The organism is Paenarthrobacter sp. TA1.8, from assembly GCF_048595705.1.
Taxonomy (GTDB): domain Bacteria; phylum Actinomycetota; class Actinomycetes; order Actinomycetales; family Micrococcaceae; genus Arthrobacter; species Arthrobacter nitroguajacolicus.
In genome coordinates this window covers 2,116,513-2,174,183 of the sequence record NZ_CP184287.1, presented here as the reverse complement: position 1 = coordinate 2,174,183, position 57,671 = coordinate 2,116,513, and the positions used below count along the sequence as shown (strand labels likewise).

Annotated in this window: 46 protein-coding genes (2 of these 46 only partly in view); 23 read left to right on the top strand and 23 right to left on the bottom strand. The window is 60.1% G+C overall.

Going from position 1 to position 57,671, the window contains the following annotated elements; genetic code table 11:
- A protein-coding gene (locus ACNAOT_RS10055; RefSeq protein WP_420180917.1) for a glycoside hydrolase family 3 N-terminal domain-containing protein crosses the window boundary here: on the bottom strand, positions 1-49 show its beginning. 509 nt of this gene lie to the left of the window's left edge; the window shows 49 of its 558 coding nt (coding positions 1-49); the start codon lies at positions 47-49; its stop codon lies off the left edge, out of view.
- 105 nt (positions 50-154) lie between these two features.
- Between ACNAOT_RS10055 and mtr the strand changes: the two genes are divergently transcribed.
- From mtr to ACNAOT_RS10035, 4 genes are all read left to right on the top strand, one after another.
- Complete coding sequence (mtr, locus tag ACNAOT_RS10050) at positions 155-1,582, top strand: mycothione reductase (RefSeq protein ID WP_420180916.1); 1,428 nt, start codon at positions 155-157, stop codon at positions 1,580-1,582.
- Between the two features lie 103 nt (positions 1,583-1,685).
- The gene (locus tag ACNAOT_RS10045) at positions 1,686-2,414 is read left to right on the top strand and encodes a hypothetical protein (RefSeq protein ID WP_420180915.1); all 729 of its coding nucleotides are present in this window, start codon (positions 1,686-1,688) and stop codon (positions 2,412-2,414) included.
- 165 nt (positions 2,415-2,579) lie between these two features.
- The gene (locus ACNAOT_RS10040) at positions 2,580-3,143 is read left to right on the top strand and encodes a dihydrofolate reductase family protein (protein WP_178992703.1); all 564 of its coding nucleotides are present in this window, start codon (positions 2,580-2,582) and stop codon (positions 3,141-3,143) included.
- Positions 3,144-3,231: 88 nt separating this feature from the next.
- A complete protein-coding gene (locus ACNAOT_RS10035) occupies positions 3,232-3,522 on the top strand; it encodes a hypothetical protein (RefSeq protein WP_420180914.1) in 291 nt (96 codons plus the stop codon).
- 167 nt (positions 3,523-3,689) lie between these two features.
- Here ACNAOT_RS10035 and ACNAOT_RS10030 read toward each other — a convergent pair whose 3' ends face one another.
- The gene (locus tag ACNAOT_RS10030; RefSeq protein ID WP_420180913.1) at positions 3,690-4,631 is read right to left on the bottom strand and encodes a LysR family transcriptional regulator; all 942 of its coding nucleotides are present in this window, start codon (positions 4,629-4,631) and stop codon (positions 3,690-3,692) included.
- Positions 4,632-4,751: 120 nt separating this feature from the next.
- On the opposite strand from ACNAOT_RS10030, the gene ACNAOT_RS10025 reads away from it, so the two are divergent.
- From ACNAOT_RS10025 to ACNAOT_RS10015, 3 genes are read left to right on the top strand one after another with little or no spacing between them, the layout of a single operon-like run.
- On the top strand, positions 4,752-5,744 hold the full coding sequence (locus ACNAOT_RS10025; RefSeq protein WP_420180912.1) for a DUF1852 domain-containing protein: 993 nt from the start codon (positions 4,752-4,754) through the stop codon (positions 5,742-5,744).
- Positions 5,745-5,764: 20 nt separating this feature from the next.
- Complete coding sequence (locus ACNAOT_RS10020; RefSeq protein WP_420180911.1) at positions 5,765-6,811, top strand: methionine synthase; 1,047 nt, start codon at positions 5,765-5,767, stop codon at positions 6,809-6,811.
- A 2-nt stretch (positions 6,812-6,813) separates the two neighbouring features.
- Complete coding sequence (locus ACNAOT_RS10015) at positions 6,814-7,386, top strand: flavin reductase family protein (RefSeq protein WP_420180910.1); 573 nt, start codon at positions 6,814-6,816, stop codon at positions 7,384-7,386.
- A 985-nt stretch (positions 7,387-8,371) separates the two neighbouring features.
- Here the strand turns inward: ACNAOT_RS10015 and ACNAOT_RS10010 are convergent.
- The 4 genes from ACNAOT_RS10010 to ACNAOT_RS09995 all read right to left on the bottom strand — a co-directional run bounded on the left by ACNAOT_RS10010 (position 8,372) and on the right by ACNAOT_RS09995 (position 14,318).
- Positions 8,372-9,304 carry an ATP-grasp domain-containing protein gene (locus tag ACNAOT_RS10010; protein ID WP_420180909.1) on the bottom strand — a complete coding sequence of 311 codons (933 nt, stop codon included), beginning with the start codon at positions 9,302-9,304 and terminating at the stop codon, positions 8,372-8,374.
- Between the two features lie 125 nt (positions 9,305-9,429).
- Complete coding sequence (locus ACNAOT_RS10005; protein WP_420180908.1) at positions 9,430-9,630, bottom strand: hypothetical protein; 201 nt, start codon at positions 9,628-9,630, stop codon at positions 9,430-9,432.
- Between the two features lie 1,119 nt (positions 9,631-10,749).
- Entirely contained in the window at positions 10,750-13,134 is a 2,385-nt protein-coding gene (locus ACNAOT_RS10000; RefSeq protein ID WP_420180907.1) for a S8 family peptidase, read from the bottom strand.
- A 227-nt stretch (positions 13,135-13,361) separates the two neighbouring features.
- Complete coding sequence (locus tag ACNAOT_RS09995) at positions 13,362-14,318, bottom strand: AAA family ATPase (RefSeq protein ID WP_420180906.1); 957 nt, start codon at positions 14,316-14,318, stop codon at positions 13,362-13,364.
- Positions 14,319-14,740: 422 nt separating this feature from the next.
- Here ACNAOT_RS09995 and ACNAOT_RS09990 point away from each other — a divergent pair, with 422 nt between their 5' ends.
- A complete protein-coding gene (locus ACNAOT_RS09990) occupies positions 14,741-16,024 on the top strand; it encodes a hypothetical protein (protein ID WP_420180905.1) in 1,284 nt (427 codons plus the stop codon).
- Between the two features lie 1,652 nt (positions 16,025-17,676).
- Positions 17,677-18,633, top strand: coding sequence for a DUF4192 family protein (locus ACNAOT_RS09985; protein WP_420180904.1), 957 nt, complete (start codon positions 17,677-17,679; stop codon positions 18,631-18,633).
- Here ACNAOT_RS09985 and ACNAOT_RS09980 read toward each other — a convergent pair.
- Positions 18,630-19,774 (bottom strand): IS3 family transposase gene (locus ACNAOT_RS09980; protein WP_420180849.1). Its coding sequence is split into 2 segments (ribosomal slippage): positions 18,630-19,498 and positions 19,498-19,774, totalling 1,146 coding nucleotides; the frame shifts between segments, so codons are not numbered across the junction. The genes ACNAOT_RS09985 and ACNAOT_RS09980 overlap by 4 nt on opposite strands.
- Before the next feature lie 720 nt (positions 19,775-20,494).
- Between ACNAOT_RS09980 and ACNAOT_RS09975 the strand changes: the two genes are divergently transcribed.
- Both ACNAOT_RS09975 and ACNAOT_RS09970 read left to right on the top strand, forming a co-directional pair.
- Positions 20,495-20,779: a hypothetical protein gene (locus ACNAOT_RS09975; RefSeq protein WP_420180903.1), complete on the top strand. Its 285-nt coding sequence runs from the start codon at positions 20,495-20,497 to the stop codon at positions 20,777-20,779.
- A 10-nt stretch (positions 20,780-20,789) separates the two neighbouring features.
- Positions 20,790-21,047, top strand: coding sequence for a hypothetical protein (locus ACNAOT_RS09970; RefSeq protein WP_420180902.1), 258 nt, complete (start codon positions 20,790-20,792; stop codon positions 21,045-21,047).
- 569 nt (positions 21,048-21,616) lie between these two features.
- Here the strand turns inward: ACNAOT_RS09970 and ACNAOT_RS09965 are convergent.
- The 3 genes from ACNAOT_RS09965 to ACNAOT_RS09955 form a co-directional block, all read right to left on the bottom strand.
- On the bottom strand, positions 21,617-21,916 hold the full coding sequence (locus ACNAOT_RS09965) for a hypothetical protein (RefSeq protein WP_420180901.1): 300 nt from the start codon (positions 21,914-21,916) through the stop codon (positions 21,617-21,619).
- A gap of 572 nt (positions 21,917-22,488) precedes the next feature.
- Positions 22,489-23,391, bottom strand: coding sequence for an ABC transporter permease (locus tag ACNAOT_RS09960; protein ID WP_420180900.1), 903 nt, complete (start codon positions 23,389-23,391; stop codon positions 22,489-22,491).
- Positions 23,392-23,552: 161 nt separating this feature from the next.
- Positions 23,553-25,163 carry a sugar ABC transporter ATP-binding protein gene (locus ACNAOT_RS09955; protein ID WP_420180899.1) on the bottom strand — a complete coding sequence of 537 codons (1,611 nt, stop codon included), beginning with the start codon at positions 25,161-25,163 and terminating at the stop codon, positions 23,553-23,555.
- Positions 25,164-25,480: 317 nt separating this feature from the next.
- Here ACNAOT_RS09955 and ACNAOT_RS09950 point away from each other — a divergent pair, with 317 nt between their 5' ends.
- The 3 genes from ACNAOT_RS09950 (at position 25,481) to ACNAOT_RS09940 (ending at position 28,880) form a co-directional block, all read left to right on the top strand.
- Positions 25,481-26,407 carry a LysR family transcriptional regulator gene (locus ACNAOT_RS09950; protein ID WP_420180898.1) on the top strand — a complete coding sequence of 309 codons (927 nt, stop codon included), beginning with the start codon at positions 25,481-25,483 and terminating at the stop codon, positions 26,405-26,407.
- Positions 26,408-27,302: 895 nt separating this feature from the next.
- Positions 27,303-28,484 carry a sugar ABC transporter substrate-binding protein gene (locus ACNAOT_RS09945; RefSeq protein WP_420180897.1) on the top strand — a complete coding sequence of 394 codons (1,182 nt, stop codon included), beginning with the start codon at positions 27,303-27,305 and terminating at the stop codon, positions 28,482-28,484.
- 54 nt (positions 28,485-28,538) lie between these two features.
- Positions 28,539-28,880, top strand: coding sequence for a hypothetical protein (locus ACNAOT_RS09940; RefSeq protein ID WP_420180896.1), 342 nt, complete (start codon positions 28,539-28,541; stop codon positions 28,878-28,880).
- A 751-nt stretch (positions 28,881-29,631) separates the two neighbouring features.
- Here ACNAOT_RS09940 and ACNAOT_RS09935 read toward each other — a convergent pair.
- The 10 genes from ACNAOT_RS09935 to ACNAOT_RS09890 all read right to left on the bottom strand — a co-directional run bounded on the left by ACNAOT_RS09935 (position 29,632) and on the right by ACNAOT_RS09890 (position 41,382).
- The gene (locus ACNAOT_RS09935) at positions 29,632-29,877 is read right to left on the bottom strand and encodes a hypothetical protein (protein ID WP_420180895.1); all 246 of its coding nucleotides are present in this window, start codon (positions 29,875-29,877) and stop codon (positions 29,632-29,634) included.
- A 411-nt stretch (positions 29,878-30,288) separates the two neighbouring features.
- On the bottom strand, positions 30,289-31,539 hold the full coding sequence (locus ACNAOT_RS09930) for an IS110 family transposase (RefSeq protein WP_420180894.1): 1,251 nt from the start codon (positions 31,537-31,539) through the stop codon (positions 30,289-30,291).
- A 434-nt stretch (positions 31,540-31,973) separates the two neighbouring features.
- A complete protein-coding gene (locus ACNAOT_RS09925; RefSeq protein WP_420180893.1) occupies positions 31,974-32,798 on the bottom strand; it encodes an alpha/beta fold hydrolase in 825 nt (274 codons plus the stop codon).
- A 5-nt stretch (positions 32,799-32,803) separates the two neighbouring features.
- On the bottom strand, positions 32,804-33,760 hold the full coding sequence (locus ACNAOT_RS09920) for a glycosyl hydrolase family 32 (protein WP_420180892.1): 957 nt from the start codon (positions 33,758-33,760) through the stop codon (positions 32,804-32,806).
- Positions 33,761-33,788: 28 nt separating this feature from the next.
- Positions 33,789-34,757, bottom strand: a complete 969-nt coding sequence (locus tag ACNAOT_RS09915; RefSeq protein ID WP_420180891.1) for an alpha/beta hydrolase — start codon at positions 34,755-34,757, stop codon at positions 33,789-33,791.
- 45 nt (positions 34,758-34,802) lie between these two features.
- Positions 34,803-35,633, bottom strand: coding sequence for an ATP-binding cassette domain-containing protein (locus ACNAOT_RS09910; protein WP_420180890.1), 831 nt, complete (start codon positions 35,631-35,633; stop codon positions 34,803-34,805).
- Positions 35,630-37,435, bottom strand: coding sequence for a dipeptide/oligopeptide/nickel ABC transporter permease/ATP-binding protein (locus ACNAOT_RS09905; RefSeq protein ID WP_420180889.1), 1,806 nt, complete (start codon positions 37,433-37,435; stop codon positions 35,630-35,632). The genes ACNAOT_RS09910 and ACNAOT_RS09905 overlap by 4 nt, the downstream gene beginning before the upstream one ends.
- Before the next feature lie 128 nt (positions 37,436-37,563).
- The gene (locus tag ACNAOT_RS09900; protein WP_420180888.1) at positions 37,564-38,502 is read right to left on the bottom strand and encodes an ABC transporter permease; all 939 of its coding nucleotides are present in this window, start codon (positions 38,500-38,502) and stop codon (positions 37,564-37,566) included.
- Positions 38,503-38,517: 15 nt separating this feature from the next.
- Positions 38,518-40,248, bottom strand: coding sequence for an ABC transporter substrate-binding protein (locus ACNAOT_RS09895; RefSeq protein WP_420180887.1), 1,731 nt, complete (start codon positions 40,246-40,248; stop codon positions 38,518-38,520).
- 114 nt (positions 40,249-40,362) lie between these two features.
- Complete coding sequence (locus ACNAOT_RS09890; RefSeq protein WP_420180886.1) at positions 40,363-41,382, bottom strand: LacI family DNA-binding transcriptional regulator; 1,020 nt, start codon at positions 41,380-41,382, stop codon at positions 40,363-40,365.
- A 132-nt stretch (positions 41,383-41,514) separates the two neighbouring features.
- Here ACNAOT_RS09890 and ACNAOT_RS09885 point away from each other — a divergent pair, with 132 nt between their 5' ends.
- Positions 41,515-42,639: a serine hydrolase domain-containing protein gene (locus tag ACNAOT_RS09885; protein ID WP_420180885.1), complete on the top strand. Its 1,125-nt coding sequence runs from the start codon at positions 41,515-41,517 to the stop codon at positions 42,637-42,639.
- A gap of 636 nt (positions 42,640-43,275) precedes the next feature.
- On the opposite strand, the gene ACNAOT_RS09880 is transcribed toward ACNAOT_RS09885, so the two are convergent.
- Positions 43,276-43,875: a MarR family winged helix-turn-helix transcriptional regulator gene (locus tag ACNAOT_RS09880; protein ID WP_159734625.1), complete on the bottom strand. Its 600-nt coding sequence runs from the start codon at positions 43,873-43,875 to the stop codon at positions 43,276-43,278.
- A 147-nt stretch (positions 43,876-44,022) separates the two neighbouring features.
- Here ACNAOT_RS09880 and ACNAOT_RS09875 point away from each other — a divergent pair, with 147 nt between their 5' ends.
- The 5 genes from ACNAOT_RS09875 (at position 44,023) to ACNAOT_RS09855 (ending at position 52,067) form a co-directional block, all read left to right on the top strand.
- Positions 44,023-45,300 carry an MFS transporter gene (locus ACNAOT_RS09875; RefSeq protein ID WP_420180884.1) on the top strand — a complete coding sequence of 426 codons (1,278 nt, stop codon included), beginning with the start codon at positions 44,023-44,025 and terminating at the stop codon, positions 45,298-45,300.
- Positions 45,297-47,816 (top strand): glycoside hydrolase family 78 protein, encoded by a 2,520-nt coding sequence (locus ACNAOT_RS09870; protein WP_159734627.1) that lies wholly within the window; start codon positions 45,297-45,299, stop codon positions 47,814-47,816. Before ACNAOT_RS09875 ends, ACNAOT_RS09870 begins: the two co-directional genes overlap by 4 nt.
- Positions 47,817-47,882: 66 nt before the next feature.
- Positions 47,883-50,129 carry a glycoside hydrolase family 3 C-terminal domain-containing protein gene (locus ACNAOT_RS09865; protein WP_420180883.1) on the top strand — a complete coding sequence of 749 codons (2,247 nt, stop codon included), beginning with the start codon at positions 47,883-47,885 and terminating at the stop codon, positions 50,127-50,129.
- A gap of 166 nt (positions 50,130-50,295) precedes the next feature.
- Positions 50,296-50,874, top strand: coding sequence for a MarR family winged helix-turn-helix transcriptional regulator (locus ACNAOT_RS09860; RefSeq protein WP_420180882.1), 579 nt, complete (start codon positions 50,296-50,298; stop codon positions 50,872-50,874).
- 917 nt (positions 50,875-51,791) lie between these two features.
- Positions 51,792-52,067, top strand: a complete 276-nt coding sequence (locus tag ACNAOT_RS09855; RefSeq protein WP_159734629.1) for a hypothetical protein — start codon at positions 51,792-51,794, stop codon at positions 52,065-52,067.
- A 191-nt stretch (positions 52,068-52,258) separates the two neighbouring features.
- On the opposite strand, the gene ACNAOT_RS09850 is transcribed toward ACNAOT_RS09855, so the two are convergent.
- Positions 52,259-53,227 (bottom strand): alpha/beta hydrolase, encoded by a 969-nt coding sequence (locus tag ACNAOT_RS09850; RefSeq protein WP_159734630.1) that lies wholly within the window; start codon positions 53,225-53,227, stop codon positions 52,259-52,261.
- Positions 53,228-53,276: 49 nt separating this feature from the next.
- A complete protein-coding gene (locus tag ACNAOT_RS09845; protein ID WP_159734631.1) occupies positions 53,277-54,509 on the bottom strand; it encodes an MFS transporter in 1,233 nt (410 codons plus the stop codon).
- Between the two features lie 188 nt (positions 54,510-54,697).
- Here ACNAOT_RS09845 and ACNAOT_RS09840 point away from each other — a divergent pair, with 188 nt between their 5' ends.
- The 3 genes from ACNAOT_RS09840 to ACNAOT_RS09830 all read left to right on the top strand — a co-directional run.
- Positions 54,698-55,711, top strand: coding sequence for a LacI family DNA-binding transcriptional regulator (locus ACNAOT_RS09840; RefSeq protein WP_420180881.1), 1,014 nt, complete (start codon positions 54,698-54,700; stop codon positions 55,709-55,711).
- A gap of 342 nt (positions 55,712-56,053) precedes the next feature.
- Positions 56,054-56,635: an NADPH-dependent FMN reductase gene (locus ACNAOT_RS09835; RefSeq protein WP_420180880.1), complete on the top strand. Its 582-nt coding sequence runs from the start codon at positions 56,054-56,056 to the stop codon at positions 56,633-56,635.
- Positions 56,636-57,191: 556 nt separating this feature from the next.
- On the top strand, positions 57,192-57,671 hold the 5' portion of the coding sequence (locus ACNAOT_RS09830; protein ID WP_420180879.1) for a fumarylacetoacetate hydrolase family protein. The gene runs 90 nt beyond the window's last position; 480 of the gene's 570 nt are visible here — the first part of the coding sequence; the start codon lies at positions 57,192-57,194; its stop codon lies beyond the right edge, outside the window.

The following is a 57,671-nucleotide window of genomic DNA, read 5'->3' as shown; positions in this document are numbered from 1 at the left end:
ATGCCGATTCTTGCGTTAGTGCTGCCCGTCGTCCCGCAATCATCTTCATGCACTAAAGTCTGCACCCTCTGCGTGCACGTGCACCTGAGCGAGGTTATCCCGTTTGGGTCGTGTTCAGTAAGGTTGAGAAGACCCCACCGTGAGGACCATCCCTATGCACACCCCTGCGGGCAAGACCACCGTAGATCGGCACTACGACCTGGTCATCATTGGCACCGGTTCAGGGAACTCCATTCCCGGACCCGAATTCGAAGACCAGTCGATCGCAATCATCGAGGAAGGGTCGTTCGGCGGCACCTGCCTGAACGCCGGCTGCATCCCCTCGAAAATGTTCGTCCACACCGCCGATACCGCGCTGCAGACCGCGAGGTCTACACGGCTAGGCCTCCATGCCGAGGTCAACTCCGCAGACTGGCCGGGCATAGTCAGCCGGATCTTCGAGAACCGCGTCGACCCAATCGCCGCCGCCGGTGAGGAATACCGCCGCGGCCCACGGACCCCGAACATCGACGTCTACGACCAGCACGCCGTCTTCGTCGGAGAACGCACCTTGCGCACGGGCCAAGGCGCCCACCAGAGAACAATCTCAGGTGACAAAGTAGTCATCGCCGCAGGTTCCCGGCCCGTCGTCCCCGAGGCCATCTCTGCCTCGGGCGTGCGGTACCACACCAACGAGGACATCATGCGGCTCCCCCGGCTACCCAAGTCCTTGGTAATCATCGGTGGTGGCTACATCGCCATGGAGTTCGCCCACGCCTTCGACGCGCTCGGCACTGACGTCACGATCATCGCCCGCTCCACGCTCCTGCGAAACCTCGACGAGGACCTGCACGGCCCGTTCAACGACCTCGCCGTAGAACGCTTCGATATCCGGACCGGCCGGACCACCATCGGCGCGGACCAGACAGACCAGGGAATAACGGTCAGGCTCGACGACGGCTCCTCCGCCACCGGGGAGGTACTGTTGGTGGCCACCGGGCGCATCCCCAACGGGGACCTGCTGGACCTGCCCTCCGGCGGGATCGAGACGATAGGCGCCGGGCGCATCAAGGTCAATGAGTACGGCCGGTCAACCTCCGCTGCAGGTGTTTGGGCCCTCGGCGACGTCTCCTCGCCCTACATGCTCAAACACGTCGCCAACGCCGAGATGCGCGCCGTACGCCACAACCTCCTGAACCCGGAAAAACTGCAGAGAATGCCGCACGACCACGTCCCTGCCGCCGTGTTCACCCACCCCCAGATCGCCACCGTCGGAATGACCGAATCCCAAGCCCGCGAAGACGGCCACAACGTGACAACCAAGGTCCAGAGCTACGGGGACGTCGCCTACGGTTGGGCCCTGGAAGACACCACCGGCATCTGCAAACTCATCGCCGACCAAGACACCGGAAAACTCCTCGGCGCCCACTACATGGGTCCTCAAGCATCTACCCTCATCCAGCAAATGATCACAGTCCTGGCCTTTGACCTCGACGTGCGCCAGTTCGCTGCAAACCAATACTGGATCCACCCCGCCTTACCCGAAGTCACCGAAAATGCCCTGCTCGGCCTCACCTTCAACCAACCAGACCGCACCAATTAGACTCCGGTGAAACCCGGGCCGCCGCCAGCGCTGCTGAGCAACCTTCGCAGCATTGCCGTACGCTGTGCAGAGTTGCTGCTCTCCTACGCGTGAGGATGAAGCCATGTCAGGCGAGATCACAGTCCCACTGCTACCCTGCCGATCCATCGACGAGATCGCGGACTTCTACCAGATGCTCGGATTCGAACGCACTTACTGGCAGACCAAGCCCTACCCCTGCGTCGGCCTCCGTCGCGAAGACTTCCAGTTGCAGTTCTTTGGGCTGGACGGCTTCGACCCGGAGGCTTCGTACGGGTCGTGCGTGGTCCTGGTCGAGGACACCATGGCCCTCTACGAAGCCTTCGCCGCCGGTATGCGGGCGGTGCACGGCAAGGTGCTGGTCGCCGGCATCCCGCGAATGACCAAGCCACGCAAGCGCAAAAACACCGGCAACGCCGCCGGCTTCTCGGTCGTCGACCCCGGGGGCAACTGGATCCGGATCTTCCATAACACCGACGCGGCGGGCGACATCACCGACGAACCGTCCAGCCAGCTCGCGAAGGCCATGCAGAACGCGGTCGTGCTGGGCGACTCAAAAGGCGACACCGGGCAGGCCGCCCGGATCCTGGACAGCGCACTGAACAGGCATCGCGCGTCGACGCCGGTCACAGACCTTGTGGAAGCGCTGGTCTACGGCGCCGAGCTCTCGATGCGGCTCGGTGACGGGGCGCGGGCCGGCGTACTGCTGGCGGAGGTCGCAGCCGCAGAGCTCACCGACGAGCAGCGGGATAGCCTGAGCGAGGCGCTGGCGAACGCAGCCAATCTGGAACAAGCGCGGACCGCCGGAGACTGACCTTCTACGCTCGCACCCTGCGCGAACTCCTTGAGCAACCCGCTATATCCCGTGACCATCATCGACCTCGGACCGGCCATTTTCATCCTGGAGTAGAGTCGACCCATCACTCAACCGCAGGTAGTCATCGAGCAGCGCAGACAACCTTCCACACGAGGAACAGACATGGGCAAAGTAGCCTGGGGATTCACATGCTCCATCGACGGGTTCATAGCTGGGCCCGGACATGACATGAGCTGGTTAGCCGATGCCGAACCACTCGACAATGGCACCACCGAGCGGATGGCGGGCGAGGTCGCGGTGATCATCTCCGGCAGGGACGGCTACGACGCCGCGAAGGCTCAAAGGGACGAGCGGGATCAGATGACCGCCGAGGCTTATGGCGGTGCCTGGTCCGGGACCGAGATCATCCTTACCCACCGGCCGGAGGAGATCGCCGACGACCCCACCATCATTGCGCTTAACTGCGACGTCGTGGAGGCGGTCCGCCGTGCCCAGGAGATCGCAGGCGACAAGGACGTTCAGATCATCAGCGCCGACATCGCCCGCCAAGCACTGGAACTCGACCTCATCGACGAACTGCAGGTCTTCGTGGCCCCAGTGTTCCTCGGCGATGGCACCCGCATCTTCGATGTCCCCGGCGGGCGCCGCTATGACTGGGAGCTCGTCCAGATATATGAGGGTGCCGAACGCAGTTTTGGGCGAACCTACCGGCCGAAGCGGCGCTGACGTGATTAAGGGTAGGGGCAGCGACGTGGTAGATAATGTCGCTGTTTGGGAATACCGGAACCATTGACCCGCATTTTGTAGGCGCACCGTGCCGACGGCACCGGCCGACGACGCCGGAGCCGCATCAGGACTGGTAAATACGTTCCACCAAGTAGGCACCTGCCTGGGGCTCGGCATCGCAGTCGCCGCCGCCGCAACAATCCCCAAGAGCGGGACGGCCACACTGGACATGGCCTCACAGGTCAGCGCGGCGCTCACGACCGCCAGCGTGTTGCTGCTCCTCACGCCGCCGCCCCCGGCTGCTTCATGGAACATCTTGCCATGCTTCAAAACGGCGAAGACCCCTCAAAACCACCCTTTGGGGCGAGCACATCACTGACGACGAGTACAACGGCCGTTCAGCGCAAGCTGAGGACACCGCAACTAGTATCGATGGCGCCGAATAGGTATTAGGTGTTCCGGGATGTGCAGGCAGCTCACCCACTGTGTTGCTGCAACAACTATGTCCCATCACTGAAGGGTAAAGACCCGCGCGCTCAACTGCGGTCAGTCGAGTAGCGCTACGCCGAACTCGGCGACGACGGCCCGCAATTCCCTGAGGTAGTGCTGCGCTTGGTCGGTGAGCGGAATCGCGGCATGACCGATCCAACCGATCTCGATGCGTTCGTCAACGTCGAGCGGGATGGCGACGATCTCCGGGTCGAGCTCCCCGCTGATGATGCCCGTGGAGATCGTGTAGCCGTGGAGCCCGATCATCAGGTTGAAGATCGTGGCACGGTCAGAGACGCGGATCTCCTGCTTACTGGACATGGTGGAGAGAATCTCCTCGGCGAAGTAAAAGGAGTTGTTCGCACCTTGATCGAAGGTTAGCCGCGGCATCCCGGCGAGATCATCGAGGGTCGCACGCTCTTTTGAGGCGAGCGGGTTGTGCCGTGAAATGAAAATGTGCGGATCGGCGAGGAAAAGCGGAGTGAACGCGAGCCCGGATTCCCGGAGCAGCTTGTCGATGATCTTCCGGTTGAAATCGTTCCGGTAGAGGATGCCTATCTCGCTGCGGAGCGTCCGGACATCCTCGATGATGTCCCAGGTGCGGGACTCACGGAGCGAGAACTCGTATTCGGCTACATCAGTGGCCTTGACCATCCGGACGAAGGCGTCCACGGCGAACGAGTAGTGCTGCGTTGACACACCTAGCAGACGTCGCCGCGGCGGCCTGCCAAGATAGCGCTGCTCGAGAAGAGCAAACTGCTCCACGACCTGCCTCGCGTAGCCAAGGAACTCCACCCCGTCGGCAGTGAGGGTGGCCCCGCGGGCGGAGCGAACCAGGAGCGCACGGCCAACCCGGGCCTCAAGGTCCTTCATCGCTGCGGACATTGTCGGCTGCGCTACATAGAGAAGATCGGCAGCCGCGGAGATCGACCCCTCCGCTGCAACTTCTATGAAGTAGCGGAGCTGTTGCAGGGTCAATCCGCTCGAAATCTGGGCCATAGGAAAATTCTATATCAATGCATAGCAACCACTAGTTACCTGATACCCCGCCCAAGGCTGCACCATGGATACATCCCCTTCGGAAAGGCCGTCTCCGGCCCATCAACGGATTGGCAGCACATGGCAGACGACTTCACCTTCAGTATCACCACGACTCCCTTCGACGAGGACTACTCCCCGTCGGAAGGCTCGCGGATCACCACGAATTTCGCCAACCTGGCTAGGGGCGAGCACCGCCAGGAGAACCTCCGCAACGCCTTGACCATGATTCGGCGCCGCTTCAACGATCTCGCCAGCTGGGACAACCCGGACCGGGACCGTTACACGCTCGAGTTTGAGATCGTCTCCGTGCAGATAGAGTTCACTGCCGAAGGCACGGACCAGAAGTTCCCCCTGTTCGAGGTTCTCGACATCCAGATCGTCGACCAGTTGAACGGGGTCCGCCACCAAGGGATCGTGGGGAACAACTTCTCCTCCTACGTCCGTGACTTCGACTTCAGCGTGGTACTGCCGGCGGCATCAGCGGAGGCAGGCAAGCCCACCGTTCCCGAGGACTTCGGCGATCTGCACGGCAAACTGTTCCAGCAATTCCTCGATTCCCCGGCATGCCAGGAACGTTTCCCGCAGCCGCCAGTGGTGTGCATCAGCGTCTCCACGACCAAGACGTACCGGCGAACGGAGAACCGTCACCCCGTCCTGGGCGTCGAGTACCAGCAGGACGAGTTCTCACTGACGGACGCCTACTTCGCAAAGATGGGGCTGCAGGTTCGCTACTTCATGCCACGCGGCAGCGTTGCGCCGCTGGCCTTCTACTTCCGCGGCGACCTGCTCAACGACTACTCCAACCTGCAGCTCATCGGCACGATCAGCACCATGGAGACGTTCCAGAAGATCTACCGCCCGGAAATTTACAACGCGAACTCCGCCGCCGCCGTCGTCTATCAGCCGAGCCTGGGCGAGCAGGATTACTCGCGGACCCAGATCGATTACGACCGCGTCGAGCGTAGTCAGCTCGCGGTCACTCAGGCGAAGTACACGGAGGAACACTTCATCACGCCCCACAAGGATCTATTGGACCAGTGGACCGCCAAATACCCCGCTCTCGTCAACTGACCCACGGAGAATCGTCAATCATGAACACACTTTTGCCCACCACCGTTGTTGGAAGCCTGCCCAAACCATCGTGGCTCGCACAGCCGGAGACTCTTTGGTCCCCGTGGAAGCTGGACGGAGATGCGCTGCGCGAGGGCAAGCAGGATGCGCTGCGCATCGCCATCCATGAGCAGAGCCGACGCGGCATCGACATCGTCAGCGACGGCGAGCAAACCCGCCAGCACTTCGTCACCACCTTCATCGAGCATCTCAGCGGGGTCGACTTTGAACAGCGCAAGACCGTGCGCATCCGCGATCGCTACGACGCGAGCGTGCCGACCGTCGTCGGACCCGTGCGCCGCGAGCGGCCGGTATTTGTCGACGACGCAAAGTTCCTCCGTGCAACCACCGACCGGCCGATCAAATGGACTCTTCCCGGTCCCATGACCATGGTGGACACGCTCTTCGATGACCACTACAAGAGCCGCGAGAAGCTGGCCTGGGAGTTCGCTGCGATCCTGAACCAGGAGGCGAAAGAACTGGAGGCGGCCGGCGTGGACATCATCCAGTTCGACGAGCCCGCGTTCAACGTTTTCCTCGATGAGGTCAAGGACTGGGGCGTGGCTGCGCTTGAGAGAGCGGCAGAAGGGCTGCGTGCGGAGACCGCCGTGCACATCTGCTACGGCTACGGAATCAAGGCGAACAATGACTGGAAGGCGACGCTCGGCTCACAGTGGCGGCAGTACGAGGAAACGTTCCCGCTGCTTCAGAGCTCCAGCATCGACATCATCTCGCTGGAATCCCAGAACTCCCACGTGCCCATGGACCTCATCGAGCTCCTCCGCGGCAAGAAAGTCATGCTCGGGGCAATCGACGTCGCGAGCGAAACCATCGAGACCCCGGAGGAAGTCGCCGACACCCTCCGCAAGGCCCTGCAGTTCGTTGATGCGGACAAGCTCATTGCCAGCTCCAACTGCGGCATGGCCCCGTTCCCCCGGGACGTCGCACTGGCCAAGCTGAGTGCCCTCAGCGCAGGGACGAGAATCGTTCGCGAGGAACTCGCCCGCTCCACCCCCAAGGTGTCCTAGCGATGTTTCATGCCTACCCCCCAGACACCTGGCTGGGGGCTCCGAACCAAAGCTTCCCGTCCTCCCTCTCTGCCGACGAATTCAAAGCACTGTTCCGTGGCCACCCGGGAGGTGTCGCCGTCATCACGGCGGATGCCGGTGAAGGACCGGTGGCACTGACAGTATCCTCCGTGGTGTCAGTGAGCGCGGAACCTCCCTTGCTGATTTTCTCGGTCTCGGCCCTGTCCTCTGCGTCAGAGGTGCTTTCGCGCGCCGAAACCGTCGTGGTGCACCTGCTGGACGCGCACGACGTCGACTTGGCGAAGTTTGGAGCGACCCCCGGCGCCGACCGCTTTAACCAGACTCACCGCTGGTCGGCCCTTGCCACCGGCGAAGCAGTGTATGACGATGTCCGCGCCTGGGTGCGCTGCGCCGTCATCAATCGCATGGAAGTAGGGACCTCCACAATCATCGCCGTTCACGCCCTGGAGTCCCGCGTGATGCGTGACGTCCCAGCGGGTCAACCCGGCGACGCCCTGGTCTACCACAACCGTTCATGGCACCGCCTGGGCGAGCATTCCAAGCTTGACGGCTGAGCGCCGCGCCAACAATGCTGGGCGGCAAGGCAAACAGCGCTCGACGGCGGGAGGAAAACTCCCGCCGTCGTCCTCGTTAAGATCGGAACGTCTTAGCGGCACCGTGCTGGCGATCGATGAGTTCCATCATGTGTCCGGGGACACCGAAGCGAACCCCTTGGCGTGATGACCGCATATCGAAGAGCGCCGGAGGCACTTGTCGACTTTGTACACACGTTAAAGCAAAAACCCCTCTGACGAGGGGGTACGCCGTGCCCGAGGTGGGACTCGAACGCGATTCCCGCTCTTGTTATTGCTGGGAAGTGGCGGAAACATGCGGAATCCGGGCCAGTCCGGCGGTTGTACGAGCCAGTCCGGGGCGGAAAGTGTGGACAATGTCCACACACTGTCTTTGCCGTTGTATGTGGTCGCTGCGACGCCGTCTGAGCGGGGGCAGGGCCATGCGGTACGCGGGGGAGACGAGTACATATTGGTTGTCCGAAGTGCCCACCGGCATTGAGCAAGACGACTTCATCAGGTCCCTCCTTCACACACATTCATGGCAGCTTAACCCAGACAACGACATGACATGCTCAAGCCTAGCTCCGTCCCGTCGTTCGGCGCGGTTCCCCGCGGTAGCCGGTCGCGTTGAACGCAGAGAACGGGATAAATGAAGGTCAGTTAGTGAGTTATGAGCGCTTACGCCTCAGACCAAGGCGCACTTATACGCATAGGATCCGCCATCGCTCGGCGCTACCTACTAGTTTGGTAGCGCCGAGCGATATCCGCCCTGCTTCTTGTTTATCCACTTCTTTCAATGGCTTGGAACCGCTCGTAAAGGCATCACACGTTCATTGAACACAACGGGCCACGCCGCGTTGCCATGGCTAGCTCAGCCCATTCATCTCAGTCACCATTGGACTCTAACAAGAACCGTTCCCACGCCGCGGCCTGGCTCAAACAGTGGTAACAGAGAAACCCAGACTTTGCTACTTCAGGTCGACCCTCAATCAGTGGAAGTAGGGCTCGTCAGCCAACTGGCAATCGCTTTGCTGATAGGCATTCCGGTCATCGATTCTATCCAGCTGTAGTGACCTGAGGGATTCGCTTCAACAAACACGTGGCGCCCATTCCGATCAACGATCATGTCGATTGCTGCAAATCTAAGTCCGGACCTCCGCATGAACTGTTGGAGAGCCCTCGATACCTCATCTGGGAGCGAGATCGCCTCGTGTCGAACATTGTCTAGGTCGTAATGCCGCCAGTCCACGCTTGTCTGCAGGGAGGATTGGGAGTCGATTCGACATGCGAAAACTTTGAGGTCAATTATGGTGACTCGTAGCTCATAGAGTTTCTCCACGTACGGCTGAACAATCACTGGTGCATGGGCTACCTGCGGAGCAAGTCGCATGGCCTCCAAAACAGCGAGACGACGCGTATAAGTTGCCATCGTGCTGCCCGATTCCCTATCGGTCCGATGCCATGAAACGGGAGACTTAAGAGCAACACCATCTTGATAGGAGTATACGAACTCCATAAATTGCTCGGGGTCATCGGTCAACAACGTCGGGATCGTGCGTAAGCCCACTGCAGCAGCAATGTGGGCCTGTAAATTCTTGTTGACTTCGAGAGCACGAGACTTCAACGCGTCATTCATCCAGCACGCCGGCAATGAGAACAACGACTTCCAAGCGGCTCGATACACACGCGCTTGGTATCTGCGCGTGTCCAGATCTTCAGAACCAAAGCACGATTCATCAGGAAGGGTTGGTCTTCGCAGCCATATTCTTAACCCCTCATCCACGCACACCGCTCGTCCGTCAGAGGACTCCAGGATGGTTTTGAGAGTTCCAGTACCCAGAGTGATCCGGTAACTGTCCGGACGGCTAGGATCGATGAGCATTACTTCATCGCCCCTAGCCGCCTTGATGTCCAACACTGACTGGACCGGCCCCTCTAGTTCGCTCGTTAGGATGACTCCGAGAGTACCTCCAAGCGTGCTGCGAGAGTTAGCCACGTGTCATTGGCTGTCGTTTTCCCTCAGATCCTGAAGGCGTGCCGTTGTTAGACATCATCATCGTGATAGTCCATGTTCCAGACATCTTGGCCATTGATCTTCTCGCCAGTAAAAGTCTTGTACTTTGTCATGGCCCCCATTTCAGGTGATCCAGGTCCAACATCCCTCGTTGAAACTGTCTCCATAAGGGACAACATCAAGGGAACCCCTTCGATCTGAGCTGACGGTACCGTTGTTGCAATTGCCATATTCGCCTCCAAAGCATAGTTGTTGCCTGACAGTGTCGAGAATCGACAAGCTACAAATCAAATAGAAACCTGGAACTCCTCCTTTAAGGCCAGCCTCATCTGCTCGACCAATAGGGATTGCCTCCGTCTGTCCTCGGCAGTGTGGAAACGCGCACCGTGTTTTGATTCCATGTAATTAAGAGTCGCCGATTCTTCGTAATACCTCGTCATCGCTTGGCGTTTGCGCTCTTTGAAATCGATGTTTTGCGCGAGCCGCCGTAGGAATCCCATCCATGCCCCCTTCGGTTCTTGATGACGTATGAATGGAGCGTAACTTACCACTGGCTTGCAGGGAAGAATCCAGCAATATCTGGAAGTCCAATGGCAGTTGTCTGCCGTTCCGAGATTGCCAATCCGGTGGAGTATGTCATAGATTTGACGCGTCGTCCGGGAACAGTACTCCCCGGTGCGCGCCGAGTGTCTGCTTTGCCGCCGTCGTAGTCCGCAGCAGGGACCGGACCATCGGATAAGAGTGCACGACCCGTGCCCTGGCTCCCAGTTCTCACGCCACTAGGGATTCTTGTTGAGTTCTCAAGGAAACGTCTGAACTGCTCTACGCGGGGTTTGCACCGATCCAGTGCTCGCTGCCAACGATGCGAAGTCATAAACGATGAAGACGTCCGAAAAGTCAAGCTTTGTCAACAGTCAGGGGCCATATAGGCCCCTGACCTGCGACAATACAGTGCCCGAAGTGCGACTCGAAAGGGATTCGTGCCTAGCGAACACTGAGAAGTCGCGGAACCATGCGGAATCCAAGGTAGTCTAGCGGGTGTACCGGAGTCCAAGGGCAAAACTGTTGACGCTTACGCCGGTTCTGCAAACCTCCGCGAATGCTGTGCCAGCGGTTTGGAACGACTTCTACGGGCCCCCAACCGTCCACCGGCTTTCGATCAGGGTGACGGGTCGCACGGCAAGTCGACGCTCTGGATACGCCTACACGAAGGTCCAAAGTTTTACCTGATTGGGTTCCGACCCTCTAAGTGTCGGGACTTCTTTAGAAATGACCGATGAATAAGAGAATTCGATCGAGTAAGTAACCCTGAGCAATACTCTCTAACACGCCAGACTGGCTCTCGCAGCTCACCCTTGGACCCGTCCACGGGCTGCCGTCCGTGCACGTTGACGCAGTCTTGCTCGGACCTCGTCATGGATTGTAGTTGAAGTCCGGTCCGCGGTCTCCACTGAGACGACGAGAGCATAGCGAACAGCTTTGCCTCTTCCGAATCGCTCTGCATCGTCCATGCACTCGACGTGAATGGGGAACGAGTCCTCCTCCCCGAACACCATCGCTCGGGTTCCTTGCACGATTTCGTGCTGAAGGCTTCCCTTCCTAACCATTATGTGGTTCCCCTGCACGCGGTCCCCTCCAGCAAGATTCGTGTCGGGTGTGTCGAAGTAGACCTTTGCGCTCCGGTATCTGGTCAGCTGGCCTGCAGTCGGGACCATGTATGCCAGGGTAATCGTGAACCGATGCCATTCTGCGCGTGCGCTCAAAGATGGCGGTAGAGGAAGTTCGTAGGTCTGGCGCTCATCGCGTCCGATGTGGCCACCCGCAACGAGCACGGCCCTGTTGGTCGCGGCGACTCCTAGACGGGAGACGTCAAGCCGGCCGTAGCCAAGGATGGCTGTGAGCTGCCGACGGTCAAGACCAAGTTCGCGGCCTAAACGAGCTTCCCAGTCCCCCCAGCTTCCTGCATGGGCAAGCAGTGCGCGAACGAGCAAGGGGTGATATTGGGCATCTGGGAGGGGTGCGTCCTCGGGGCTCGCGGTTCTTCTTTCGAGCACGTCGAACAAGCGGCTGGCCTCGCGGGTGACCAAAGCGGTGGCGTTGCTGGAACCGATTGTAAAGACGGTGTGGTCTGTTGCTCCACCCCTTCCAGGAGTAGCTACTTGAAGACCGGGTCCGGTCAGCCCCGTCGTTGCCAGCTGCATTGAGACTTCAGTAACGTCTGACTGCACAATCGGGCGGACGTACAGAGCTCGTCCTCCCGCGTGGTGGAGGTCGGGTTTGACAGAGCGGTCAACACCGGGACCTGTCGCAGTGTAGTGAGCTGGCGCCCCGGAGTGTGTGATGTCCCAAGCAGTGTCCGGGATTCCCACGTCGCCGAGCGAGTCGTCGTGAACCGCTCCGATCGTCAGAGCGTTCATAGCGTCTCCGGGAGGCAGCATACCCCTCAGCAAAGTTGCTTCGTAAACGGCCCGGGTCGCTGCAGAGCGAGCCGACTCTACATCATGTGCTGCCCCGGCTGGGATGGTTATCGGGTTCAGGTGATTACCAGCACTCACGACAAACAAAAGGTTGTAGGTGAGTGCCAGCCAGTCGAGGAGTCGCCCGACGGGGCTCATTCTGCGGCTGAGGGCGCGAGCTGGTGCGCCGATAGACAAGTTGATCACGCGGACGCTGGTGGCGACTCCCTCCCCACCCTTTTCGTCGACATATAGGCGTCTGACGGCGTTGTGGAGCAAATCCGCAAAAAGTCGGTTGGGGATGACCTGCTCGTGGTTGGGATTGAACTCATGGGGGCGCATGATGGGTCTAACGTACAGAGGCCGGTCAAGTGGTTCCTCACCTGCGGTGAGATCTCCGTGGATGATCAGCGACGCCATGGCTGTGCCGTGGCTGCGCGCCGGAACGCTGTACTCCTCCTCGAGCCCGTCGGGATCGTCAATCAGGAGACGTCCTGCAAGAGAATTATGATTCGCGAAGGGTAGGCCGTCTAACAACGCAATACGTGGAAGTCCCGGCACTCGATCGGTCGGCGGAACAGTGGTAGTCGTCACAGGCTCGAGTGTCGCCGGCTCTACGCTCATCGGAGTGAACGGGCTGACGAACATGATCTCGTTCGCGGTGAGGAGCCGGATAGCGGCAGCGCCGTCGGCGAGGACGGCCTCGACCTGCTGGATCGGCAGTTCTGCCAGCATCGCATGGTATTCGATCTCGCTGATCTGCGATCGGTCGAGGATCTGCCCGCCGCTGCTCACAACGATCTCCTCAACGTGAGCCTCAGCGGCAGATCGTTGAGCTGCATCCCGCCGAAACCACAACTCAATCTCGACGACAACGGTGCTGATCCATTGCCCGGCTGCTTCGAGGTCCTCTATCCAGCGGTCCAGCAGGCCGGTTTCACGGACGCGGTCTTCGGGCCCCCATCTGCGGATCGAAACCAATTGCTGAAAAGCGGCTTTGAACTTTCCAAAACCGTGTTCAAATGACGCCGCCGGGTTCGCCTGCCACAGGGCAAACAGCCGAAGCAACTCCTCGATCGCTTTGACGTTAGACATCACCAGGTAAAGAGAGTGCGGGACCGGCTTATCGGTGGGGTCACTATCACGCGCCGTTATAAAGAAGTCTTCGTCCGCATCAGCCGGGTCACCGAGGAGCTCAGTGAGGAACTCCAGACCTTCAACCCTGTTGATTGCATTGCGGAAGTCCTTCACACTACCGGCGAGGTCAAGAACGACCACGAGGGTGGGGTCAACTTCATCCGGCAAATCCGGCGCAAGACGGGCTCGTTCTGCGTCGAATGCCGCCTTCAGTTCCCCAAACTTTGGTGTAAGCCGCTCGCCTTGCCGCTTAGCCGTAGGTTTGGATAGGCGCGGCATGGCACGCTGTGGCTGAGCGGGCCGTCTACCCACCACCGGCGGACCGAATGCCAAGAGCGGTCGACTTTCCCCCATTTAATGCTCCCCAGTCAATCTGTTAGGAGGCCTCTCCGATGTTCGAGGCGTTCCTGAACTATGCGTCGAAGATTACTATCTGGCAATTCGAGTACCGCGCGACGCCGCACATCCAAGGCGAATTCCTCCAGCTCGGCGTAACTCGCCCCCGCAAGTTTGTCGGCCAAGGTTCGCGGAGAAAAGCCAAGGTCTCCGCCAAGTCGTGCAGCGAGTCGTTCCAGGAATCGTGTGGCCTGCGACCGGCCCGGTGGTTCCAACTCGGCCCTTATCTGGAATCGCCGCCACGCAGCGCGGTCAAGAAGTTCACTGTGGTTCGTGGCACCTATAAAGACAACGTGCGCAGGAAGCCTGTCTATCTGCAGCAGTAACGTCGAGACAACACGCTTGATTTCGCCGGTCTCGTGTTCGTCAGAGCGCTCTTTTGCGATCGTGTCGAGTTCGTCGAAGAACAAGACACATCGACGCGTGCGCGCAAACTCGAACGCGTTGTCAAGGCGGGCGGCGGTCTCTCCGAGGAAACTAGACACGACCCCCTCATACCGGATCACGTAAAAGGGAAGCATCAGCTCTGAAGCAATGGCTTCGGCGACACTGGTCTTGCCGTTTCCCGGAGGACCAGAGAGGAGAAGTCTGTTGCGTGGTTCAATACCGTAGCTGCGGAGCAGGTCTGCGCGTTTCTGTTCCTCAAGAAGCTCTGACACGACGCGCTGTGGAACTGTGGCAAGTTCGAGTTCATTTAGACGTCGGTTTGGGACCACCTCTTGAACCAGGTCGCGGATCGCGGCGGCACGGTCGTCCCGAACAAGCCCCTGACCGGTAGTGGTTATGATCTCCGAGAGTCGGTCCGCCAGGAGATGGTGCTGGTTCGCTCGCTCCTCGGCGATGACCGCCTCAACGAGAACACGGAAACGATCACGGTCACCGCGACGCTCAGCGTCGACAAGGTCCAGCAGCAAGTCCGCGCGCGCCATACCGGTCCCCCTCCTACTCGTTTCGTTGCCAAAATACTACCCGGGAACTCCGGCCTGCACGGTCAGGTAAAATCTGGCGGGCACCTTCAATTCGTGCAAGATCCACGCCGGCGTCAACCTCAATAGCCTCATGGGGTGGCACCCATTACGAACACGTTCACTCCCCGGATCGTAAATACGGGGAGTCGATCGGGCACATCCGTCGAAGGAGGCATGAACCACTTCCACCCAGATAGTGGCCGCGCCTCGCCCGTACATGCTGGCACCGAGCCTCGGCGGCCTTGCCGTGGTAGACCTTTTATGTCCCGTAGCCGATGTCATAACCATTGTCGGAAGATCCTCATGACTAGCGTCCTAATCGGCGCACCCCGGCTTACCGCCCGCAACGTGCTTAGTAAAATAGACTGCGAAAGTGAACGACTTTGACCGAATCATCATCGACCAGTGCGCATAAACCGACAGCCGGTCAATGGGAACGCGCCCTTTCTTCTGAGTGGCTAGCAAGGGGTCAAGAAGCCTATATCAGAAGGCAACGCTACGCGATCAATTTCGCAACGGCCACGGTCAGGTTTTTCAAACGGATGGTCACAACCCCTGACGCCGCCAACGATGTCGTCTCGCAGCTTCGATCAGCACTGGAACGATGCGATGAACTTACCTTTAATGAGACTCCCGATGCTTTCGCGTATCTTCTCTGGCACCAAATTGATCGATACCATCGCGTATCCCAGACTCTGGATCGGCTATTCCAGCTTGGGATACTGCCCTTAGCGAAGCCCGGCAGGCCGCTAAGGGTACTTGAAGTGGGGTCCGGTCCGGCCCCCGCCTCCTACGCCGCAATCGACTATTATGCCGTACTCGCGGACTGGGCAAAATCACGCAGCGAGGTATTTCAAATCTCGTCAAATACAGAAGCGCACACCCTTGACAGGGGCCGCGCATGGCAGCAGATAGTCCACGGCCTATCCGAAGAGCTACTGAACATTGAGGACCGTCAATCTTTGAGGGAACGCGGACCGTTCAGGACGCGTTTCTTCAATATCACGTACCCCGAATTCGAAAACTTCAGTCCCGGTCAGCTCCACATTAATGCTCGAGAAAGGATGAAGAGGGAAATTCTCGATGAGGATGAACTCTGGCAATTCCAACTCGACACTGATTATCAAGACTTAAATCAGTATGCAGCCACCAGGGTCTCGCCTTCGGCATACGACTTGATCATCGTGGCAAACTTCGTAACCAGTTCTTCCATGATGGACAGCTTCAAGGCTGAACTTGAGAATCTAGCGAACTCGCTCGTGCCTGGCGGAATACTACTGACCCTCAGCGGCCGCAACCAAAAATACAAAGATCTTTGGAAAGACTACGCCGCTCTGCCCCATGTTAATCGTCTGGAGCATGTTGTCGATGAAGTGATGCAGGCACATCAAGACCCAGAAGTTCATGGGAGGGTGACCCGGTCCACCGTCAGTCTCCTGACCCACCTCGAAGTACTCGCTGAGCAAGGACTGGACAAAGCGGAGCTGCCCCAAGATATCAATGAGGCGATGCGGCTTCCGCTCACCGATCCGTCGTCGATAGCCTCTGTCCAGGCTGTTACCTATCCGACTTTTCAAGTGCACGGTTTCGTAAGGCGTGATCGGGCGATCTCCACTCGGGACCGAAAGAGAATTGCGGGACGAAGAGGAGCAGATGCCGATGCGTAGCAGCATTCGGCCGTAACCAACGGCCTAGTTTGGAGTCTTGGGTAAGCACCCTTTGCTGAGGACCGAGTCTTGCAGGCTATCAGTTCCTACCCTTGGCCATCCGTTGCTACCCCAGGGCAAGAACCAACAGGCTACGTCCATCCGAAGCTGCAGTCGGCACGGTACTGCCAGTTCTCTAGGACCCGATCGCCGGGAACCCCCAGTGCATGTCTCCCGGGCAGAATCGACATGGCGTTTGGGATCTCAGACAAGTCCTAGAAGGGTGGCATGTTTCGGAGGGCAGTCGCACCGTTGAGCCGTAACAGTCCTGGCGACTTGGAACTCTCAGCGCTAACGACAAAGTGGCGCGTTCAGCCTGACAGCCTCAACTCTGAGTTGTCCTACTTGTGGCTTGCCAGTGTAGTTGGCGAAATTGACACGGATAGTTTGCTGTCATGCCGGACGTGGGCCGCGCTTGGTGGGTGAGATCCGTTGACGGGATTCTTGGCGAGAACCAGATTTAGGAGTCAGTCAGGGTCTTGGTGGCGCTCGGTGCTGATTCGGGCGGTTCTGCCACTGACTGCCCAGACGCACAGGTTCGCCACGTCAATGATCGGGAGCTCAAGCAACGTTTGGCTCGCATCCTGGCTCACGACGGACCCACGTAAACGCCACTGGAGCATGCCCTGGCCAGAAGTCGTCCGAGGCAGCAGTTTGGCCGTGGCCATCACGCCCAATTCGACGGACGCCGAAAAGATGACAAGCACGCGTCCGACTATGTCAGACCGGAACAACTCGCCAGCTAGCTGACAAAAATACGCCAGATCGTTTGGAAATTCGCCAACAAGGCTGGCAAGCCACACTACTTGAGGAGGCTGCCGGCCCGTGATGGCAGCTGCCTACATGCATAGTGCCGATAACGGCGCTTATGACTTCTGTCGCGTAGATCCAAGTCGGTCAGCCAGGACAGCAGAGGGTGCTCAGGTCCGCCGAACATTCAGCATTCGTGGAGATGCTGTCCTCCGGCAGCGACTTATCCTGTACAGGGGACCGGCCCATTCGCGGCGTCTGCGATATGCCACCTTTGGTCAATGGCCTCGACCCCGGCACGCGATGACGCCGTCCCTCAATCTCCCATTACAGGGTTCCGATGCGACTGAAGCGTTCTATCCAGCAGCTTCATGTGTTGTTTGCCCGTCGCTGATGTCATCGAACACTACGACGCCATCATCCAATTCGGTGTGTCGGTCAGGATGGCCGGAGGCAGCATGTCTGCACCCAGCCCGTATGCAGACATGGTGCCTCCGAGCCGGATACTTCTTATACCCCGACGGTACGCAGCTCACGCTGATCGAACAACCGGACTGAACAAGTCCGCGCAAATCTTGGTCCGCCGGTTTAAGCGGTGCAAACCGGTTACATCTGAGTCATGGTGCGACGGCATGACCCGTCCATGAAAGACCAGAAGCAAAATCGCTGCTTGTCATTCCGGTATCAAAATCCTCGCCGTTCACCTAACAACAAACCACGGCATGTGCGGGGACCCTGCGGAGAGTTGGGTGTTCGCTCCAGAGTCGGACACCAACCCTTCAGCCGAGTGTTTCGATCCCCATCAGAGCAGCGATCGGACTCAACGACCACAGTTACAACGAGCAAGATATGGGAACAGGACGATGAATGCGCTCACGATAAAGGACCCCGCCGATCTGCTCAGCTTCATCGGGCACACGCTGGGCTTCTGGCCCAAAGAAAGCCTTGTCTGCATCACCCTCAACCAGAACAACGTCGGCGCCACACTGCGCATCGACCTCCCCCAGCAGCCAGGGCAGGAACTCCTGTACGCCCGAACCGTCACCAGCTACCTCACCAGCGACACGAACGCTAACAGCATCGTCTTCGCCCTCTACACATCAGCCCAGCCCGAACCCGGGCAATCGAAACCCCACGCCGCGACCATCGCAGCCCTCACCGGCACTCTCGCCGGCGACGGCATCACAATCCGCGACGGCATCTTCGTCGGAGAGACCACCTACTCCCCCTTCGACGAAGAAATCGGCCAAACACTTACCTTCCCCGTCGGCAAAACCCAGTTCAGCCAAGTCAACGCCGAATTTATCTACCGCGGCAGCACCATCGCACCTTCTAACCAGGTGATCCTCCCGCAGGCGACTGACAAAGCAGAGCACGCGACCGCCGTCGAAGACCACCAGCAAACAATCCTGAGTCAACCGCCAGCAGCAGCCGTCCAAAAGGCCCATGACCTCTGGACCGCAATGCTGAACACAGGTGAATACCCGAACGACGACGACACCACAGCGCTGATCTCCTACTTCCAGTTCCCGCACATCCGTGATCAGCTCATGGCCGACATCCCCGGCATCAACGAACCAGCCCACCACATCCTTTTCGCCCAAACCCAGACACCTCCTCAGTGGTCGAGGATCGAATGGGCCCAACAACTACTCCTCCACGCCTACACCCGAACAAGCCCACAACACGCAGCACCCATCCTCACCACCATCGGCTACAACAACTGGTGGCAAGGCAGAGGCTCAAAAGCACACCAGTTCATGCAGCTCGCCCTCGACACCGACGGGACTGCCCCGGCTTTTGTTGACTCGGGGTCTTAGGCCGCTATGAGCGCGGTCCGGTTGATTGTTTCATATTCGATGGGCGTCAGTTTTCCCAGCCGTCTTTGCCGACGCCGGCGGTGGTAGGTTCTCTCGATCCATGTCGTGATCGCCAGCCGGAGGTCCTGCCTGGTGAGCCACCGCTGACGGTCCAGGACGTTCTTTTGCAGCAGCGAGAAGAACGATTCCATCGCGGCATTATCCGCACAGGCACCGACCCTGCCCATCGACCCTGTCAGCCCGTGGCGCCGGAGTGATTCGACAAACCGGCGAGACCGAAACTGGGACCCCCGATCCGAATGCACCACTGTCCCTGCAGGTTTGCGTGCCCGCACCGCATTCTCCAATGCTGCCACGGCCAGCGAGGACTTCATCCGCGAGTCCATCGAATACCCAACGATCCTCCCGGAATAGACGTCCTTCACAGCACAGAGATAGAGCTTGCCCTCGGCCGTGGGATGTTCGGTGATGTCCGTCAGCCACAGCTCGTTCGGAGCCGCAGCGGTGAAGTCCCTCTCCACCAGGTCGTCATGAACCGGCGGCCCGGGTCTGCGGTTCAGGCCACGCTTCTTCGAGAACACCGACCAGATACCGTGGTCCCTGCACAAGCGCTGGACCCTGTTCTCACCCGCTGTGATGCCCTTCTCCGGAAGTTCGTCGGCGATAAAACGGTAACCGAATGCCGGGTCGTCGGTATGGATATCCAAGGCAGCGTTGACCAAGTGCGCATCTACCCAGTCCCGTTCCGTTACCGGGCTGGCCCTCCACCGGTAATAGCCTTGCTTGCTGAATCCCAACACCCTGCAGGTCACCGCTACGGGAACACCGTCGGCGGCAAGATCCGTGACCAGCGGGTAGATCATTTTGGGTTGATGTCCCTGGCCAAATAGGCAGCAGCGCGGCGCAGAATCTCGTTCTCCTGCTCCAGCAGGCGGTTGCGCTTCTTCAGCTCCCGCATCTCGGCAGAATCATCGCCTGCCGGGCCGGCTCCGGAATCCTTACGCTCAGCTATGGCAATCCAACGCTTCAGCGTCGTGACCGACAGTCCGAAATCCTTGGCAATCTGCGCCAGCGGCGCTTCGCCCTTACGGGCCACATCAATAACATCCTGGCGGAACTCCGCCCCATAAGCCGTGGGCATGGTCAACATCCTTCCACGAGCACAAGCTCGCTAGGTCAAGGAGTCAACAAAACCGGGGGCAGTCCCGACCCTGCCTACCGCTTCGCCAGACTCAGCGACCAAATGCTCGGAGCCGGCATCATCGCCGGGTGGAACACCAACAAAGACACCGCCTACAAAACCCGCCTCGACATGCCGTAAATGAGGCTGACCAGCGCGAGGTAGACGTGGATAGGCCCGCGCATCCCTACCGGGTCGTTGGTGGCTTGCTTGACGAAACGTCCGATAACGGCGTCAAAGTACCGTAGTAGAAGCTGCTGCGAGAATTCTGTTCCTTACACCTCGAGATAATCTCACGCGTTGGTGCCTCCGAGTCTGATGACCTGGCTCCATGGCTTGCCTAGTAGTTCCCAGAGTTGCATCGCATCGCTGACTCCCACATTCGTCACAGGCTTGACGAATTGCAGACTGGCAGCCTTCATTTCATCATCTGGTGCACCGGCGCATATCCATTCAGATACAGAACTCGTCAATGTCCGCCCATCGTACGTATCCCCATATCGTTAGGCAGGCGCGTCACGAATGACTCGGCTGGCCACTCCCCTCACTGACTGAACATCTTGATCGGCGCTCCACGTACGAAACTGGGAGTAGTTGCAAGAACTCTGCCATTCAACGAATTTCCGCGTTTCCACCGTAAGCCTTGTAGATAGCGCGGCCATCGGATGACATGATTCAGGCATGGATTCCGTCGTTGCAACAGCCATTGATGTCCTGAACGCAGTACGAATGCCACTGGGTCCAGGCCTATCCACTACCGAGCTCGCCAATGTCGAACATGAGTTTGGTATCGAGTTCAGCCCCGACCATGCGCAGCTACTGAGTTTGGTGACGCCGATGGGTCCCGGATGGGTTGATTGGAGGGGCGATCCTAATGGGATCCGCGAGCGGCTAAGCTGGCCTCTGGATGGCGTCTTGTACGACGTGGAACACAATGCTTTTTGGCCTAACAATTTGGGGACCTAGGCCCAACGACATGGCTACTGCTTTGCGTGTTGGACGGGAAAGCATGCAATCAGTGCCCACGCTGATTCCCCTTTACGCGCACCGTTATGTGCTGGCAGCGCCAGCGTCTGAGGAAACTTCCGTGTTTTCGGTTTACCAAACCGAAGTGATCTACTACGGCAGGAATATTGCCGCCTACTTTGCGGCCGAGTTTCTTGGTCAGCCCGATTCCAGACCACCAATTCAAATCGATTTTTGGTCGGACCTAGCGCAAGGCCGATGGCTATAGTCGCTCGCCCAAGCATGTGTCCAAGTATTGCGCGTGGCTAGGCGAGCAACCCCGCTGAGTGCGGCCTGCGGCGACCAGGGAACGCCCACATCTATCGCTCTTCACAATTATTCCGTCCCCGAGGACCGGGGGTTGGTCGCTGGACCTGGTATGACTTTCTTGCCCTGCCACTAATGACCGGGGGTGTCGCTAGGTTCGGAGACACGCGCTGATTGCTGATAAGGACCCGGCTGGCTCCTTCGGAGGGGCCAGATCTCTTTGTAACGTGGGTGCCAGTATCGGGTGTCGTGGCTGCGGCCAGAAGCGGTGCAAAGAAGCGCAGGATGGACGAAATATACGAGACCTTCTGCGCGCTTGATGACGGTAAGTCCGAGCATTGTGCTGCTGCGTTGAACGCAACCGGCGAGCGGGTTTTCGACAAGCCGTTGCCGCAGGACTAGGAAGAACACGATGGATGCCGCGAAGTTGCCCGATGCGGCCACCGGCAGTGTCTCGACGTCGGACACGCACAATTGGGCTTGCGCGTCGATTGAGTCCTATCGCACCGTGATCACCGACGCACTCCCAGGTCAACGCGGAGTCGACGTATAGGCGCCGCCGTAGACCGATTGGTGGGCGACGATGCCTTCTGCATCCCGGCAGACGCCCATCGCGTCGACCTCCAGGCCGGACCGGGTGCGTGCGGCAAACACGCCCGCGACGCCTCGGCCCGCAATCGAGTTCGAGATCGGCACCGCGTCGGGGTGTACTGCGTCGGCGGCGGTGAGCAGTGCGTCGACTTCCGACTTTGTCAGGATGCCCCATCGAAGCGGCCTGGGTGCACCGCCGCCCCTACGCCCGCCCCGGGGGTCCGGCTGCTGCGCCGACACGCTCTGGCTCCCCGGCAACCCGCATCCGTGCCCTGGAAGGAAACCACAGGCTCCACCTCAAGTGGGGAACACCTCGATGACCGGCACAAAATGTCAGTGAAAGCCAACACCGCGATCGCCCGCGAGCTTTCGGCTGGTGCTGGTCACTGGCCTCCCGCGCTCCAGCCGAAGACATCGTCATGCGGTACCAACCCGCGAATATGAGCCTGATACTGCAGTCGAAAAAGACACGCCAACACCCACACCACGACCCGGCCGGCGACACGGTGAGCGGCCCTCGGAACCACAAACCCCCGAGCCGCTTCACCTCTACCTCTTGACAACCGCACCTATATATCAGCGGGGCACCAGGTGCGGAGACATCTTGGCGGCAGCTTTCAGCAGTTCGATTGGGCCCGCGGCAACTCCACCGACGAGCTCGAAGCACCTATTTTTGGTGAAAGCCATGCCGGTATCCGACAACCCAAAGCAGCAGCACCATAAGCATCCACGCAGTCCGCTCTTTCCAATCAGGAAGTGAGTGGAATCGGGCTGCGACCGGCAGCTCGACGGAAAGGCGGTCTCGGGAGTCCTCAGGTAGTCCGTCGACGGTAAAGCAGAGCAGCGAGGGCAACTCCCAAAATGAGCGCTGCGCCATTGACCCAATCGTTCACGTACGGGGTAGCTCCAGCCAAGCTCAATCCGTTGTTCAGCACGGCGAGGAAGTAGACGGCAATGATAAGGCCCCACACGTTGAACCGACCAGGCTTCACCGAGGCGGCACTGAGGAAGGCAGCAGCAAAGGCGGGAAGCAGAAAGGACGCTCCCACGTTGGGTGACGCGCCACCGGCACGGGAGACGTAAAGGAACCCACCCACCGCGCAGAGCACACCTCCAACAATGAAAGCTGTCGCACGCAGCCCGTCAGTGCGCAGACCCACCAACTTGGCAGCTTCGATGTTGGAGCCGACAGCGGATATCTGGCGTCCAAGCGAGGTGTGGTCCAACATGAAGTAGGTTGACGCAGCGATGGCCAGCAGCGCAAAGAATATGATCGGCACACCTCCGATCTCGGCGGTTCCGAATGCCGACATAAAGTCCGGGATGTTGGCCGAGACGGCCCTACCACCTGTTTGCTGGAGGATGACACCCGTGAGGATTGTACCCATGCCCAACGTAGCGATGACGCCATTGACATGCAGTCGGGTGACGATCACCGCGTTTAGGCCTCCGACAACGAGTCCGATGAGCAATGCCAGCCCGAGTGCGCCCAGCGAACTGCCCGTGTCTGTGGCAAACTGCGCCACCATGACCCCGGAAAGTGCGGCGATACTGCCAACCGAGAGGTCGAATTCCTTAGTCATCAAGGGAAGCAGCACTCCCAGCGAGATCACACCGATCACGACTTGGCTGGACAGAAGAATTTGCAGGTTCGCCACCGTTGCGAAAGTCGAGGACGTCTCAGGCCAGAACCAAAAGAACAGTGTAATCGCCACCAAGAGAACCACCAGTATGTAAGACTCAAGGAAGCGATTCAGGCGACCATTTCCCATAGCCCGCCGATTCGCTTTGCGCTCGTGCATCTGCATTTCCGTCCCTGGTGCCACGCTCGCGGTGCCAGAGGCATTACTCGGTTCGGTCGTTTGCGACGTGTTGTTCATAGTGCTTTCTCCTGTGCGTAAACGCTTTTGGTGAGGTTCTCCTCGGTCAAGGGACCATCCACGGCCGAAACGACGCTGCCGTCACTGACCACGACAGCGCGGTGCGCCAATGCAGCGAGCTCATCGAAGTCAGAGGAGATCACAAGCACGGCGGTTCCGGCCGCAGCCGCAGCGCGCACCAAGTCGTGTATTTCATTTCGAGCACCGATATCCACACCCTGGGTCGGTTCATCGAGCAATAGAACCTTCGGGCGACGTTGCATCCATCTGGCGAGCATCACCTTTTGTTGATTGCCACCTGAAAGCGCAATCAACGGTGTCGAACTGTTGGGGGCAACGACCGCGAACTCCTCGATCTGCTTGTTCGCAGCTTGCCGCTCACGGGACGGGCTAATCCAGCCGAAGCGCGAGAGCCCGCTCAAGCAGCTGATCGAGAGGTTGTCTGCGATACTCAAATCCGGAAAGGCCGCTTCATGCAGCCGGTCTTCAGGGACTAACCCGATGCCGCATTTCATCGCGTCTCGTATTTTGGAAGGTGCCAGAGGTTGACTTCCGATGACCACCTGCAGATCCTTGCGCGGCACGACACCGAAAATCTGCTTGAGGAGTCGGGAGCGACCGGAGCCCAACAGACCGGCGACGGCGACGATCTCGCCTTTTCGAAGCACAAGCGCATCTGAGACCTCCCCATAGGCTATGGCACTCCGCCGGAGCGTCAACACTGGCTCGCTAAGGCACGGCACTTCCCCAGGTTGCCCATGCGTCGACACCTCTGGTGCCTTCGGTGGAGCCGTGGTGGGGGACAAACTCCCGACAACAACACCAGTAATCCCCGATACCAAGGCGTCATGGGTGATTTCAGCTCCGAACAGGCGAGCCGCTACCCGGCCATTGCGGAGCACAGTCGCCTCATCGGCGATCGCAGTGACTTCGTCTAGCCGATGGGACACGTAGATGATCGTCTGCCCGTCCGCGGCATACCGACGAAGCGCATCGAGCAGCAGATCGACCTCATGCTTAGGCAGACTCGCCGTCGGTTCGTCAAGTACGAGCACCCCTCGCTCAGCCGTGTCGTCCTGGTCCTGCAATGCTCGAGCTATCGCCACCATCATCTGCGTTGCTGCCGACAGTCGGTCCATCGGCGTCTCCGGAGCGACGTTGATCTCGAACCGTTGGAGCACATCGCGGGCCCGCGCCATTTGGGCTCTCCAAGATATGGACTTCATCGCAGTCAACTCGAACCCACGACTCAGCGCTAAGTTCTCGGCAACCGTCAGGTCAGGAAAGATGGAGTTCTGCTGGTGCACGAAGTGCAGCCCTGCTGCCTTCGCTCGAGCTGGCGTGTGCGAACGCGCGTCGGACCATTCACGGCCGAATGCCAAGTGTCCTTGATCAGCCGTCACGATGCCGGCCATGACCTTGATGAACGTGGACTTTCCGGATCCATTCCCGCCCATCAAGGCGTGGATCGCACCAGTTGAAACCCCAATGGACACCTCGTTCAAAGCGCGTGTTCCGCCGTAAGTTTTGCTGATGGTCTTAGCGCCCAGCGCCACGGTCGGACTTGTCAAAGCGTCTCCAAGGCCGAGGTTGATCTGACCTGTCATGGCCGCTCCCGGTCGGTACTGAGAATCAGCTCACTAATGCCAAAGATCATGGTCAATCATTCCGATCGGTCTCGCGGATTTGTGCCGGGACCTCCGGCCAGACCGACACCGTTGGTTCCCGAACGTCGTCGCCCAACATCGTCAAGTGCAACTCCACTGAGGCGCCGGCGCCGAGAAATAGCTACCTGCCACATGAAGATGCATGATCATCCTTGTTCCGGTCGATCACCAACGGTGTCCCGGGGCTGTGTCGGCGGAGGGAGTGGGCGCGTTGTGGTTATCCCATTCTGGAAGCCCAGCGACGATGAGTCCAACACATGTTTGTCATTGCACCTATCTCATGCCACGATCAATGGATGGATTTGCAAGGGATGCGTTATGTCGTGGCTGTCGCTGAGGAGGCCAACTTCACGAGGGCGGCCGCCAAGTGCTTTGTGGCACAGTCCGCTTTAAGTCATCGGATTAAAGCGATGGAAAAAGAGCTTAGCGTCGCCCTGTTCAGCCGCACGAGCAGGCGGGTGGAGCTAACGGCGGCGGGCACAGCGTTCATTTCCGCCGCGCGTGCGTGCCTCCTTGCAGCGGAGCGCGCCGTGGTCGACGCTGCGGCGGCTGCGGGTCACACTAGGGGGCGTCTGAGGGTGGGAGTAATTCCGACCGTGACCGCCATCGATATACCTGCGGCCTTAAAGACGTTTCATCGTGCGCACCCTCAGGTACCAATCGCGCTGCAGATGGCAGGCAGCGAGGAACTCGAGGCGTCGATCATCCGCGGGGATATGGACATTGCGCTCCTCGGTCTTCCCGAAAATCGCGACCCGCACGGTGTTGCATGGCGCCAATTAGGGTCTGACCGCCTTGTGGCCGTGGTAAGTCGTGATCACGCTTTGACGCACTTTCGCGAGATCACTCTGAGCGATCTCGCCCAGGAAACGTTTGCGGACTTTCCTGCAGGCACTCCGGCTCGCGCTGAGAGCGATCAGGCGTTTGCCGCAGCGGGCATCCAGCGTGAAGTAGCTTTTGAGTCGACGGCAATTGGACTCACAATAGATCTGATCCGGCAGAACTTGGCCATCGCACTTCTACCGTCAAAGTTCGCGCCACAGAACTCACGGAACTCCGCGCTGATAAGCCTTCCGATCAGCGACGGACCGTCTCGTGTCGAGTATCTGACCTGGAGCAATTTCAATCCGAGTCCTGCATCTCAGGCATTCCTTGCTCTCGTCACTGAGAACGTCGATCTCTAGGGCCCATCACGTGTTCCAAGGGCGCTGTTCCTCTCATCGTCAGTGTGGAGATCAGCGGCATGATCGGCCGTCCCCATGTTGAATCCGATATCGGAATAGGACGCGAAGCACCAGGCGTTCTTCGAGAGCGCCATAAAGGACCTCCGGACTAGCCGAAGTCCAAAAAATGACTCTAGCGGGTTCTGGGCTGTACGTTACCGTTCCGAGGCGGCAGGCAATGGCCCCACTAGGGCCGTCCCGCACTACGATCAACCTCAAACGTGCCCTCGACGACCCACATCACGTGCCGTCGAACAAGCCTAGAGTCGCGTTACGGGCCGAGGTTTTTGGCTCCTTCTGCCGGTCGATGCAAAGCTGCTCGATAAGCAGGATCTACTTGGTTCGGTCTCCACGCTTAACCCGGTGCACGGTCCTGACATACCGGCAGCCCTAAGCGGTTCGTTTTCCCGGGTGAGGTGAGGGCTTTCGTCAGTTGAATGGTGGACTGGTACAACAGTCATCGCCCGCAATGGGGATCGGCTTTCGCACCCGTTTTTCGCACTATGTCGTCGCCAGCGGCGTCTCAATGAACGCTCACAGAGCTTAGCTGCCCCCCAGCCAAACACCCCTATCGATCCAGCAGCGTCAATGCCCCCCGATCTTGTATCGCCCCACCCCCAGGTTTGGATCAATGACCCGAATAGAACCTCCTTAACAAAGCAGAGCCACACGACGGTGTTCTTTGGTGCCCCCAATCAATCTGTATCAGCGATCGGTGTTATGTCAACTATGTATTGGACTCACTGTTTCCGAGATTGCACCATGTGTCTATAGGTCGCACGCCATGTGCTGGCGGGTCACGGCCCCTGGCCTTGAACCCTTCAAAATGGCGTGCGTTATCAAAGGAGAAATGAACATGCATTCGAAACTCTCTCGCCGGAAGCCCTTGGCCGGCGCTGTTGCCGCGTTGGCTGTGGTGACTGCTCTTGCCAGTTGCGGCACAGGCGTGTCATCGGATGCCAACTCCGCAGACAAGACCACTGGGGGCGGCGTCGCCGCCCAGCGCGCCGGGGAGCAGCTCGAGGCTCTCTACGGCAGCGGTACATACCAGGAGCCTGCCAGCGACGGTCCAAAGGGCCAGAAGGGCTATGACGTCGCGCTCGTGATCGCTGGCGTGCAGACGCCGACCGGCACCAAGGTAGCTGAAGCAGCCCAAGAGGCAACGAAGGTCCTTGGCTGGGGTCTCTCAATATACGACGGTCAATACAACCCGTCGGAATACCAAGAAGGTATCCGTCAGGCAATCGTGCAGGATGTCGATGCAATCTGGCTCTACTCGATCGACTGCCCGTTGGTGCAGACCGCGCTGGATGAGGCTAAGAAGGCCAGCATCCCTGTGTTCTCCCATGAGTCGGCAGACTGCAGTGATGTGGACCCCAAGTCAGAGTCCTACTTCGAACGAACCCTGCCGTTCGCGGAGGGCGACTTCTCCGATTGGGGCCAGGGCTTGGGTGAAGCTCAGGCGATCTGGCTGCTCGCGAAGCGTGGTGACGAAGCCAATATCATTGAGGTCAGTGTGCCCGAACTGGTTGTGACCAAGGCTGTTTCTGTCGGCTTCAATGCGAAAATGAAGGAGCTGTGCCCGAAGTGTGAGGTCACCACCGTAGAGGTGCAGACCGCCGACTTCGGTCCCCCGCTGCAGGAAAAAATTGCCACCGCGCTGCTGCGCAACCCCGACGCTAACGGTCTAGCCCTCTCCTATGATGACTTGGCTACGGCCGGCGGCTCAGCCGCGGTGATGGAGGCAGCACGCAACGACTCGCTGCTCGTGGTGGCTGGCACTAACTTCGCACCGACAATGGACCTGATCCGAGACGATAAGGGCTTGGACGCTGGATTCGTGTATGACGAGAACTACGCGGCGTGGGCTGCTGTCGATATGATAAACCGGTACTTCGCCGGTGCAGAAAACTCGCCGATCGGTGGTCCGGGACTCGCCGTCGTTGACGCTGACCATGGTTTGGCACCGGAGGGCAAGGACTGGACAACGAATATCGACTTCCGGACCGCCTACAAGAACAATTGGGGCGTCTCCTGAGAACCGGGCTGGGGAGAGCATTGTCCATTAACAGGGCCTTCCCCAGCCCGCGGGTTGTCCAGCGCGGTACCGACGAGGAATGCTGACCACGCTGGTCCGGCGGGAGGTGCGAGCACCGATGGAGAACTGCTGGTCCTGTGCGGGCTGACCGAGATCGGCAGGGATGCTGAGGCCGTCGTCGGCTCTGAGTGTCGTAGCCGCACCGTTGATCACGACAATCTCACCGGCCTGTTGCCGGTGAACATTGGTGGCGTTGCGATCCGGGTCAAACCACTGCCGGTGACGGTGAACCCGGCACTGCAGGCATCGCGCAGGTCGAGGAATTCCGTGGCTCGGTTGGGGTCGGCTGTCGCAGACCAGCCGAACATGTTGAACGTCGGTTCGATGGACCTGTAGTCAAAGTTTTGCGGGTGGAGGCACGTTCCGGGAGAAGGCATCCGCGAAGCGGGGCAGAGTGTCAGTAATCTGTTGTTGGAACATCTCAGGGGTGTGACAGCCCCAACTGTAGGCGCTGTACTTGTGCTGGACACCCAGTTTGATGAGGGTTTTGTTAAGGTTTGTGTTTCCGGGAAGACAACCCCACTCTCGACGGGGCAGCCGTAGGGCGTTAATGGATTTCCCAGTTCTCGGACTCCAGGGACACGGTTGCCCGTATAACCTGCAGGTCAAGACGGCCCAGATTCCCAGCGAGGTCTGTGGGTTGTGTCCGGGCCAGATCACCTCGTCGGTGACGCGTGGCCCATATATGGCGTCGGGAAGTGCCGAATCTATTGCCGGGCTGGCGGATGAAACGACGGAACCTGGAGCCCAAATGGTGTCGACGGCCCCCGACAGGCTGGTTCCGGCAACAAAGAGGTCCGGGTGGCGGCCGGCGAGCATAACGGCTCCGTACCTGCCCATCTAGTCGCCAGGAATGGCCCGGTGCGCGCGGTCATCCTTCGTACGGAAGTTCGCGTCAATGAGGGGTACCAGCTGCGTGATGACGAAGGTCTCATACATTGGCGGCCTGTCGGCGCCGTTGTACTCCAGTCGCTCCAGTACCCGAAATGATCGGCGGGCGAAATAACGATCGATGGGTAGGAGGCTGTCATGTCTTCGCCCCTGTACGCGGTACGGAACGTGCCTGGCTACCGTTGGTCCCATGCGTTTAGTAGGTGACGGGCCATTCTTGGCCCTCCGTTGTGGCTGCGTACCCACTAGGCAACATCACCTCGATCTTGACCGGCGCGGCGAAGGACGGTGAGGCGACGGTTAGCTCCATTGTCCGTTGAGTGAGCCATCGCTCGTCGATGATGGTCGTGCCCGGCACCGAGGCTGTGCCGGGTGTCGCCGGTAAATCTTCGGCGACAGAAACCTGTGCTGACACCAAGGCTGCTGCCATGCTAAGGGCCATTCCAGGCGTCACCAACGGGGTCCGGGTGGGATGGGAACACCGTGAATCATGCCGTGAAGAATTTTCATGAATTTCTCCGAGACGCCGTCGGGTTGGGAATCGTCCATGTGTTCTGAGGGTCGACATGGTCTGTGAGGGTACGGCTGACAGGGCTCTCGGAACACGGCCCTGTATCGGTTGCAGCCGCAGACACGCTCTGGCGGCGCCGTCGCCCGGCGGTTCGACATGAAGCTTGTTAGCGCGCAGCCTGCGTGGAGTACAACTAATATGTAGTTCGTTCTGTCAATGGCAGGCGGAAGCGGTCCCGGTTGTATTGTTCCGGGGCCGCTTCCTGTTTTGTCCGGGGGTCTGGGCTCTGGGTGTTCCAGCGTGTTTGGCGACGGCGTGGTCAGACTAATATTCGCGGGTTGGTTACCGCAGGGCGAGGTGTTCGGCTGGAGTTATCGCTTCTCTAGGGTCGGGCGTGGCCTTTGGGGGGGGCTGCTCATAGTTGGGTCGCGAGTTCGCTCCACGCGCAGCCGGGGATTCCCGGGGGTCCTGACCGTGGTTTCCGGACGTTTGGGGGTTGTATTGACTGGTGGTCATTTGGGTTTCGTTGGCCAGGGACCAGCACCAGCCGGCGAGTTCCCTGGCAATGGCGACGTTGGCGATGACCGGGCGTTTGCGGCGTTCTTGGTAGTTGAGCCAGCGTTCGTGGAGGCGCCGATTGCCGGCTTGGGCGCGGGTTTTGGCTGCCGGGGTGGCTTCTGCCCAGCAGGCCCGCAGTGTTGGTGAGGGTTTGTAGGGTCGGCGATGGTGCCAAGCGGCTTCGACCAGGAGCCTACGCGCGTGGGTGTTGCCGGTCTTTGTGATGGCCCCTTGTGAGCGGTGTTGGCCGGAGGAGTTCTCCGAGGGAACCAGGCCCAGGTAGGCGCCGATGGTGGACCCGGTAAAGCGGGTCCAGTCGCCGATTTCCACGGCCAGGCCAAGGGCGGTCAACGTGGAGATGCCTCTGAGGCATTCCAGGGCGCGCACTACCGGGGTGTATTCACTGTCGTAGGCGATCGCGCGGATGGCTTTATCGGCCCTGGCCCGCCGGTCCAGGGCTTCGGTGACTGATTCCAGGGCCAGGTTGTAGCTCAGCTGCAGCGCCGGTGAGTCAAAACGCTGTCGGTGGAGCCAGGCGAGGTGTTCGTGGGTCCAGGTCCTGCCGCCGGTGTAGCGGATGCCTTGACGCAGCAGCAGTTTGGAGACCCGGTGTCTGGCGCGCATCAGGTCCCCGCGGATGTCTTCGCGGGCACGGACCAGGTCCCGGGCCGCTTCCTGCGAGGGGTCCGGGACGGTGACCTCAGTGATCTGATCCAGCTTCAGCAACCGTGCCAGGTGCAGGGCATCGTTCCTGTCCGTTTTCACCCGGTCTCCGGCAGGGCGCTGGAGCTTGGAGGGGGCAGCGACCAGACAATCGACGCCCGCCGCGCGCAACGCCCGTGCGAGCGGAAAGCCGGTCGGTCCGGCCTCGTAGACCACTTTCGACGGTCCCGGTAGCGCCTGGATCCAGGCCAGAATTTCGGTGTGGTCCGGGGTCAACCGGGCCCGGACAATCTCACCGGTGACCCCGTCAATGGCACACGCGACAACGGTGAGGGCGTGGACATCCAAGCCCACGTGAGTACGCTCAAACATAGCTGGAACCTCCAAACTTCAAATGTGGCTCTGCCCCAATGGATTAAGTCTGGGGAAAACCCACGCCATCTTGAAGAGAAGGTTCCAGCCCACCGCACACCACGAACCTTCCCTTGTGCTGCCCCTTCTGACAAAGGCCCTGCTCTGCCCGGGCAAGGGCCCGGAGCGCCAAGCAGCACAAACGAACGAGGGGCATCCCAAGCTGGCGCTCCGGAACCGCCCGGGGCGACAATCAAGCCTCAGAAGGCCAACACCCCCCCGCACATATCGTCTAGCCGGCGGGGAGGCCCGAGGAACAGGCGCCAACGATGTTGGACAGCTGTGCGGGAGTGGGTTAGTGCTAAATAAACTCCCCTCTCCTAGATTGAAACTGCATAGTCATGCTGAATTCTTGCTGGGTAACGGCTGGTGTATCGGCGCTTGTCCCGCCGGCCCTAATGTGGGGTGGTTGCGTTCAGGGAGCGGCGCGTGGTTCGGGTGATGATCTCAGCGAAATCGGACCAAAGTGCTCGGGCGATTTCATGCCCCAGGCCCGGATACAGGTGCAGTTCGGCGTGAGGCAGCTGGTGCCACAGGCGCATTGTCCCTTGGTGTGATATCAGCAGGTCATCCTTGCCGTGAATCAGTGCTGCGGGCACTGTGATTTCAGGTAGCCGTTCGGTGAGGTCAGGCATCTGCCTGATGGCTTCACGTTGGCGGGGTATGCCGGACTGGTCTGGAGCCCGGTCGTACATTTGACCGGCGAGCTGGCGTTGAGCGGATTCGTCGTAGCCATAGGCCGGTGACATCGTATTCCGGTTGCCCTCCAGAAAGAACTCGATCGCTTCGTCACGGGTCCTCGGAATGAGGATGTCCCCCTCGAAGACGTTCTCGTTGATGTCCATGCGGGTGGGGGTGGTGTAGAAGAGCACCAGTCCCGCCACCACTTCCGGGTGGTTGAGAGCGACATGTTGGGCGATCAAGCCGCCCATTGATTGTCCAACGATAGTCACCTGATCGATGTCGGCGCTGTCGATAACTTCCCTGACGTCGTTGGCCATGTCCGCGATTGTGTATGTGGTGCCTTCGGGCTCGTGGCGGGAGAGTCCGATATCGCGGTTGTCCATACGCAATACTCGCAGGCCCTTGTCGGTGAGCATGGTGCAGAACTCCTCACGCCAGCCGATGAGTTGGCCGGTGTATCCCTCGAGGAGAAGGACGGGAGGTCCGTCACATGGGCCCTGGCTGTCCCAGTAAACGCCTGATGTGGTTGTGGGCATGCTTTCTACGGGATCCTTGCTTCGTTGGGTAGCGTCAACCGGCCGTGATCGACGTTGACGCGGATCGGGTCACAGATTCCGCCGACGAAGGGCTGGGTTCCGTTGGTGAGTTCGAAAGCCAAGAGGACGGGGTTGCCATCGTGGTCGATTATGCGTCCGCTGTAGAGGCTTGCTCCGCTGAGGTTGGTTGCATGGTCGAGCTCGATTTCATCGTTCCATGGTGCGGCCCAAGTACCGGTGGTTGCCCCCGTCGAGCGCCGTTCGCCGGAGATGACCTGGTCATGGGCGGAGAAAAGGATCATCGGCTGCCCATCGATGGTCAACTTCTGAAAGACCTCGAGGTGTGCGAATCCGTGGCGGGGTTCGGTGAGAGGTGGCAGCACGGTCCACGTGAGGAGGTCGGGTGATGTTGCGTGGCCTACAACGCCGCGGTCGATGGAGAGGCCGGTGTTGGCCCGCGCGGTGATGAGCATGTGCCATAGCCCTGCGTCGTCCCGGTACACCCACGGGTCACGCCAGGCCTCCTCGGGCCAATCAGAGTCTCCGAGCGTTTCGTACCAGCGCTGGTCGGCGCGCAACGCGAAGGAAGGGGCCTTGGTCCACGTGTGGAGGTCCGTTGACACCGCCATCGTGATGACTTCGATGTTGGAGGTTGTGTCCGCGGAGAGGAACGTGGAACCGGTATAGAACATGAACCAGGTGCCGTCGTCACCGCGGACAATGGAGCCGGTCCAGGTCGCCGTCGCGTCAACCGACCCGGGGGGCCCGGGATTTAGGACAGCACCGTGTTCTGTCCAGTTGCTCAGATCGGTGGACGTTGCATGTCCGACGGTGGCATTCCGGTGCCTCAGTTCAGGGTCATCGAGGGATTTGGGCGCCTGTAGGTAGTAAAGGTGGTGGGTGTTCTCGTGCTGGATGTGCCAGAAGTCCCAGATCCATCGATCAACGGGTGTGAGTGCCAAAATGTGTCCTAACTTGGGCTTTGCAGTATTACGCGCCGGTGACCGCGTGGCGGTCTGCGTGCTCGATCAGCTGGGCAATGGCCTCATCCCGCCAGGCGGCGGCTTCCGGGAGCAGCTTGGTGAACTGCGAGGACCCGTGGACATGGCCGGCACCCATCGTGAGGGTCGCTTTGCTGCCTGCTGCGTTGAGCTTCTCGGCGTAGCGCGCTCCGTCATCTTGCAGCGGGTCGAACTCGGAGGTCATGATGTGGGCAGGCGGCAGTCCGGACAAGTCCTGTGCCAGCAGCGGGGAGGCGTACTCATTCGTCGCGTCCTCGGGGGCGGGAAGATAGCCATCGAGACAGACTTGCAGCTCGGCCCGGGACAGCGGGTACTCCCCCGTCCCGTACTTCTCGACCGAGGGGCTGCTCGCGGTCAGATCCAAAGCGGGAACCTCCAAGAGCTGGAAGGTGATCGCAGGGCCGTTTTCGTTTCGGGCCTTCAGCGTAATAGCGGCGGCGAGGTTCGCGCCCGCCGATCCGCCGCCGACGGTGACACGGGTGGGATCGGCATCGAAGTCTGCGGCGTGCTCGACAATCCATTCCAGCGCGGCGTAGGAGTCGTTCAACGGGCCAGGGAACTTGTGTTCGGGCGCCAGGCGGTATTCGACGGCGACGCTCACAAAGCCGGCCAGAGCGGTCCGTTCACGGCACACGATATCTACAAAGGGATCATCAATTGTGCCGAACATCCAACCACCGCCATGGTAGTAGAGGTGGATAGGGTGCGGCCCAGAGTGTTTCGGTTGGTAAATGCGCACAGTAATGTGGCCGCCGTCGACCTCTACCAAGGCCTCGGTGATGGTGCCTACCTCGCGGGGTTCTTCGGCAACGGCGGCAGCCAGGGCCGTGGCGCCGTCGTTGCCGGCCTGCCGCTGGCCCTCAAGGCTCATTTCCTTGAGTGATGCTTGTTTCGGAATACTGCCGAGCAGGGCTTTAAGAGCGGGAATGACGGGCATGAGAGAGTCCTTCGTGATTCGGTAGGTTTTTTGCGGAGGTGTTGGCTAAGAAGCCGCAGCGGATGAGGTTGGGCGTTGACGCTGCCGCTGGCGGTGCGGGTCAGCGATTGGTGCGGCCATCAGGAGAGCCTTCGTGTAAGGGTCCGCCGGCGCGGTGGTGACCAGTTGGGTTGGCCCTGATTCTTTGATGGCGCCCCGGTAGAGCACGGTGACTTCGTGGCAGATGTGTTTGACCACCGACATGTCGTGGCTGATGAACAGGTAGCTCAGGCCACGCTCACGCTGTAGGTCGGAGAGTAGGTTGAGCACCTGGGCTTGCACGGAAAGATCCAGCGCACTCACGGCTTCGTCGCAGACGACGATTTCAGGGTTGGTGATCAGCGCCCGTGCGATGGAGATGCGCTGCCGCTGGCCACCGGAGAACTGGCGGGGACGCCGGGAGCCGGCGTCAGGTTCCATGCCTACAGCGGTTAGGACTTCGGCCACACGGGCGTTTACGTCTACCTCGCCCAGCATGTTCTGCGCCTTCAAGGGCTCAATCAGGCTACGGCGGATGGTGAAAGATGGGTTCAGAGAGGTGTTCGGGTCCTGGAAGACCGCCTGCATGGATCTACCAAGCCTCCGTCGGTCTTTACCGGCCAGGTGGGTGATGTCCCGGCCGAGCAGTTCCACACGGCCGGTGGTGATGGGCACGAGTCCGAGGATGGCTTTGGCGAGCGTTGATTTTCCTGAGCCGGATTCCCCGACCAGTCCGACAGTGGTGCCGCGGGGAATGCGTACACTGACGTTGTCGAGTGCTGTGAAGTTCAGGCGTCCACGACGGTACTGGACAGTGATGTTCTCGGCGACGAGCACCGGAGGCGTGGTCTGGTTCATCGGTCCAACACTCCTTCGCTGGCAAGTTCTTCGGCACGGATGCAACGGGTGACAGAGCCTGACGGGACGATACGCAGTGGCAGAGGCCCATCCACGCACGCATCGATGGCGAAGGGGCAGCGGCCGGCGAAGCGGCATCCGGTGGGCCAGTTTCCGGGAGCGGGTACACGTCCCGGAATTGTTTCCAGTCGTTCCCCGAGCGGAGACACGCTGGGGTCCGCGGCCAGCAGGGCCGCGGTGTAAGGAAAACTGGGCGCCTTGAACACGGTGTACACGTCGCCCATTTCCACGACCTCGCCGGCGTACATGACCACTGCCCGATCAGCGATGTCAGCGACGACGCCCCAGTTGTGGGTGATGATGAGCACGCTCATTTGGGTAGACCGCTGCAAATCACGAAGAAGGTGGAGAATTTCCGCCTGCACAGTGACATCAAGAGCGGTGGTGGGTTCATCAGCGATGATCAATCGGGGGCGGCCGGCCAGCGCGAGGGCGATGTTGACCCGTTGCGCCATTCCACCGGAGATCTCATGCGGGTAGAGCTTGAGTACCCGTCCTGGGTCGGTGATCTGCACCTGCTGCAGCAGCTCTTGGGTGCGTTCCTTGAGCTTCGGCGACGACAGCTTCTCGTGCCGGAGGATCACCTCGCGCAGGTGGCTCTCGATCGTGTGCGTGGGATCGAGGCTTCCGAGCGCATCCTGGGCGACGTAACCAATGCCTCGTCCTCGGACCGCGGCGTAGGCCTGCGGGCCTCCTGCCAGAAGATCGACGCCGTCGAAGACGACGCTGCCCCCGCCGACGTGCAGTCCGGGCGGCAGCAACCCGAGGGTAGCAAGGGCTGTCACCGATTTGCCGCAGCCCGATTCGCCGACGACGGCGACGATTTCCCCTTGGCCCACGATGAAGGTCGCATCGTCGACGAGCCTCACCTCATTGGCGAGTGACACCTGCAGGTTGTGGACCTGTAGAAGATGACCTTCGGTGTGGAGGTCCAGCTTCTCGGTGGCCGGGACAACGGTAGCGGTTCGGCGACGGCGGCGAACGGTCGTTGATGACTCATCGGACGTGGCGTCCCGGATAGCGTCACCGAGGAGCCCGAACGCCATGACGGTGAGGATGATGATCAGACCGGGTGGCACCAGCGGCCACGAGGTGAGCGAGATGACCGTGGATGCTTCACCGATCATCCCACCCCAGGTAGGCCGGTCTCCATCGGAAAGCAGTCCCAGAAAGGCCAACGCGGCCTGGACCACCAAGGCGGCGCCGATGAACACCGAAGCCTGGACGAGGATGGAGCCCAAGGCGCGGCGCACGAGGTGCGTGGCCATGATGTTCACCGGTTTCACGCCGGCGACGGTGGCGGCGGTGACGAACGCTTCTTCCCTGACCACCAAGGTCACGCCCCGCACGACGCGGATTAAGCCCGGTGAACCCAGGACACCCAGGGTGGTCATTGCCGCTACGGGGTTGGACGAAAAGACTGCCAGGACGACCAGCAAGATGATGACGGCCGGGATGGACATGGCAATCTCAGCGACGCGGCTGATGATGCTGTCGATACGTCCGCCCCGGTAACCGGCGATGATGCCAAGCGGAACTCCCAGGAGAAGGAAGACCGCCAGCGCGACCAGGGCGTACCCGAGGGACGGAACAGTCGCGTAGAGGAGCCTGCTCAGGATGTCACGGCCCAGCGTGTCCGCGCCTAGCCAGTGGGTGCTGCTGGGACCGGTGAGGGTTACCAGCAGGTCCTGCTTCCCTGCCGGGAAGGGGGCGATCACTGGCGCGAGTACACCGAGTATCACGACCAGCAGAATGAATAAGCTGGCGATCACCCCAAGGGGTTGGCCTTTCCAGGCTCGACCCAGCCAGGATGGGCGCTTGGGTGCTCCGCCGGATGGGGAATGGTTTGATTGGGTGGGTGTTGTCGCTGTCATTGAACTCTCACACGTGGGTTGAAGTAGCCGTACGCGAGGTCGACAATCAGGTTGACGACAATCGTGATGAGCGTGAAGTAGACGACCACCCCTTGGATCAGGGGCAGATCGCGGGAGGCGGTGGCCTGCACCGCGGTGCTGCCCAGCCCGGGGATGGCAAAGATGGTTTCGATGGCCACGGTGCCGCCGAGGGCTCCCACGAAGACAAGTCCGATGACCGTCAGGATCGGCACTGCTGCGTTGCGCAGGGCGTGCCGGTAGATGATGGAGCTTTCTTTGACTGCGGCCGCGCGCAGGGTGCGCACATAGGTTCCGTCCAGGGCCGTTGCCATCGAGTCCCGGGTCTGTTTAGCGATGCGTGACAGTGCAGGGAGGGACAACGTGATGATCGGAAGGATGAGCGATTGGGCCCAGAGTCCGGGATCATCGGTGAGCGAGACGTACCCGGTCGGTGGCAGGAGCCTGAGTTGCACGGCGAAGATGACGACCAACACCAGGCCCAGCCAGAAGTCCGGGATGGCCAGGGCGAGAATCGAGGAGGAGTCAACGATACGTCCGAGGGCTCCGCGGCGTGCTGCGCGGATGCCCATCGCTATCCCGATCACCGAGGCCACGAGTGTGGCCCCGACGATCAGGGACAGGGAGGGCTCAAGCCGTGCATTAAGAAGTTCCGTCACCGGCTGCCGACTGATCAACGACGTTCCCAGGTCTCCGTGAAGCGCGCCTGTCAGCCAGTTCCAGTACTGCTGCCACAGTGGGAGGTTTAGCCCCAGTTCTTCCCGCGCTGCAGCAAGCTGGGCCGCGGTGGCGTTGGGTCCAAGCAGGGCCCTGGCCGCGTCGCCGGGAAGAAACGGGATGAGGACAAACGAGATCATGGACGCGATGAGCGCCAATGGAATCGACAGCGCCAATCGGCGCAGGATCAACCTAAGCACGGGTCAGTGACTTTCTTATTCGGTGGGGCGCAGGTCGGTGACCAGCGGGACTCCGGCGTTCGCGGATGTTGCATCGAAACCGGTCAGACCAGAGGCGAGGTAGTAGCTCAGCGGAGCGCCGACGACCGGGATGGTCCATGCTTGGTCCATAAGCCGTTCATTGATCTGCTGCTGCAGCGCGGCACCTGACTTTTCATCAGCGACGCGGTACTGGTTGTAAAGTTCATCGAGCTTGGGATCGACCGTCTTGAACCAATTGAAGGGCCCGGCAGGGTTAACGAAACCTGAGTAAAGCGTGTTCATATCTGCCAGCCCGTATCCGATGACCGCTGCCGGGTATTTCCCTGAAACCATCGCCGTGAAGTAGTCCGGAGCGGATGCTTGAGTGGTGAGCTCAAGTTTGACGCCGACCTGCTCAAGCTGCCCGCCGACTGCCTGGGTCAGTTTGTCGAGTCCCGCGAGCGAGGTCGTAAGAACCGGCAACGTGAACCCGTCCTTGTAACCGGCTTCCGCGAGCAGAGCCTTCGCGGCGTCGGGATCGTATTTGTACTTCTCGTTGAAGTCCTTGTCGTAGGCCGCTTGGCCATCCAGAGCGTACTGCGAGAGCGCAAGGTCCTCGGAACCGTAGAGCGCCTTCGCGATCGCCTTGCGGTCCACGGCCATATTCAGGGCCTGCCGGACCCTGACATCACTCAGCGGCTTGGAGACTTTCCCCTCCCGGTCGGCGAGATTGATTCCTGACAGGGCCTGGGGCGGTGCGACGACCTGCAGCCCTGCAGCGCGGGCTGCCGGAAGGGTCGTAGCGTCACCGAGAGCGGCCTGGACCTGACCGGCCTGCATTGCCTGCACCGTGGACGACGGGTTTGCGATCACGCGCACTGTCACGGTGTTGAAGTGCTGACGCTCCGGGCTCCAGTATTTGGGGTTCTTCACGAACGTGTAGTGATCCCCGGCGACTGTCTGGGCGGCGTCGAGCATGTACGGGCCAGCCCCGGCTGTGGCCGTGTCAAGCGAGGCAGGATTATCCAGGGACGCCGGGCTAATCAGGTAGCCCGCGCCGAAGGCCTGAGCGAAGTAGAAGGTCAGCCCCGGATCAGGGCGGGACAGGGTCAGGCGGACCGTCAAAGGGTCCATGACCTCGACGGTCTGCACCGACGCCAACAAGGTCGACGGGGTTCCGAGGGTCTGGGCGCGCAGATAGTCGAGGTTCTTCTTCAGTGCCGCGGCATCCAGAGCTGTGCCATCGCTGAACGTAAGGTCCTGACGAAGCGTGAGCTCGTAGGACTTGTTGCCCTCGCCGACGTAGCCCCACTTCTCAGCCAGCCCGGCAGTGAACGTGCCGTCGCCTTTCATGATGACCAGGGGGTCATAGGCCCACTGGTACAAAGGCGAGTAGGCCGGATCACCAATTGCGGGGTTCAGCGACGGCGGGACCACCGACGTGGCGAAGGTGACGGTATCGGCGTCGTACGGCTTTCCTGTCGTCGTAGTCGTGCCACCTCCGCTGGTGGAGCAGCCCGTTACCGCGATACCAAGCACCATCACACCAGCTGCAAGCACTGTGCCCCGGCGTGCAGGTGTCGGCTTCAGGGTTCCTTCTACGCGCCCCGGGGATCCTCCTGCAAAGAAGGACCTGATTCGGGCGCTTAACCGCTGATTTGTGGTCTTGTCCACTGGCGACGTGGCCCGTGAGCTGGATCGTGTGGATACGGTTTCGTCGGCACCGTTCACTTGCACTTCGTCCATTTTCATCCTCCGTTGGAATCCCATACCCGGCACCACTGCCGGGCTAAATGGATTTAGCAAAAAGATGACACGTGCTTTAGGTCACTGTCAAGCCCCTGAGGTAATTTCCCTGAATTAGGGGGTGATGGCTCGCCGGGTTGAGTCCCGGTGCCGAAGGTGCATTTGCTCGAGGTGCTCGCCGGCCGCTGCTGCCTGCACGTCGAGGGCGATCTCCACGGCCCGGCGACCCATGGCCTCGAAGGGGAGGGCCACGGTCGTCAGCTGCGGCCTCAGAACCGAGACGATGTCGTCGTCATCGAAGGAGACGATGGAAACATCGTCGGGAATCATGAGGCCCTCCTGGCGGAAGCCTTCGTAGGCCCCCGCCGCGAGGGTGTCGTTGAGCGCGACCACGGCGGTGACCGGTCCGTGCTCCTCGACCGCCCGGCTCGCGGTATCCAGGCCCGTCTCGAAGTCCCATACAGGTCGGTCGAGGGCCACCTGAACGACCTCCACCCCGGCCCTCGAAAACTCCGAGAGGAGACTTTCGATGCGTCGCTGCACTGGGACAGTCCAGTACTCCGGTTCGGAGGTGCCTAGGATGTGTACGCGACGATGGCCAAGGTCGATGAGGTGTCTGGCAGCCTGCCGTCCGCCGTTTTCCTCATCGGGCAGGATCGAGCGGTACTCCCCCGGGCCCGCGCTGCCGTTGAGGACGACGAGTGGAACAGGCAGTTGACGTTCGGGCATCATGATCGTTCCGGTCACCGTAGCAAGGATCAGCGCGTCGACTTGGCGGTCCAGCAGAGCCTCGATGGCTAGTTCCTGTTCCCGCAGGTCGCCTTCGGTCTCCGTTACGAAGAGCGTGTGATCCCGTTCTCGAGCAGCCCTCAGGGCTCCGCGGATCATCGGCCCTGCGTAGCGCGTGGATGCAATGCGATCAGAAACAAAACCGATGGTCGCGGATTTATCCATGCGCAGACCACGCGCCATCAGGTTCGGCCTGTAGTTCAAGGCCTCGGCCGCTTCAAAGACCCGCCGTCGGGCGTCGACGCTCAACCTGGTGTTCTCCCGCCCGTTGAGGATCAGCGAAGCGGCCGTCCGGGACACGCCCGCCCGTTCGGCGACGTCGGCCAGCGTAATTCGGGGACTCATTGCTCCATTCTCGCCGGTCATGCGTACCTACGATGGCAGGTCTTGACAGATTTCAAGAAGAACATGAGACTAGTATTCGCTAAATCCATTTAGCTTCCAAGCTTTCTCCACCCTTTTCATGAAAGGTAATTCATGCTCGACGTCAGCGGGGACGTTGCCCCGGGGTTCGGCCCTGTTGCGGACGCCTTCAGAGAGAACTTTCAAAGTCATAGCGACATCGGCGCGGCCTGCGCAGTTGTCGTTGACGGGGCAAAAGTGGTGGACCTGTTCGCAGGACGCTCCCGACCGGACACGGTATGGACAACCGCAACGCGCAGCGTCGTCTTTTCCGTGAGCAAGGGCATCACAGCTATCTGCCTCATCATGGCATCCGAGCGACAATACCTTGACCTCGATCTTCCCGTGGCCCAGTACTGGCCGGAATTTGCAGCCCACGGTAAAGACCGGATTACTGTCCGGCAGCTTCTCGCCCACAGGGCCGGGCTCGTCTATCCCGCCATCCCGCTGTCTCCTGCGGACATCCAAGACTGGACGCCAACGGCCGAGGTTCTGGCCGCCCAGGCACCCGAGTGGCAACCCGATGAAACCTTCGCCTACCACCCCATCACCATGGGATTTTTGGCCGGGGAAGTACTGCGACGCACCACAGGCCTGAAGCCCTCCGAATGGCTCGAAAAATACGTCACAGCGCCCTTGGGCCTGACGATGACTTTTGGTGCCGACGGTAACAGTCCCGATTTCGCGCCGATCATCCCTCCGGTGGTGGAAGGAGCTGTTCCCTATCCTCCGGACGAACTGGTCGTGGCTGAGAAGGCGATGACCATGTCCGGTGCTTACGAGGCAGACTTCTTCAATGGTGCTAACGGGGATGTATTTTTGGGGAGTGAAAGCCCCGGGGCGAACCTCGTGTCCACCGCCCGGGATCTGGCTCGCCTGTATGGTGCCACGGTCGCTGATGTCGACGGAACCCGCCTGCTGGAGGATGATTCCATTGACCGGGCAACCCGGCCGCTCTCGCAGGGACAACCGTTCTACGGGGCCGACGAGGGCAATATCTGGGGCACCGGATTCATGCTCCACTCGCGACGTCGCGGCATGGCCGGACCTGGCAGCTTCGGGCACGATGGAGCCGGCGGCCAGCTGGCCTTCGCCAGCCCGAAACACCGACTCGGGTTCGCCTACCAAACGGTCCAGGCAGGACTGCAGACCGACTTAAGGGCGGAGCTGCTCTCGCGGGCTCTTCGTGAGTGTCTTTAGCCAGACTCCCCCCGCCCGGAGCGGCGCCCAAGCACCCAGGGTCCTTTAGAGGCAAGAGGCGTCATTAGGCCACGAACCACAACAAAATGGTTGCGGTCTGGCATCCATCAACACCCGTTACGAGTGCATTCCCACTCCTTGACGGGCCCGGCCAGATGCTTCCCCGGCTCGCACTGAAGTGCCCCAGTAGAAGCGACTGACGTTCGTGGAATTCGATGAGGCGGCTAACAGCGTTGTGGGGGGCCTGAGCTCCCGTGGGATCACGGCCGACGGTCGTCGACATTCTCGCCAGAATGGCTGGGCATGGATCGTCTATTACCACGCGATCTTGATAGTCGGCGAGGTCGTGACCCTCTTGACGTCACGCTTACCGCCGACGAAGCCAGAGCAGTCCTCAACGACGCCGGCGCCAAAGCCCCGATCGCATCAGCAGACGCACCGTTCCGTTGTCCTCAACTGTGCCCCCACGGCCACGATGCACGGTCGGGAAAAGACGACGCTGTAGTCTCCGCGCTGCGTGTGTAGGGGCACGCAGTCACCAACAAACGATGATGAACGTGGGCAGGGGTCCGGTTCTGATGCGTCGTTGCGTGCGGCCCTCCGTCCCGAGCCGGTTGCTGTATGGTGTTGCCGCGTTCAGCCGTGGGGTGCCATCGCGTGGTGCTCCGTCGAAGGGCGTGCAGGCCTGGGAATCTGGACCCCGGAAGTGCGTTCGATGGCGTGGTCGAGGCGGTCATCGATGCTTGCAACGAGTCGCACGACGAGAGTTTCGAGCAGTTCGAAGTCTCCGTCGTTCCAGTCCTGGAAGATTGCTTCGTAGGCTTGGCTCGAGACCGCGACAATGCGCTTGGCGACTTCCCGTCCTGCGGGGGTAAGCCCCACTACGCTTTGCCTACCGTCTTCGGGGTCCGGCATGCGCCCGACAAGTCCTGCTATCTCGAGCCGACGGACTATCTTGCTGACGTTCGACCTGCCCGTACCAATGGCATCCGCCATGTCGGTGGGACGTGCGGTCGTGCGGTAGATCAGCTGGTTCAGCAGCAAGAACGCGGGCATATCCTCCGGCAGGGGGAACCCGCTTTGGACCATGATTCCTTCACGCACTGCGGTGGAGTTCATAGCCGTGACGAGCGCCTGCAGGGCAACCGAGAAATCGACACCCCTGCCGTGAAGAAGGGGCGCCGAACTAATTTCAACGTCCCGTAAGTCAACGCTCTCTTGCGGTCTCCTGGCCATGAACTCATTATGCACACAGGGCGCGCCAAAGAAATGATTGTCTTCAGGACAATCATGGTTTACAGTGACATAAGTCGCAAAAATGATTCGTTTCAATGACGCGGCGCATATCGGTCTTCCGATCCCTCATCTTCAAAGGAGAAGCTAGTGCCTCAACTCACTTCGGATCGCGCTACCCGCCCCTGGTGGACAGCGGTTGTTTCGGGAATGGCTTCGTACATCGATGCTGCCGCGATCGTTAGCTTCGGAACCGCCATGGTCCTCTACCAAGCCGTCCTGGGCCTGACCCCGGGCGAGATCGGTCTGGCCTCCGGCGGTCTTACGCTCGGCATTGCGTTCGGCGCCATCATCGGCGGACGGATGGGTGACCGTTTCGGACGCAGACCGGTCTTCACCGTCACGATGGTCCTCATCATCGCGGCTGCGCTGGCTCTTGCGTTCGCTGGTTCTTTCCCTGTGATCATGACTGCGGCTCTTCTGCTGGGTCTTGGTACCGGAGCGGACCTGCCGGTGTCGTTGTCCACGATTTCCGAGGCAGCATCGGATGAGAACCGCGGGAAGCTCATCGGGTTTTCCCATTTGTTGTGGGCAGCGGGCATCATCGCGTGTTCCTTCCTCAGCGCAGGCGTCGCCAGCCTGGGAAAACTAGGCGCGCAGATCCTGTTCTTCCACATCGCCATCGTGGCCGTACTAGTCCTGATCGGCCGGTTGACCATCCCCGAGTCCAGCACCTGGCTGATCGCCCGCGATGAACGCCGCCGGGGCATCAAGACCATCCGTGCGGACCGTGCTTCGGTCAAGGACCTGCTGCGGGGCTCCTACCGCACCCCGTTCCTGACACTGCTTGGCTTCTACGCTCTCACTAACCTCGCCGCGAACACCGGCGGCCAGTTCGGCTCCTACCTGCTGGTCAACGCTGGCGGCGTAGACCTGCAAACCGCGACTCTGATCGGCCTGCCTTTCATTCCTCTGGGCATCGTCGGTGCACTCTGGTTCATGAAGATCGCTGACTCCTCCAAGCGGTTCACCTACTTCAAAGTTGGTGCTATCTGCTGGGTTGCCTCCCAGTTGGTCTACGTCGTCTTCGGCATCAGCCTGACGACGGCGATCATTGCCGGCCTCATAGGACTTGTGGGCAGTTCCTTCGCTTCCGAGGGAATCATGAAGGTCTGGACCCAGGAGCAGTTCCCCACCCTGCTGCGCACCACCGCCCAGGGCACCATCATCGCCGTCGCACGACTGTTCGCCGCTCTCCTGGCCACCGTTACTCCACTGCTGGTGGCACTGAGCCCGAACCTCTTCTACCTGTTCCTGGCGATTGTCATCGCCGCCGGCTGCGGGATCGCGTGGAAGGTGTTCCGGACCCGCGACCGTCACGACGAATTCGATACCGAAGCACAGAAAGACGTGGTCCCCGTCGCATGAGCACCACCGCACTAGCCGAGACGTCCACCCCGCAATTCACCAGGCGCGGAGACGGTGCGTTCATTTGCGCGCCTGCCACCCTGCCCAATCAGGCGCCGTACTTTCGCCGTGAGTTCATGGCTGAGGAAGGGTTGGTACGAGCAACACTTTCGGTGACCGCATTAGGAATCGTTGAGCCCTACCTCAACGGCTCCCGGGTAGGAGAGGAAATGCTCTCCCCTGGGTGGACTTCCTACCGCCACCGCGTGATGGTCACGACCATCGACGTCACCCCCGAAATCCACCCCGGGCCTAACACAGTAGGTGCGATCGTGGGCGAGGGCTGGGCCGTGGGGCGGCTCGGATGGGAATGGCAACGCCAACTTTATGCCGAGCAGCCAGCGCTGTTCCTTGAACTTGAGCTGGACTACGGCGACCACACAGTGGTTATCGGCACCGACGAGGCCTTCCGCGTTGGCACCGGAGCGGTGCTGGCGAACAGCATCTACGACGGCGAGACCTACGACGCACAACTGGAACCGGCCGGGTGGAGTGAACCCGGTTTCGATGACACCGCGTGGACCCATGCTCGCACTGTTGCTTGGGACCTCAACACCCTTGCGATCCCGACGGCCCCGCCGATCCGTCGCATCGAAGAACTCGCTCCCGCGGCGATCCTGACCAGCCCCTCCGGGAAAGTCATTGTTGACTTCGGCCAAAACATCTCCGGTTGGGTGCGACTCACCGTCGACGGCGAGGCAGGACGTGAGGTCACGATCCGCCACGCGGAGATCCTCACTCCCGGCGGCGAGCTCGAAACCGAAACGAACCGCACGGCCGAGGCGACCGACCGGTACATCCTGCGCGGCGGTTCAACCGAGACGTGGGAACCGCGCTTCACGTTCCACGGTTTCCGTTACGCCCAACTCGACGGATGGCCCGGTGAGCTAACCGCTGATGCCATCAGCGCCGTCGTCGTCCACAGTGACATGGTCCGCACCGGCTGGTTCGAAACCTCGAACCCCCTGGTGAACCAGCTGCACTCCAACGTCATCTGGTCCATGCGGGACAACTTCGTTGGCGTGCCGACGGACTGTCCCCAGCGGGACGAGAGACTTGGGTGGACCGGTGACATCAACGCGTTCGCCCCCACAGCAGCATATCTCTACGACGTTCGCGGAGTGCTCGGTTCCTGGCTTCAGGACCTGGCCGCGGAACAACGGGAAAAAGGCTATGTCCCCTGGGTGGTCCCCGACGCACTGTCCCAGCCATCCACACCTACCGCTTTATGGAGCGACGTCGCAGTCAGCCTTCCGTGGACGCTCTACCAGGAGTACGGCGACCCCGACATCCTCCGCAGCAGCTACTCATCGATGACCACCTTCATCCGACAAGTAGCGGCGTTGCTCGATGAAGCAGGACTGTGGAGCTCAGGGTTCCAGTTTGGTGATTGGCTGGACCCCGACGCCCCAATAAGCAACCCAGCCGCAGCGAAGACCGACCGCCACCTGGTCGCTGCAGCGTTCCTCTGCAAATCGACCCGCGAAATGGCCGCCACCGCGCAACTGCTGGGCCACGACCAGGACGCAGCCGAATTCTTCGCCCTGGCCACGCGTGTGCGCAATGCATTCCGACATGAATACGTCACCTCCGCCGGCCGCCTGGTCACCGAGACCGCGACGGCCTACGCCCTCGCCATCACCTTCGACATCCTCGATACTGACCAGCTACACAAGGCGGGCAGCCGCCTGGCAGAAATCGTCGCCCAACGCGGATACCGGATATCAACCGGGTTCGCGGGAACACCCCTTGTCACCGACGCGCTCAGCACCACCGGGCACACCGATACCGCCTACCGGCTCCTCCTCGAAGAAGACTGCCCTTCCTTCCTGTACCCCGTAACTATGGGAGCCACCACCATTTGGGAACGATGGGACTCCGTCCTCCCCGACGGAACCATCAACGCCACTGGAATGACCTCCCTGAACCACTACGCGCTAGGCGCCGTGGCCGACTGGCTGCACAGGGTTGTGGGCGGGCTGCAACGCACCGAACCCGGATACAAACGGATCCGCATCGCCCCGCAGCCCGGCGGAGGGCTCACCCGGGCCCGCGCCGCACACGACACACAGCACGGACGGATCGAAGTATCTTGGGAGATCCAGGGCGGCGAAATCTGCGTGGAGGCCACCATTCCGCAGGGCACTCAAGCCGACGTCGTACTCCCCTTCCATCCTCATGAGGGAGAACTCACCGTTGACGAGGGCCGTCACAGCTGGCGATACCCGGCACCCTCCGAATACGGGGCCCTCACCGAGGTGACTATGGATTCTCCCATCAGGGACCTGGCCAAAAACGAGGCAACGTGGCAGGCCGTCATGACCGTACTGCAGCGGTACTTCCCCGGCATTCCACTCGATGCCTCCGCCCCCGAAGCTGCCGCAATGTCCCTGAACATACTCCTCGAACACGTCCCCGGCGTCTCGACCGAACTCGAGAACGACCTCAAAAACGCGCTGTCAACAACAGGCATCTGATACACAACAACGATTAATTTCAACCGGGCCATCCCCTTAAGGCGATGCCTGCAAGAAGGAGTTACCATGCACCAGCTCATCGCGGAGATGACACTCGAAGAAAAGGCTGGGCTCGTTTCCGGTGCCGCGTTCTGGAGCACCCGCCCGGTTGAACGGCTGAGCATTCCTGCTGTCACCATGACGGACGGCCCACACGGAGTCCGGATGCAGCGGCAGTCCGCCGACCACTTGGGCCTGAATGCCAGCGAACCAGCCACATGCTTCCCCACGGCCAGCTCGACCGGCTCCACGTGGAATCCGGAACTCCTCGCAGAAATGGGTGAAGCCCTTGCGCACGAAAGTCGCGCCCTCGGCGTCGACATCCTCCTGGGCCCGGGCGTAAACATCAAACGTTCACCCCTATGCGGCCGCAACTTTGAATACTTCTCCGAAGACCCTTTCCACGCCGGGGTCATGGGGGCCGCGTTCGTGCGGGGAGTGCAGTCCCAAGGCGTCGGCACCTCGCTCAAACACTTCGCGGCCAACAACCAGGAAACCGATCGGATGCGGATCGACGCCCAGGTCGACGAACGTACCCTCCGCGAGATCTACTTCCCCGCGTTCGAACGCATTATCCGTGAAGCAGCTCCGACAACCGTGATGTGCTCCTACAACAAAGTCAATGGCTTACACGCATCACAGAACTCGTGGCTGCTCACTGACATGCTCCGCAAGGAGTGGGGCTTCAACGGATACGTCGTCTCTGACTGGGGAGCCGTTGGTGACCCGGTAGCCGCCGTCGCCGCAGGCCTCGATCTCGAAATGCCCAGCACCGGGGATCGCAGCGTCAACGCAATCATTGAAGCGGTAAACTCCGGGGTACTGGACGAGTCTCTTCTGGATTTGGCCGTTTCCCGAATCCTCACCGTTCACGAAAACCTCCTCAGTACCCGCACTTCCGCCCCTGTCGTCGACTTCGACGCACACCACGCCCTCGCAGGCAGAATCGCCGCGGAAGGCACCGTTCTCTTGTCCAACGAGGGACACCTGCTTCCGCTGTCCGCCGCCGAAGGCGACACGATCGCCGTCATCGGTGAATTCGCACGAACACCCCGTTACCAAGGCGCCGGAAGCTCACACGTAAACCCCACCCGCCTTGATGACGCACTGACAGCAATCCAGGCAGCAACAACCAGAACGGTTGAGTTCGCGGCAGGCTTCACCTTTGACGGCGACCGCAACGAACAACTTCACGCAGAGGCCATCGCTCTCGCAGCCCGGTCCAGCGTGGTGGTGATGTTCCTCGGGCTGCCGCTACAAAATGAATCAGAAGGTTTCGACCGCTCGCATATCCTGCTGCCGGAAACCCAGCGGAACCTGCTGGATGCAATCGCACGCGTCAACCGGAATATCGTGGTCATCCTCAGCAACGGCGGTGCCGTCAGCCTTCAGGGAATAATCGGAACCGCGCCCTCCATCCTGGAAATGTGGCTTGGAGGTCAAGCCTCCGGGACCGCCGCCGCGGACCTTATTTTCGGAACAGCGCAGCCTGGCGGGCGCCTCGCCGAGACAATCCCGCACTCACTGGCCCAAACCCCGGCCTTCGTGAACTGGCCCGGCGAAAACGGCGTCGTCAGGTACGGAGAGGGCCTCTACGTCGGTTACCGCTGGTACGACCACACGGAGCAGGACGTCGCGTTCCCCTTCGGCTACGGCCTCAGCTATACCACGTTCAACTGCATCAGCATGACCGTGACTGTTCCCGACAACACAAAAGCCCAAGCCTCCGTCGAGATCTCAGTAACGAACGCCGGCAACCGGGCCGGAGCCGAAGTGGTCCAGGTCTACGTCACCGACAACGAGGCTTCCGTCAGCCGACCTCGCAGAGAACTCAAAGGCTTCACGAAAGTATGGCTCGAGCCCGGCGAGGTAAAGAACCTGCTCGTCGAACTGGACGAACGCGCGTTCGCCTTCTGGGGAACCGCCGGTTGGACCGTCGAACCCGGCACATTCACGATCCACGCCGGACCGAACTCCCGCGATCTTCCGCTGGCCGAAGTCCTCACGCTGAACGTGCCACAACAATCGACGATCCTCGACACAGAGTCGACACTCCAAGAATGGGCTAGCCACCCCGCCGGCCTTACAGTTTTGAAGCAGGCGATGATCCGCATGGGACAGTCGGCGGACGCACTCACCAACGAAGAATCGCTTCCCATCTTTGGTTCCATGCCGCTGCGCACCATCCTTGGATTCGCCCAGCAAGCCAACGCTGTTGAGTTCGACGTTGATGAAGCCCTCGCCAATCTTTTGTCTGCAGTCGAGAGCGCCTAGTTTCAGAGAGATCTCATAGCTTTTCAAACCGGTGACTTGCTGACGGGAAATGTTTGTTCTCGGACCGGAATTAGTGGGACTCTAGTGGATAGATGCGAGAACTCCGCCGAGGCGCTTGTTTCCAGAGTTCCAACCGTCGGTCCCCGTGGCCCGATATATCGTTTCCATGGACGGCTTGAATGATTCCATCAAAACATTGGGTAGGCGCAGGGTATACAAAGTCCGTGATTGCGACAGGGAGCCGATGGACCGAGACAGTATCGACATGATTCTCGAGCAGTGGAAGAGTATCCGCCCCGACCTCGATGCAAGTTCAATGGAAGTTATCGACCGACTCAGCAGGGCCTCTCGCTTGTCCTCGTTGGGCGTGCAAAAAGACCTGAGGCCACAGGGCCTGGAAACATGGGAGTTTGACGTTCTGCTAGCGCTACGGGGATCGGTCGCGAAGTCACCGCTTTCACCTGGGAGCTTGGCAAGCTTGTGCATGGTCAGCCCCTCAGCCATGACGAACCGGCTAAATCGCCTTTTCGTACGCGGGTTGATACGTCGGGAGACCGACCCCGAGAACCGTCGGCAACAGTTGATAAGTCTTACGCAGGAGGGCGTCGCGCTGGTGGATGTATTGGTTGTGCACCACGAGGCGAATCTCCAGAGGATGCTTCATGGTTTGACGGTGTCTGAGAGGTTGGAGTTGGCTAGTTTGCTGGGCAAGTTCCTGAGGAACAATGGCTTACAGGACCCATGACAGCTCCAAATCGGAAGATCGCTGTAAGTCTCGGCGCCGTATCCTCCTGCGTCCGTGACCCGGCGATCGACGCTGCGAGAATAGTTAGTTTTCAGCATGGGAGTGCCCACCCAGTATGTCTTTGATCGGCAGGTAACCCCGTGTGGAATTAGACATCAATTCGGTTGTCACAGGTGTCCCTTTTCGGCGTCGACGAAGGGCTTGCCGTGGGAGAGCGACTTAGTGGCTGGGGTAACGGAGAACGAGTTGGGTAGGCGGACACCGTCCACTGGGCAAAAGGCGGCGCGGAAGAAAAAGGGCCGGTCGGGGCGCGGGTGGCCATGTTCGTGGTCGGGCCCTTAGCGCCGAGGAGCCTCGAAGTGCTCGCTGTCCGCCAGCAGAGCCTGTCGAACAATGGCAGTGATTTGTGCGGAGATAAGGGATGCTGCGAGCCGGGGCGGCACTTGCCGTACCTGTGCACGAGCTGGGTCGTTCTTAGCTGTCCCAATACGTCATGCGCAGCCGCGGCTTTGCAATGTCATCTGGAATGCTCCGTTGGGGACGTTCGCCCGAAGCGCGGCCGCGGGATTTCTTCGGCTATGAATCCCACTGAGAGTCCGTGGTAGACGAACGCAGGTCCCGGTTCCCAGCGCGGCCGCTGGAAGGCGAGGTTGCTAACGCTGGGAATCAAATCGCTCAGTGCAAATTCACCCCATCCTGGGTGAAGGAGCGAATCCCAGCGCGGCGGGCAAGCGGACGGCGGACGTTCCTGGCCATGGGTGCCAGACTCTGGCCGGAAAGTAGCAACGGGCAGATCCAGGTCCAACTGTCTTGGGTCGGAGGGCGACGACAGGCTAATGGTCCTTAGAACGTTGTTGACAAAAAATACGACACTGCGAGTAGTTTGGTCCAGGACCAGCCGGAGCCGCCTCCACGGCGTGAATAACAATGACCAAGTTGCCTACAAGGACCGTGCGGCCAGCCCTGCGATCCCCCAACGCTCTGACATGTTCAATGACAACGCCATCACCCACACGCCCGCAGCCGGGTTCGAAGTTGCCGAGTATGGACCTTCTTATCAGGTTTCAGTCGGCTTTATCACGGCGATGCGGGTGATGATGCCGGCGAAGTCGTCCTACGCGGTGGGGCTTTCTCGTGCCCCGTCCCCGCGAATGAGGGTAACCGGCATCTCTAATTACGCAGGACTGGGTTGAAGATCAGGCATAATTGCCACTGTGTTCCCCTAACGTGAAAGGCCACTGCGGTCGAGGGCTCGGTCAGATGATTTAGGGGTCTGCAGGTAGTACAGGTCATGGACTTCGTTTTCACGGATGTGCCAGAAGTCTCAGATCCACCGGTCGCCAAAGGCGAGCATGGCGACTGATCCTGATCGTGGAGGGGCCGCTCACGTGTTTACGCTGCGGTGGTCAGCAGCATGCGCTTTCAGTGCGCCGATGACTTGGTCGCGCCAGGCGGCTGCTTCGGGGAGGAGCTTGGTGAACTGGGAAGAACCGTGAACGTGGCCTTCCCCGAGGAAGAAGGTCACAGGTACCCCCGCGTCCCGAAGCCGCTGTGCGTAGCGGGAGCCGTCCATCTGCAGAGGGTCGAATTCTGAACTGATAATAAGCGCGGGCGGGAGCCCGGAGACGTCGTCAGCCAATAGCGGCGAAACGTAGGGATTGGTCGTATCCTCGGGTGATCGCAGGTACCCTCCGACGCACAGGTCGATTTCTGCCTTCGGCAACGGATACTGGCCTCCGCTGTACTGTTCGACGCTGGGACTGGATAACGTTAGGTCGAGGGCCGGGACCTCGAGTATTTGGAAGCTGATTTTGGGCCCATTCTCGTCTCGGGCTTTCAGTGCAATGGCAGCCGAGAGGTTTCCGCCTGCGGAGCCGCCGCCGATCGTGACGTTTCCTGGGTCGCCGTCATAATCGGCGGCGTGCGCGACGGCCCACAGCAGCGCTGCGTATGAGTCCTCCAGAGGGATTGGGAACTTAAACTCTGGAGCCAAGCGATACTCGACGGCGACGGTGACGTACCCGGCCAGAGCGGTCCGCTCCCGGCACACATTGTCTACGAAGGCTTCCTCTATGGTGCCTGCCATCCAGCCTCCACCGTGGTAGAAGACGTGGACAGGGTGCGGTCCCGGGGCGGTGGGCTGGTAGATGCGGACCTTGATTTCACCACCATCGACCGGAACCATTGCAGTGTCTACCGAGGCTACGTCAAGGGGTTCCTCAGCAACGGTTGCTGCCAGAGCATTGGACCCTTCGAGCCCGGCCTCCCGCAAGGAAGGGAGGTCGATCAGATCTGTAAGACCGTTGGCGGGCAGGGCGTCAAGGAGGGCTTTGAGTGCAGGAATAACTGGCATGTCAGTGTCGCTTTCTTAGGGACGGGATGTGAAGAGCTGGTCGGGACGGCTATAGAGCAGTGGTGCGGCTTGCATACTCGGAATCGGGTTTCTGCTCGTGCTGGAACTCGTTGGCTATGCGGCCTCCGCGGAATCCAATCCACCCAACCACGACGCCCAGGAGAGCAGCGATGGCGGAGACTGTGTAAATCAGGCCCGGGGAGAACGCGATGACGGCGGGAATGACGGCGGCGGTTGCAGCGGCCGTAAGACGACCAAAGGTGAAGACGAAACCTTGGGCAGTGGAACGCAGCATGGTGGGGAACGATTCGTTTCCCCAGACCCTGGCAATGGGTTCGCCGCAACTGGTTTGCCCGATTGAGCCGATCAGGAGAGCGCCGAGGATAGTGACCAGAGTGAAGCCAAAAAACACAGGGAGCAGAAGACCGAGGACTGTGACGAGACCGCCGACGAGGAACAGCGGGATCCGCATACTGGTGTCAACGTATTTCATGAAGAGGAACAACGCGATGAACGCCAGAGGGAACAGCAGGATCGTGTAGGGCACGACCTCGGTGATTTGCAGGCCCGCGACGTTGACTGCCACATAAGTAGTGAAAGAGCCCAGAACAGTGCTGGCGGACAGCACCAGAGCGTAGAACACTGATAGGACAATGAACGGGCGGCGGAATGGAGGCTGCAGCAGGTCACGGACGCGGGCTTTTTCAGCACGGACGGTGTGGATGCCCCGGCGGCGTTCCTCGCGGGACTGCAACCACATCGGAGATTCCGGTACGGTGAGTCGTAGCCCCAACCCGATAAGGGCTACGACAACGATCAGACCATACAGTATCTGACCGCTCATCCGTCCCAAACCACCGGTCACTGTGGTGATGATGACAACGGTTAGGGACGCAGCAATCCACATGACCTGTGTAAAGACGAGCATCTTGCCGCGGTTTTTCTCGGTTGCAGCCTCGGCAATCGTTGCCAGCGACACGGGCAGGTCCGCACCGACGCCCAGGCCCAGCAGGGCGATGCCGACGAGTAGGACCGTGAAGTCCGTAGAAAAGGTCGGCGCCAAGCTGCCGACGGCGATGACCACCATGGTCACTATAAAGACCTTGCGGCGGCCAAAGAGATCACCCAGGCGGCCGCCGACCAGCGCTCCGAGAGCCAATCCCACAGTCACGACTGCCGTGAGCAGACCCACTTGATCGGCAGTGAGCCCGATCGTTTGCTGGTAAATCACCAAAGCGATGCCATTGACCGTCAACGCTGCGCCATCAACATAGGAAGCCAAGCCAGCTATGATAGCGACCCGCCAAGGGTGCTTATACCCCGTCATGGGAAAGGCTGTCCCAACTGGCGTACCGCTCGAGTCTGGGGTTTGAGTGCTGGACATGTAATCCTCCTTGATTAATCGTGTCAACCACGGTCAATACCAAAATATGCGCTAAGGTTAATCGTGTCAAGCAACTGGAGGTAGAAATGAGTTCCATACCTTTGACCGTGAGCGATGTAGCCAAGGAAGCCGGCGTTTCGCGTGCGACTGTTAGTTACGTCTTGAACGACCGCAGGGACGTACGAGTCAGCGAGTCAACACGTCAGCGCGTGATGGATACCGCGCGTAGGCTCGGCTATGTTGGCTCGCCCGCCGCCAGGGCACTCCGCAGCGGCCGCGGGGATGTGGTGCTCCTACTCGTCCCCGATTGGGAAATTTCCGGTCAGCTAGAGCTCTTACTGGAAGAGATCGGCCGTCTGGTCGCCGAATATGGGCTGGTGTGCATCCGCTACGAAGGTGAGCACTGGCAAGGTTCGCTGCACAAGCTGCTCTCTCGCATTTCTTGTGCATGCGTCGTTACATTTGACCCGCTAACCACTGACGATGCGCAGGCGCTCGAGTCCGGCGGTGTGCCTGAAGTAGCTGCACGGCTGCTAGACCACCCCGGACTGCCGCACAACACGGCGATCGGGCAGGACACCATAGTGGCCGCCCAGGTCGATCATCTGCTCGGACAGGGCTATACCCGCGTCGCTTACCTTGCAACCGAGGAGCCGCGCGGACGTGCCTTCACGACAGCACGCGTCGCAGCGTTTCATGACATTTGCTCGATCCGCGGTGTCGCGGGTGCGATGTCAGCCACCGTCCCCCAAGATCTAGAAAGCATCTCCGAGACCTTGCAAGCTTGGATCAGCACGTCAACTGAACCGCTCGGAATCGCCGCGTGGAACGATCTGACCGCTCTGGGCATCATCAGCGCAGCGGCTTCCCGGCAGATCCAGGTTCCTCATCGGCTAGGCGTCGTAGGCGGCGATAACAGTCCCGTCGCGGCACTCGCACGCCCAACCATCAGCAGTGTCAAGTTCAATTTGCCCTCGGAAGCTAACCAAATTGCAGCCCGTATCGCCGACGTCCTCGGACACGCCAAAAACGACGTCAGTGAAGGGCCCGCTGTAGTTGAAGTTTTCACCCGGCTATCGACAGCCGGACCGTCTCAGTAGGCGACTGGTCCGACCTGCGTGCAGGAGGCGCGCGTTCTATCGACGGTCGGGGCTACAGCCTCAGCCCTGAACCTTGGCGTGACTTGAGGGCGTTAGTTGGAAGGGAATGCTAAATTCCGCCAACACGGGAACTTTAGTATTTTCATACAAAATCTCTTGGTAATTTGTGCAATTGAACGGTTCGGCACCCGGCAAGTTGTATCTAGAATGTGGTGTATCAAGATCTCAACCTTTGGGACGAATAGGAAACTCTCGGGCCGCCAGCAAAAGCTCACCTCCGTTCTTCGTCCCTTACAACGCCTGGTGGAGCTGGCAGCCAAGGGCAAATTCGAGGGAGTCGAAGTGACCAAAATTGCCATAGTCACAGGTAGTACCCGCCCGGGCCGCATCAACGATCAAGTTGCGAAGTGGGTTTTGGAACACACACTGCCACGGGCCGAAGCCGAATTCGAAATCGTAGACATCGCCGACTACGAACTGCCCCTTCTAGACGAACCCTTTCCGGCCGGCTACCAGAAGTATCAGAACAACCACACCAAGGTTTTCTCCTCCAAGATCGCGGAGTTTGACGGCTATATCTTTATCGTTGCCGAGTACAACCATTCGGTCACAGGAGCGCTTAAGAACGCTCTGGATTATCTAAACGTTGAATTTAACAACAAAGCCGCCGGCTTCGTCTCCTACGGCTCAAAGGGCGGCGCCCGGGCCGTTGAGCACCTCCGCGGCATCGCCTCGGAACTCCAACTCGCCCATGTTCGAAACCAAGTGATGTTCTCGATTTTCTCCGATGTCGAGAATTTTGAGATCTTCAAGCCTGCCGAAACCTCGACGTCGGCTCTCGACGCGATGCTTGATCAGCTGATTCCTTGGACGCGGGCAATGGAGTATGTTCGAAATCAAGCGCTGGTAGTGCGCGCCAGTTAGCGCATCCTGAGCGCGCATCGGCAAGGAATACACTTGCAAACGAGAACAGGGCTTGGCTTGCAACTGTTGATGAAGAGCGAGAGATCACTTGCCCCATCCAGCTTTGATGATGGCAAAACGAGCGGTGGTTGTCCTTAGCCCCTTGTTTCCAAGAACGTCCCGTTTTTGGCAGCCTACACGGTGGAGTGCAGTAACCAGTACAGGTTGGTGGCCCTGCACGATCGTCGTCGACAGAACAAATTATGCGTGCATTTTGCAAAGGACCCCGGACCAGCGCATGGGCGCCCCTATTCCGGGCACGGCTACATAATAGCTCTAATCGACTCCAATTTAGTATCCACGTAGGCTTCCCTCACCGGGTGGAGCCAGGATGAATCGAGTTTACGAAGTGCGCTTAGGACGGATACTGACTCCCACGGGGCCTCAGTATGCAGTGTCACAAGACGGTGCGTGGCTCCATATTGAGGACCCGTTTGCAGCAATCTTGTCGTATACAGGGCAAGCCACGCCGACTCATCGAGCCACGTTGCTCGCTCCTGTGACCCCAACTTCCATCGTGGGAGTGGGACACAACCCTGCTGAGAGCAACAATGGTTTGCCCATACAAGCCTGGCATAAGTCCGTCAGGACTCTCGCGGATCCAGAGGATAAAATCCGAGTGAGGCGCGGCGACGGAGCAGTAATTGCAGAAGGTGAGCTTGCGGTAGTAATCGGCAAACGATCGACAGAACTCACCTACGAAAATGCGCGAGAGCATATTCTGGGATATACGATCGCAAATGATGTTACGAACGTAGACCAAGCACTGATCGATGAGAGACTTTTCCAGGCCAAAGCTGGTGAAAAGTACACGCCTCTAGGTCCTTGGATTGAAACGACGATCGGGGATCCGGATGATCTCGCTATCACGGTCACCCTAAATGGCGAGGCCAAAGTTCAGTCTGGAACCTTTAACCTGCCGTCGAGCGTTGTCGACTGCCTGATATACGTCACTCGGTGGGTCACCCTCGATGCCGGAGATGTCGTTATGACGGGC

Excerpts from the sequence above, each read along its gene's own strand:
- ACNAOT_RS09870 (WP_159734627.1), top strand. The coding sequence starts at position 45,297 with ATGAGCACCACCGCACTAGCCGAGACGTCCACCCCGCAATTCACCAGG.
- ACNAOT_RS10040 (WP_178992703.1), top strand. The coding sequence starts at position 2,580 with ATGGGCAAAGTAGCCTGGGGATTCACATGCTCCATCGACGGGTTCATA.
- ACNAOT_RS09975 (WP_420180903.1), top strand. The coding sequence starts at position 20,495 with ATGGATTCCGTCGTTGCAACAGCCATTGATGTCCTGAACGCAGTACGA.
- ACNAOT_RS09880 (WP_159734625.1), bottom strand. The coding sequence starts at position 43,875 with ATGGCCAGGAGACCGCAAGAGAGCGTTGACTTACGGGACGTTGAAATT.
- ACNAOT_RS10025 (WP_420180912.1), top strand. The coding sequence starts at position 4,752 with ATGGCAGACGACTTCACCTTCAGTATCACCACGACTCCCTTCGACGAG.
- mtr (WP_420180916.1), top strand. The coding sequence starts at position 155 with ATGCACACCCCTGCGGGCAAGACCACCGTAGATCGGCACTACGACCTG.
- ACNAOT_RS10045 (WP_420180915.1), top strand. The coding sequence starts at position 1,686 with ATGTCAGGCGAGATCACAGTCCCACTGCTACCCTGCCGATCCATCGAC.
- ACNAOT_RS09950 (WP_420180898.1), top strand. The coding sequence starts at position 25,481 with ATGTTTGTCATTGCACCTATCTCATGCCACGATCAATGGATGGATTTG.
- ACNAOT_RS09850 (WP_159734630.1), bottom strand. The coding sequence starts at position 53,227 with ATGCCAGTTATTCCTGCACTCAAAGCCCTCCTTGACGCCCTGCCCGCC.
- ACNAOT_RS09895 (WP_420180887.1), bottom strand. The coding sequence starts at position 40,248 with ATGGACGAAGTGCAAGTGAACGGTGCCGACGAAACCGTATCCACACGA.
- ACNAOT_RS09925 (WP_420180893.1), bottom strand. The coding sequence starts at position 32,798 with ATGCCCACAACCACATCAGGCGTTTACTGGGACAGCCAGGGCCCATGT.
- ACNAOT_RS09995 (WP_420180906.1), bottom strand. The coding sequence starts at position 14,318 with ATGGCGCGCGCGGACTTGCTGCTGGACCTTGTCGACGCTGAGCGTCGC.
- ACNAOT_RS09890 (WP_420180886.1), bottom strand. The coding sequence starts at position 41,382 with ATGAGTCCCCGAATTACGCTGGCCGACGTCGCCGAACGGGCGGGCGTG.
- ACNAOT_RS09885 (WP_420180885.1), top strand. The coding sequence starts at position 41,515 with ATGCTCGACGTCAGCGGGGACGTTGCCCCGGGGTTCGGCCCTGTTGCG.
- ACNAOT_RS09955 (WP_420180899.1), bottom strand. The coding sequence starts at position 25,163 with ATGACAGGTCAGATCAACCTCGGCCTTGGAGACGCTTTGACAAGTCCG.
- ACNAOT_RS09985 (WP_420180904.1), top strand. The coding sequence starts at position 17,677 with ATGAATGCGCTCACGATAAAGGACCCCGCCGATCTGCTCAGCTTCATC.
- ACNAOT_RS10005 (WP_420180908.1), bottom strand. The coding sequence starts at position 9,630 with ATGGCAATTGCAACAACGGTACCGTCAGCTCAGATCGAAGGGGTTCCC.
- ACNAOT_RS10030 (WP_420180913.1), bottom strand. The coding sequence starts at position 4,631 with ATGGCCCAGATTTCGAGCGGATTGACCCTGCAACAGCTCCGCTACTTC.
- ACNAOT_RS09945 (WP_420180897.1), top strand. The coding sequence starts at position 27,303 with ATGCATTCGAAACTCTCTCGCCGGAAGCCCTTGGCCGGCGCTGTTGCC.
- ACNAOT_RS09910 (WP_420180890.1), bottom strand. The coding sequence starts at position 35,633 with ATGAACCAGACCACGCCTCCGGTGCTCGTCGCCGAGAACATCACTGTC.
- ACNAOT_RS09860 (WP_420180882.1), top strand. The coding sequence starts at position 50,296 with ATGGACGGCTTGAATGATTCCATCAAAACATTGGGTAGGCGCAGGGTA.
- ACNAOT_RS09840 (WP_420180881.1), top strand. The coding sequence starts at position 54,698 with ATGAGTTCCATACCTTTGACCGTGAGCGATGTAGCCAAGGAAGCCGGC.
- ACNAOT_RS10020 (WP_420180911.1), top strand. The coding sequence starts at position 5,765 with ATGAACACACTTTTGCCCACCACCGTTGTTGGAAGCCTGCCCAAACCA.
- ACNAOT_RS09930 (WP_420180894.1), bottom strand. The coding sequence starts at position 31,539 with ATGTTTGAGCGTACTCACGTGGGCTTGGATGTCCACGCCCTCACCGTT.
- ACNAOT_RS09970 (WP_420180902.1), top strand. The coding sequence starts at position 20,790 with ATGGCTACTGCTTTGCGTGTTGGACGGGAAAGCATGCAATCAGTGCCC.
- ACNAOT_RS09915 (WP_420180891.1), bottom strand. The coding sequence starts at position 34,757 with ATGCCCGTCATTCCCGCTCTTAAAGCCCTGCTCGGCAGTATTCCGAAA.
- ACNAOT_RS09865 (WP_420180883.1), top strand. The coding sequence starts at position 47,883 with ATGCACCAGCTCATCGCGGAGATGACACTCGAAGAAAAGGCTGGGCTC.
- ACNAOT_RS10015 (WP_420180910.1), top strand. The coding sequence starts at position 6,814 with ATGTTTCATGCCTACCCCCCAGACACCTGGCTGGGGGCTCCGAACCAA.
- ACNAOT_RS09935 (WP_420180895.1), bottom strand. The coding sequence starts at position 29,877 with ATGGCCCTTAGCATGGCAGCAGCCTTGGTGTCAGCACAGGTTTCTGTC.